The organism is Thiobacillus sp., from assembly GCF_018780105.1.
GTDB lineage: Bacteria > Pseudomonadota > Gammaproteobacteria > Burkholderiales > Thiobacillaceae > Thiobacillus.
Genome location: NZ_JADMKC010000002.1, coordinates 57,316 through 114,986 on the forward strand (window position 1 = coordinate 57,316; position 57,671 = coordinate 114,986).

Genomic DNA, 57,671 nt, shown 5'->3' on the forward strand with positions numbered 1-57,671 from the left:
GGCGCTATTGCAGCGGCTGGGGGTGCGGGTGTTCGCGATGGACGAAATCCGTCGGCGCGGGCTGCTGGCGGTGTTCGATGAGGCGCTCGCCATCGTGCGGCACGGCACGGCCGGTTTCGGCGTGAGCGTGGATCTGGATGCGCTCGATCCCGACGAGGAGCCGGGCGTGGGTACGCCCGCACCCGGCGGTCTGCGCCGCGCCGAACTGGCCGGCGCGCTGTCCCGCCTGCGTGGCGATCCGGCTTTCGTGGCGATGGAAATCGTCGAGTACAACCCGCGCCGCGATCGCGGGCACGTCACCGCCGATGCGGCGGGGGCGTTGGTCGATGCGGTGACGCCGCTGCCGCGCTAGCGGGGCAATGGGGTTGGGGTTTCCAGCGGTCGCTCAACCGCGCCGCATCGAGTCGAAGAAGTCGGCGTTGTTTTTGGCGGCGCGGATCTTGTCGATGAGAAACTCCATCGCTTCCATGTCGTCCATCGGATAGAGCAGCTTGCGCAGCACCCAGATCTTTTGCAGCAGTTCCTGCGGGATCAGCAGCTCTTCGCGGCGGGTGCCGGAACGGTTGACGTTGATCGCCGGATAGAGGCGGCGCTCGGCCATCTTGCGGTCGAGGTGGATTTCCAGGTTGCCGGTGCCCTTGAATTCTTCGTAGATCACGTCGTCCATGCGGCTGCCGGTTTCGATCAGCGCGGTGGCGATGATGGTGAGGCTGCCGCCTTCTTCGATGTTGCGCGCCGCGCCGAAAAAGCGTTTGGGCTTTTGCAGCGCGTTGGCGTCGACGCCGCCGGTGAGCACCTTGCCGGAGGCCGGCTGTACGGTGTTGTAGGCGCGCGCCAGGCGGGTGATCGAGTCGAGCAGGATCACCACGTCCTTCTTGTGCTCGACCAGACGCTTGGCGCGCTCGATCACCATTTCGGCGACCTGCACGTGGCGGCTGGCGGGTTCGTCGAAGGTGGAGGCGATCACTTCGCCGCGCACGGTACGGCTCATTTCGGTGACTTCTTCCGGGCGCTCGTCGATCAGCAGGACGAACAGCACGACGTCGGGATGGTTGGAGCTGATCGCGTGGGCGATCTGCTGCAGCATCACGGTTTTGCCCGACTTCGGCGGCGCGACCAGCAGGCCGCGCTGGCCCTTGCCGATCGGCGCGACGATGTCGATGACGCGGCTGGTGAGGTTTTCCTCGGCCTTGATGTCGCGCTCCAGCTTGAGCGGTTCGTCCGGGTGCAGCGGGGTCAGGTTCTCGAACAGGATCTTGTTCTTGCTCGCCTCGGGCGGCTCGCCGTTGATCTTGTCGAGCTTGGTCATCGCCGAGTAGCGCTCGCCGTCCTTCGGCGTGCGAATTTCGCCTTCGATCTTGTCGCCGGTGTGCAGGTTGAAGCGGCGGATCTGCGACGGCGACACGTAGATGTCGTCGGTGTTGGCCAGGTAAGAGGTTTCCGGCGACCTTAAAAATCCGAACCCGTCCGGCAGCACTTCCAGCACGCCATCGCCAAAAATCGTATCGCCGCGTTTGGCCACCGCTTTCAGGATGGCGAAAATCAATTCCTGTTTACGAAACCGGTTGGCGTTATCGATATTGAAAGTGGCGGCAAGCTCGAGGAGCTCGGTGATCGGTTTTAGCTTGAGTTCGGAAAGATACATGGACGGGGCCTGGAGGGGCTCGCTTGAAAGAGCCGGATGGGGGAGTGGGGAACCGGATGGGATTGTGTCGGGGTCGCCTTCAGGGCGGGCGACCGGAAGGGCATCGATGACGGGTTGCGTGACCTTGGCTTTGGACTTAGCCGGGGTGGCCGGCACGGATGGCGCTCTGGGCTCGCCGCCCAGTAAAAGCGCCTTCTTAGATGTTGCTGTCAACGAAAGCGGTGAGCTGTGATTTGGACAGCGCGCCGACCTTGGTGGCTTCGACGTTGCCGTTCTTGAACAGCATCAGGGTGGGGATGCCGCGAATGCCGAATTTCGGCGGGGTGGCCTGGTTTTCGTCGATGTTGAGTTTGCACACCTTGAGCTTGCCGGCGTATTCCTTGGCGACTTCGTCGAGGATGGGGGAGATCATCTTGCAGGGGCCGCACCAGTCGGCCCAGTAGTCCACCAGCACGGGCACGCCGGCTTGCAGGACTTCCTGCTCGAAGGAATCGTCGGATATGTAATGAACATGTTCGCTCATTGGTGAAGCTCCTAAATTGAAGAGTGGGGATGGCCGGGCTCGGCCTGATGATGTGGAAGGTAATGCTGGAAAAATCGGATTTGTGCCGATATGCTACATCAAAATGAGCGCCTGCAAGTAACCGCGCGTTTCTCCCGGCAGGGTATCAGATCCCTAGCCTTAACCCTATCCGGTAAATACGAATGACCTATGTTGTAGCCGAAGCCTGTGTGAAGTGCAAATACACCGATTGCGTCGATGTTTGTCCGGTCGACTGCTTCCACGAAGGCCCTAATTTCCTTGTCATCGACCCCGAGGAATGCATCGACTGTACTTTGTGCGTGGCCGAATGTCCGGTCGAGGCGATCTATGCCGAGGACGACGTGCCGGATGACCAGCGTGCCTTCATTGCGCTCAATGCCGAACTCGCCAAGCAGTGGAAAGTCATCATTGAACGCAAGGATCCGCTACCCGACGCCGACGAGTGGGCTGGCGTGAAGGACAAGCTGCAATACCTGGAACGCTGAAATCCTGTGGCGATCGCCACAATTTCATTGAAGCCCGACCGGCAGGGCGCGTCACTGCCCGCCGCCGTTGCCCGCCACCTGCTCGACCACCACGCTGACCGCCTGCCCGATTTATCCGGGTTGACGGTACTTGTCCCCAACCAGCGCGCCGGGCAGGATTTTGCCCGGCTGCTGGCGCAGGCGGCCGGGTTGCCTGTACTGATTCCACCGCACATCGTGCCGCTCAAGAGTTGGGCGGCGGACATGGCGGACGCCCGCCCTGGCGAACCGCAGGCGCGGCGGCTGGCGCGTCTGCATGGCGTGCTGCGGCGTGAGGCATGGCTGGGAAATGTCGACAAGTGGGCGCTCGCCAACGAATTGCTGGGTTTGGCCGATGAACTGTCCGCCGCGCGGCTGGGCGGCGATGTCGGTTCGCAGATCCGCGCCCTGCAGACGGCTGCGCTCGACCGCGAAACGGCGCTGATCGAGGCAGTGTGGCAGGCGCTCAACACCGGCGGCAACGACCCGCAGGCGCGTTATGCGGCAGCGCTCGAGCGCGTGCTGGCGCAACTCGCGGGCGCGCCGCGCCCGCTGTACGGCTATGCGCTGGGCACGCTGACAGCAGTTGAGCAGCAGTTTCTCGAGCGCTGCGCCGGCCACACGGCGGTCACGCTGTTTGAGCTTGCCACCGATTCAAGCGCGCTGACGCATAGCCTGCAGCAGGCCTGGCAGTGCGTCGAGCCTCCCATCGTGGTGCGTGCCGCCGGGTTGGCGAGCGCTTACACAAATACGCCGGTGGCGGCGCGCATCTGCCTGAATCCTGCGCCGCATCTCGAAGCCGAGGCGCGCGCGATTGCCACCTGGGTGGCGCTGCAGCTGCAGGATGGCAAACGCGACCTCGCGCTGATTGCGCTGGACCGCGAGACGGCGCGCCGCGTGCGCGCGCTGCTCGAACGCATGGCAGTGCGGGTGGCCGACGAGACCGGCTGGACGCTGTCGACCACGGCCGCCGCCGCGGTAATCGACCGCTGGCTCGAATGCGTGGCGAGCGACTTTCCGCATACCGAATTGCTCGACTTGTTGAAGTCGCCCTTCCTGCTGGGTGAACTGGCGCTGCGGCAGGATGCGGTGCTGCAGCTCGAACTCGCACTGCGACGGCAGGGGGTGGCGCAGGGCATGGCCGACATCCAGCGGCTGGCGCAGGGCCAGTTTGGCGCGCTGCCGCCGTGGCTGGCCGCGCTGTTTGGCGCACGCCAGAAATTTACCCAGACACGCGCGCCGCTGGCTGTCTGGGTGGCCCGCCTGCTGGATAGTCTCGTTCAGCTCGACGCCAGCTTGCAGGCTGACGCCGCGGGCGCCCAGGTGCTGGAGACGCTGGAAAGCCTGCGTCAGGATCTCGGCGACGACAGCGAAAAATACAGCTTCGGCGAATGGCGGCGCTGGCTCAATCTGGCGCTGGAGTCGGCGAACTTCAGCGACGCCAGCGTGGCCAGCAGCATCGTGCTGACGTCGCTGCCTGCCGCGCGCGGGCGCGTGTTCGAAGCGATCGCCGTCATCGGCGCCGACGCGCGTCACCTGCCGGCGGCGCCGGCGCCCGGCTTGTTCAGCCAGGCCACCCGCGCGCAGCTGGGCCTGAGCACGGCGGCTGCCGAAGCCGCGGCGGCCACCGCCGATCTGATCCAATTGCTTGGTCAGGGCAATGCCTTGCTAAGCTGGCAAGCCTGGCACGACGACGAACCCAATCCCGCGTCGCCGCTGGTACTGCGTCTGCAGGCGCTGCATCTGGCCGCGTGGGGCAGCGACCTGCCGCAGCAGGGCGGCGCCGAGCCGCCGGCCTGTTCCAGTTCCTTGCCCAGCACCTGCACGCAGGCGGCACCCGCGGTGCAGGCCGCGCAACTGCCGCAGCGCTATGCGCCCACGGCCTACCAGACCCTGCTCGATTGCCCGTACCGGTTCTTTGTCAAAAGCGTGCTGGGCATCCGCGAGCTCGACGAAGCCGACGATGCGCTCGACAAGAGCGATTACGGCAACGCCCTGCATCGCATTCTCAAAAACTTTCATGACCGCCAGCCGCCGGTCGAGCGTGCCGCCGCCCTGGCGTACCTGGGCGAAGTGTCCGCTGCCGAATTTGCGGGCTTGCCGGCGTATACCGCGACGGTCTGGGCCCGGCGCTGGGCTGCCATTCAGCCCGCCTATGTGGACGCCTGGCTGGCGAGCGAGGCCGCGGGCTGGCGCTATCAGTCGGGCGAAACGGCATTCGAGATGCCGTACGCGGTCGCCGGGCTGGGCGAAATCACCCTGCATGGCCGCATCGACCGTGTCGACCGGCGCACCGATGCCGGCGGCGGCGAGGCGCTGGCCGTCATCGACTATAAAACCGGTGCGTCACAAGGCCTGAAAGCCCGCCTCAAAAATCCTGCCGAGGCGGTTCAGCTGCCGTTTTACGCCTGGCTGGCCGAGGCCGCTGCGGCCTATCTGCCGATCAACGAAACGCCGGTCGTGTCGCTGGCACTCGATGGGGAAACCGATATCGACGCGATCTGCCGCCGCCTGCCGGCGTTGCTGGCCGCGATGGCCGCGGGCGCGGCGTTGCCCGCTGGCGGCGTCGATGGCATGTGCCAGCATTGCGAGGCGCGCGGACTGTGCCGCAAGGGAATGTGGGAGGAAGCTGCAGCGGCGCCCGCTGCAGCCGGGAAAGCCGCTTATTGAGGGCTGGACACGGTTTCCAGCGTCACCCACTTGCCGTCCTTCACCTGATACAGCGTCACGGCGCCGCCGGTGATGTCGCCCTTGGCATCGAAGCGCACCCGCCCGGTCACGCCCTGATGGTCGGTCTTGGGCAGCTCGGCCAGATACTTGGCGGGATCGCTGGAGCCGGCGCGTTTCATCGCTTCCGTCAGCACATACATGGCGTCGTAGGCGTAGGGCGCGTAGTTCTGGATCTTGCCGTACTTGGCTTCGAACTTGGTCTTGAACGCCGCGCCGCCCGGCATGACGTCGAGCGGCAGACCGGGGTTGGAGGCGATGACGCCTTCGGCATCGGCGCCGGCCAGCTCGATGAACTTGGGCGTCTGCGTGCCGTCGCCGCTGAGGAATTGCGCGCCCATGCCGAGCTGTTTCATCTGCTTGGCCATCGGTGCAGCCTGCGGGTCCATGCCGCCGAAGAAAACCAGGTCGGGCGCTTTGCCCTTGATGGAGGTCAGGATGGCCATGAAGTCGGTGGCACGGTCGGAGGTATATTCGCGCGCCACCACTTCGGCGCCGGCAGCCTTGGCGGCTTTTTCGACTTCGTCGGCCAGGCCCTGGCCGTAGGCGGTGCGGTCGTCGATGATGGCGACTTTCTTCGCGCCGAGTTGGGTCGCTGCAAAATTGCCGAGCACGCTGCCTTGCTGCGCGTCATTGGTCATCACGCGGAAGGCGGTCTTGTAGCCGGAGGCGGTGTAGGCGACGGCGGTGGCCGAAGGCGAAATCTGCGGAATGCCGCCCTCGGAATAAATCCTTGAAGCGGGGATGGTGGAGCCGGAATTGAGATGGCCGATCACCCCGGCCACGCCTTCGTCCACCAGCTTTTGCGCCACCGTGGTGGCAGTTTTGGGGTCGGCGGCATCGTCCTCGCTTTTCATTTCGAGCACGACTTTCTTGCCGCCGAGGGTGAATCCGGCGGCGTTGATTTCATCCAGCGCCAGGCGGGCGCCGTTTTCATTGTCCTTGCCGAGGTGCGCCTGCGGGCCGGTGAGTGGCGACACCTGGCCGATGAAGACCACCTGATCGCCATTTTGCTGGGGCTTGTCGCCGCATCCGGCGATCAGGGCGGCAACGGCCAGAGCCGCAAAACTGAGTGTGAAGCGTGTCATGTCTGGCTTTCCGCAATCGAAATTGAACGCAGGATTTATACCATAAGCCCGTCGTGCGCCGGCTACCCGCAAATGGCCGCGCCAGAAACGACAAGGCCGACGCGAGGTCGGCCTTGTGCGGCGGTGCCGGATGAATTACTTCAGCGTCAGAATCCAGGCCACGATCGTGTTCAGATCGGCCGGGCTGACCTGCGGGTTCGGCGGCATCGGCACTTCGCCCCACACGCCTTTGCCACCGGCTTTCACCTTGGCGACCAGCTTGGCTTGCGCGCCCTTGTCGCCGGCGTATTTCTTGGCGACATCCTTGTATGCCGGGCCGACGATTTTCTTGTCGATGCCGTGGCAGGACATGCAGGCATTCTTCTGCGCCAGCGCCATGCCGTCGGCCGAGGCCATGCCGGACAGCATCAACAGGGCAGCCGATGCTGCGGTCGTCACGAGTGTTTTCATCATTTACAGTCTCCGTGGAAATCAGGTTGGTGCGGATACAACGTCGCCCCGCAACTATTCAGGAAAACCCCACCCGGTGCAAGCCGGGGAGGGGGTATTTATGGCCTACCCGCATAAAACCTCGTTATGTCGCTTCGACCAGATCGCGGTAGGCGTGCCAACTGGCGTGCCCCAGCCAGGGAAAGATCACGGCCATGGCGATGAAATTGGTCGCCATGCCAATCGCGATCAAGCCGGCGATCAGCACGCCCCACAGCAGCATCGGCGGGAAATTGAGCCGGGTTGCCATGAAACTGGTGACCAGTGCGGTCGCAAAGTCGACCTTGCGGTGCAGCAGCATCGGCAGCGACACCACCGACAGGCTGAACATCAGCAGCGCCAGAACGCCGCCGAATGCCAGATAGGCCAGCACGAAATCGATGTGCTGCTGCAGGGTCTGCAGACTCAGCAGATCGGCCAGATTGCCGATGCCCGAACTGTTGAGAAACAGTCCGACCAGAATTGCCGAGAGGCGTTCCCATACCGACAGCGCGAACACCAGCATCAAGGCAAACAGGCCGAGCGAAGCGGGGTTGGCGCGCCACGACAGCAGCGGCACCCACAGCGCAGGCAGCTTGTGGTGATGTTCCAGGCGGTGACTCAGGCTATAAAACACGGTCGCCAGCAGAGGCGCGACAAACAGAAAACCGGACGTGAGCGCCAGCGCCAGATGTGGCCGGTCCCACGCTCCGTGCACCAGGGCATAGCCCAGCAGTGCAAACACGGCGCCATAAAACAGGCTCAGCGGCCAAGCTTTGAGCAGGTCCTGCATGCCGGCGCGCAGCCATTGCAGGGTGTCTTGAACGCTCACCTGGCGAATGCCCGGCAGCGCCATTTTTGCGGCCTGCGGGTGGTAAATGACATGGCTATTCATGATCGGCTCCTCGGGTGAACGGACTGCCTGTTAGATAGCAGGCGCGGAGCCGAGTTCCAAATAGCGAATGCTGATAGAGGTTTCAGGCCAGCACGGCGGATAGCTCGCTGACTGGCGGCAGGCAGGCCGTGCCGCTGCACACCCAGGCGGCGGGCTGCGCGGATTCGGGTTTGGCCAGCGCAGTGGGCAGCTTCAAGCCATGGGGCAGCGTCAGCATCAGGTCGCGCGGGCCGAGTTGGGGCGTCAGCGTGGCGGTCCATTCGCCCAGTGCCGCCGTCGGGCCGCGCAGCAGGATGATGCGCGGCGGCGCCAGGGCTTCGTCGAGCACCGCAAGCAGGGTGGGAAATGCGATCGGCTGCTGACTGAGTTGCGCCTGGAACAACCGCAGGCAACGCGCGCTGGCGTCGAGATAGCGCGCTTCGCCCAGCAGGTGTCCCAGCCGTTGCAGGGCAAACGCGGCGACGCCGTTGCCCGATGGGGTGGCGTTGTCGTAGCCCGGTTTGGGGCGGGTGATCAGGGTCTCGTGGTCATGACTGGTGAAAAAGAATCCGCCGGACTCGGTATCTTCGAAATGCGCCAGCAGGGCGTCGGCCAGCGCGCATGCCCAGGCCATGTCGGTCTCGCGGTAGCGGGCCTGCAGGCTTTCCAGCAGGGCGTCGAGCAGGAAAGCATAGTCGTCGAGATAGGCGTTGAGCCGCGCTTCGCCGTGCTGGTAGCTGGCGAGCAGGCGGCCGTCACGCCACAGGTTTTGATGCAGAAAATCGAGGGCGACCTGCGCGGCGTCGACCCAGTCGGCACGCGCCATCACGCGTCCGGCGTGGGCGAGGCCGCCGATCATCAGTGCGTTCCAGCTGGTGAGCTGTTTGTCGTCGCGTCCCGGGCGCACCCGGGTTTCGCGCGCGGCGAACAGTTTGGCGCGTGCGCTGTGGAGGCGCGCCATGGCCACGTCCGGGTTGAGCCACAGTTGGGTGGCGATGCTGTCCAGGGCTTGGGCGAGAATGGGATTCCAGCTCGCATTCTCGAAATTCGGTGGCTGGTCAAACCCATACAGCGGCGCGGCCACGGCGTATTCCTCGTCGCTCAGCACGGCGCGTACTTCATCGGGCGTCCAGACGTAGAACTTGCCTTCATGCCCCTCGCTGTCGGCATCAAGCGCGGAATAGAAACCGCCTTCCGGTGCGCGCATTTCGCGCAGCAGCCAGGCGACGAGATCCTCTGCGGTTTCCCTGAACAGCGGGTCACCGGTCAGCGCCCAGGCGTCGGCATACAGGTGCAGCAGCGGGCCGTTGTCGTAGAGCATTTTTTCGAAATGCGGAATCGCCCATTGCTCATCGACCGAGTAGCGGCAGAAGCCGCCGCCGATCTGGTCGCGCACGCCGCCCGAGGCCATCTTGTCGAGGCTGAACAGTGCCATGTCGCGCACCACCTCCTGGCCGTTGCGCGCGTATTCGCGTAGCAGAAAGTGCAGCTCACCGGGGCGCGGAAATTTGGGTGCCTTAGAAAATCCGCCCCATTTTGGATCGAAGTTGGCGGACAGGTCGCGTACCGCATCGGCGAACGGCGCCGCGTTCAAATCCTGCGGCGCGCCGGATGCAGGGTGCTGCTGCGTCAGCGCGTTGCGCACGGCTTCGGTTTGCGTCAGCACGTCGCCGCGTCGCTCGTGCCAGGCGCGGGCGATGTTCTGCATCAGGTCGATGAAACCCGGCAACTGGTAGCGCGCGGTCTTGGGGAAATAGGTGCCGGCATAAAACGGCGTCTGGTCGGGAGTGAGGAACATCGTCAGCGGCCAGCCGCCGCCGCGCTGCGTGAGCAGTTGATGCGCCGACTGGTAGATCTGGTCGAGGTCGGGGCGTTCCTCGCGGTCGACTTTTACATTGACGAACAACCGGTTCATCACCGCCGCCACCTCGGCATCCTCGAAGCAGTCGTGCGCCATGACGTGGCACCAGTGGCAGGCCGAATAGCCGATCGACAGCAGGATCGGCTTGTTCTCGCGGCGGGCCTTTTCCAGCGCTTCGGGGCCCCATGGATACCAGTCGACCGGGTTGTCGGCGTGTTGCAGCAGATAGGGGCTGGGCTCGGTGGCAAGGCGGTTTTTCATGACGGATTCGACGCAGCGCGCAATAGTTGATTGATTTAGTCAACTATTGTACGCTTCGATCCATTCGTCAATGCGCAGGAGCCTCTCATGTCCCAGGAATTATTTGCCGCCGCTCAATCAGGCGATACCGCCCAACTCAAAAGCCTGCTCGATGCCGGCGCGGATCATGCCGCCGTGAATGAGGCGGGCGAAACGGCGCTGATGCAGGCCGCGCACGCAGGCCATGTGGCCGCGGTGCAGGTGCTGATTGCAGCGGGTGCAGATGTCCACGCCACATCGCCGCAGGGCTGGACCGCGCTGGCGAAAGCCGCCTACAACGGCGACACCGAGCGCGGCTATGTCGAGGTGATCGAGGTGCTGCACGAAGCCGGCGCATCGCTCGACGCGCGCATTTTCTTCGGCATCACGCCCTTGATGCTGGCCGCCGGCGGCGGCGACGCGGCGGTGGTGGAATGGCTGATCAACAACGGCGCCGACGCGCTGGCGGCCAACGAAGGCGGCCGCACCGCGCGCATGATGGCGGACGACAAGTTCTATGTGGACGTGATCAACCTGCTGCACGAAGCCGAGCAGCAGCTCGGTGTGTCGGTCGATGGTTCATGTTCGTCGACCAAGAGCGTGGCCAAGCCGCAGGTGGTCAACCTGATGAAGCAGACCTCGCACTGAAGTCTGCCGACCGACCTGCTCAGCGGTCGAGCCAGTCGGTCAAACCCTGCCACTGTTCGAGTTCGCGCTCGACCAGATGGTGCGGCATATCAAACAGGCTCTTGCCTTCGAAGGCCGCGTTGACATAGGCCTGCGTATTGCGCAGGTAGGTCAGCACCGGCAATTCCTGCTGTTCCATGAAACCTTCCAGCGTGACCCCGGCGCGGGTGCGCGGATCGACCCGCATGCCGATCACGCCGACAAAGGCGTGTCCTTTGCGCACCGCTTTTTCTTCATGCAGCGCAGCCAGAAAATCCTGGCTGGCGCGGATGTCGAACAGCGACGGCGCGATCGGCACCACCACTTTGTGCGCCAGCTTGAGCGCGCGCACCAGATTCTTGCCGTGCAGCCCGGCGGGGGAGTCGATCACCAGCCAGTCGCTGTCCTCATTCTGGCCTTCGCGCATCAATTCGATGTCCGGCAGCGCCATGTCGCGCATCGCCAGCCAGTGGGTGGCGGATTTCTGGCGGTCGAGATCGAGGATCGCCACCCGTTTGCCGGTGGAGGCCAGATAGCCGGCCAGATTGGTCGACAGCGTGGTCTTGCCGCTGCCGCCCTTGGGATTGGCCACCAGAATCACGCGCATGATTGCTCCTTGTTTATAGCGGCTCGACGCTGTACGTCACCGCCAGCGTATGCGTCTCGCTCGGCGCCACGCTGACGAGATTGTCCATCGCGTTGGCGGATTCGACGCACACCATTTCGCGCCAGCCCGCACCGGATTTGCCTGCGCCCATGTCGCCCATCTTGTCGGCCTTTTCCGTCCACGGCGTCCACACGATGGTGGACAGTGAGCCGGTCTTGGCGATACGAATGCGGCGCTTCAGGCCGGCGTCTTCGATCACGCAATCGGCCGGCGTATTCACGTACACGCGGTCGACTTCGCCATTAAAGCCAATTGCGCCGCTCTGTTTTTTGGTGGCGAAGTGGTCGACCTTGTCGTGGAAGGTCGCGCCTTCGAGGCCGCTGACTTTCACCGTGCCGATGTCGCTGATCTGCAGATAGGTGTGCAGCGCTTCGCCGATCAGGATCGATGCCGTGCCGGTGTTGGTCGTCGCAAGTTGCAACTCCAGCTTGTCGCCCACCACCACGGTCAGCGTCAGCCGGGTGGGGTGCGGCCATTGCGCACGGGTCTGTTCGTTGTCGACCAGTTGCAGGGTGATCTCGGTTTTGGCGTCGTTGCGCTTGCGTGTGGCGGTCACCTGCCACGGCACGGTGCGGGCGAAGCCGTGCGCGGGGAATGCGGCTTCGGTCGCGTGCGCGCCGAACCACGGCCAGCACACCGGCGCGCCGCCGCGGATGGATTTTCCGGCCGCGAACTTGGCGGCATCGGCCACCCACACGACCGGCTCGTGTTGCGATTTCGGACGGAAGCTCACCACATGCGCGCCCTGCAGACAGATCGTCGCGCGGCCGCCGTGGTTGTCGATGTCGGCATAGGTCAGGCCGCCCGCGCCGACGCGGAAAGTGAGCTGACCAGGAATGGCGAAGCGCGCCAGCGGGTCGGCATGAATCTGCGCCTCGGTCGGGTGCTCGACCAGCGACACGTCACGCACCGCGCCAAAGGCCGCCGAGGTCACCATCGAGGCGTAGGCGCGCAGCGCGGGGGACACCGCGCGAACACGGTTGGCCGGTTTCCAGGCCAATGCGCCCCGGGCGTCCATCGCGGCGCGGCGGCGCTCAAGTTCGGCGTCGCTCACGCGCACGTTGAGCGTGCGCTTGGGGATGTCGATGTCGATCATGTCGCCTTCTTCCACCAGGCCGATGGTGCCACCTTCGGCCGCTTCCGGGCTGGCGTGGCCGATGGAGAGGCCCGAGGTGCCACCGGAGAAGCGGCCGTCGGTGACCAGCGCGCACACCTTGCCGAGATCTTTCGATTTCAGATACGAGGTTGGGTAGAGCATTTCCTGCATGCCGGGACCGCCGCGCGGGCCTTCGTAGCGGATCACCACCACGTCGCCGGCGACGATCTTGTCGGTGAGGATGGCGTCCACTGCCGCGTCCTGCGATTCGAACACGCGGGCGGGACCGGAGAATTTCCAGATGCTTTCGTCGACGCCAGCCGTCTTGACGATACAGCCGTCGGCGGCGAGGTTGCCGTACAGCACGGCGAGGCCGCCGTCTTTCGAGTAGGCGTGTTCGAGGTCATGGATGCAGCCGTTGACGCGGTCGTCGTCGAGCTTGGCGAAGCGGCGATCCTGCGAGAACGCGGTCTGCGTCGGCACGCCGCCGGGGGCCGCACGGAAGTATTCCTTGACGTCCGGGTTGGTGGTGCGGCGGATGTCGTAGGTGTCGATCTGCTCGCCCAGCGTCTTGCACAGCACGGTCGGCAGGTCGCGATGCACCAGCCCGCCGCGTTCGAGTTCGCCAAGGATGGCCATCACGCCGCCGGCGCGGTGCACGTCTTCCATGTGATAGGTCTGGATCGACGGCGCGACTTTCGACAGATGCGGCACGCGGCGGCTCATGCGGTCGATGTCGGCCATGGTGAAATCGACGCCGGCCTCGTGTGCGGCAGCGAGCAGGTGCAGCACGGTGTTGGTCGAACCGCCCATCGCGATGTCGAGCGCGATGGCGTTTTCAAACGCATCGAAGCTGGCGATCGCGCGCGGAAGCACGGAGTAGTCATTCTCTTCGTAATAGCGGCGCGCGTTCTTCACGATCAGGCGACCGGCGGCGAGGAACAGGTTCTTGCGGTCGGCATGCGTGGCCAGCAGCGAGCCGTTGCCGGGCAAGGACAAGCCCAGCGCTTCGGTCAGGCAGTTCATCGAGTTGGCGGTGAACATGCCCGAGCACGAACCGCAGGTCGGACAGGCCGAACGTTCGAGCTGGTTGACCTTGTCATCGCTGATCTTGCTGTCCGCCGCCGACACCATGGCATCGACCAGATCGAGCTTGATGGTCTTGCTTTCCCAGATCACCTTGCCGGCTTCCATCGGCCCGCCCGAGACGAACACCGTCGGGATGTTGAGGCGCAGCGCGGCGTTCAGCATCCCCGGGGTGATCTTGTCGCAGTTGGAAATGCACACCAGCGCGTCGGCGCAATGCGCGTTCACCATGTATTCGACCGAGTCGGCGATGAGGTCGCGGCTCGGCAGCGAATACAGCATGCCACCGTGGCCCATCGCGATACCGTCGTCGACTGCGATGGTGTTGAATTCCTTGGCCACGCCGCCCGCCGCTTCGATCTCGCGCGCCACCAGCTGGCCCATGTCCTTCAGATGCACGTGGCCGGGCACGAACTGGGTGAACGAGTTGGCAATCGCGATGATCGGCTTGTTGAAATCGCCGTCTTTCATGCCGGTGGCGCGCCACAGCGCACGGGCACCGGCCATGTTGCGGCCACGGGTAGTCGTCCAGGAACGGTAGTCAGGCATGGGAGTCACTCAGTCAATCTATAATCAGCCGGGCATTTTACCCGCCCCGCCCCAACCCGGACACCTCATGCTCGTTCATCCGCAATTCGACCCCATCGCCCTGCAGCTGGGCCCCGTCGCGATCCACTGGTACGGCCTGATGTATTTGCTGGCATTCGCCCAGGTCATCCTGCTCGGGCGCTGGTGCATCGCCCACCGGCCGTGGACTGGATGGGACGCGAAAAAGCTCGACGACGTGCTGTTCTACGGCGTGCTCGGCGTCATCCTTGGCGGCCGGCTGGGCTATGTGCTGTTCTACAAGCCGCTGGAATACCTGGAGCATCCGCTCAACATCTTCAAATTGTGGGAAGGCGGCATGAGCTTTCATGGCGGCTTTCTCGGCGTGATCCTCGCGATGGCGCTGTTCGCCCGCCGTGACAAATTGCGCTGGCTGGCCGTCACCGATTTCATCGCCCCGCTGGTGCCGCTGGGTCTCGCTGCCGGCCGGCTCGGCAATTTCATCAACGGCGAGCTGTGGGGCCGCGCCACAAGCCTGCCCTGGGGTATGGTGTTTCCGCAGGCCGGCGACGGCATTGCGCGCCATCCTTCGCAGCTGTACCAGTTCGCCGGCGAAGGCCTGCTGCTGTTCGCGATCCTGTGGCTGTATTCCAGCAAGCCGCGCCCGGTCGGCGCAATTTCTGGCGTCTTTCTCATCGGCTACGGCAGCTTCCGTTTCCTCGCCGAGTTCGCGCGCGAACCCGACAGCTTTCTCGGCCTGCTGGGGCTTGGCCTTTCGATGGGGCAATGGCTGTCGCTGCCGATGGTCGTGGCCGGCGTCCTCATGCTGCGCTGGGCGCAGCGTCAACCCGGGGCACGTCAGGCGTGATCATCCATCGTGTTTGGTGGGCCTGCGCCTGGCTCGGCATGCTCATCACGCTGGTCGTCTCGCTGATGCCGCCGCCGTTCAACGCAGGCGTGGCGCATGGTGACAAGATCGTTCACCTAACCGGCTACGGCGTGCTGATGTTCTGGTGGGCGCAGCTGATTCTGCAGCGGCGCGGGCGACTCGCTATCGCCGTGGTGCTGTTCGGCATCGCCATCGAGTGGCTGCAGGGCTTTACCCCCAACCGCCAGACCGACGCGCTCGACGTGCTGGCCAACAGCAGCGGCATGCTGCTCGGCTGGCTGGCCGCCCACCTGAGCCCCAATTTGCCGCAACGCCTCGGCGCGCTTTTCGCGCCACGCGGCTGAGGCTATACTTTCACGCGTCGGGGGGGTAGCTCAGCTGGGAGAGCGCCGCGTTCGCAATGCGGAGGTCGGGAGTTCGATCCTCCTCCTCTCCACCACATTCAAGGCCAACTGTCCGCAGTTGGCCTTTTCTTTTGCCCGGCGTGTCGTTTGATAACGGTAATTCACCCACTATAAATGGGGCTTATCTCGTGCACTTAAAATTGATTTACTCTGTGTATGGGCTCAATGTTCTACCTGTTACGGCCGCTAGCGAGCCTGGAGACACACAAATAATGCGAAGCAAACGCGAACCGTTCGGGGCAAGACACTGTGGCGCTTGATGACGATGAGTTGCTTATTCTGGATGACGAAGAAGTCGTCACGTCCGGCGTCTGGAAAATCCTCATCGTCGACGACGATGAGGATGTGCATATCGCGACCGAGCATGCGCTGGCGGGTGAAACCCTGCTCGGCCGGTCGCTGGTTTTCCTGCATGCCCATTCGGCAGCCGAGGCCCGCGAGCGGCTGCAGGTGAATGCGGATGTGGCGGTGATCCTGCTCGACGTGGTGATGGAAACCCAGCACGCCGGACTCGATCTGGTGGCGTACATCCGGCGCGATCTTGAGCTGAGCATGCCGCGCATCATTCTGCGCACGGGCCAGCCCGGTTATGCGCCGGAGCTGACCGCGGTTCGTGATTACGATATCAACGACTACAAGACCAAGAGCGAACTCACCCGCAGCAAGCTGTATACGACGGTGCTGGCGGCGTTGCGCAGCTTCGACCAGTTGCGCCGCATGGATGCCAACCGCCGCGGCCTGGAGCAAATCATCGAAGCGTGCGGCGAATTGCTGCATGAGTCGGGGCTGAAGGCTTTTTCTGCGGGGGTGATCCGCCAGCTGGCAGCGTTCATCGGGGTGGAATCGGATGGCCTGCTGTGTACCCAGGTCAATCTCGACCGGCGTGGCGGCAAGCATGCCGGGGACGACGACTACATCGTGCTGGCGGCGGCGGGCCGCTACGAACCCCTGATCGGCCTGCATCTGAATCAGATCGACAGCCCTCGCGTGCGCGACAGCCTGCGGCTTTGTCTTGCGCGTCAGCAACACGTGTTCGAGCGCGAATCCCAGACGTTGTATTTTTCGATGCAGGGCAGCCGGGGATTCGCCGCCTATATCGACACCAGCCGGCCGACTTCCGTAATCGACAGCCGTCTGCTGGAAGTGTTCTGCGCCAATGTCTCCATCTGTGCGGACAACATCAATCTGATCAACCGGCTCAAGGATTCCGCCTACTTCGATCATCTGGTGGGCCTGCCCAACCGCACCGCGTTCGTGCAGGCGGTGGACCACGCCTATGGCGAGGGGGCGAATCCGTGGGATTACGTGGTGCTGGTGGACATCGACCAGTTCGCCGAAATCAACAATGCGTTCGGCCACGAATACGGAGATCATCTGCTGGAGGCGCTGGCCAGCCGTCTCAAGCAGCGGTTCGAACCGGATTGTTTCGTCGCCCGGATTTCCGGCGACACCTTCGGCCTGCTCGGCGCTGAAGCCGCGCTGAAGCCGGAATATCTGCGCGCGGTGTTCGCCGAGCCGTTCAACATCAACGGTGCAGGCCATGTGGTCGCCATCAGCACCGGCATCGTGCGGCTGACCGACTCGGGGCCGGACGGGCAGGGCGTGCTCAAGGATGCCAGCATCGCGCGCAAGCTGGCGCGCGAAAAGAGCGTCAACAGCGATGCCTACTACGCGCCCCACATCGGCTTCCAGGCCAAGGAGCGCACCCGGCTGCTGCAACAGCTGCAGGGAGCGTTCGATCTGGATCGCCTGTTCGCGGTGTACCAGCCGCAGATCGATATGGTGACGCGGCGCGTCACCGGCTTCGAGGCGCTGATGCGCTGGCGCAACGACGCCGGCGAGTTCGTGCCGCCCGATCATTTCATTCCGCTGGCGGAACAGTCCGGACTGATCGTCGGCATGGGCGACTGGATACTGCGCGATGCCCTGCATGCGCTGCGCCAGCTGGCGGCGGAAGGCTGGCGCGACCTGACGATGTCGGTCAACGTTTCCGCGGTGCAGTTCCGCATGCCGAATTTCCTCGATTCCCTGCGCCAGGCAATCGCCGACACCGGCGTTGCGCCGCAGCTGCTGGAACTGGAAATTACCGAGTCGGTGGCCATGATGGGGCAGACCGTGGTGGAAGAAACGCTGGCCAGCATCCGTCAAATGGGCATCAGCGTGGCAATCGACGATTTCGGAACCGGGTTTTCGTCCTTGTCCTACCTCAGCAATCTGCCGCTGGACCGCATCAAGATCGACCGCTCCTTTGTCCATGCCATGTCGGGCGATGGCGATAGCCGGCGCATCGCCGACCTGGTGATCCAGCTTGGCCGCAACCTGAATCTGCGCGTGATTGCCGAGGGCGTGGAGACCGAGGCGCAGGCCAGCCGCTTGCTGGAACTGGGCTGCCATGAGGTGCAGGGTTTTCTGTACGGCCGCCCGATGGACCCGGACAGCCTGCGCGACTGGCTGAAAAACTGGAAAGCGCTGTACGGTTGAGTGTCGGATGCCCGCCCTGCCCTGCTGCCTGAAATGGATCCTGCTGGCGGTCATTGCGGGTAGCGCGGCCTGGCCCGCACGGGCTGCGCAGCCGGCGGCCGAGCCGAGCCGTGAATTCGAAATCAAGGCGGCGTTTCTCTACCATCTGAGCCAGTTCGTGGAATGGCCGCCGCGCGCCGGCGAGCGCGCTTTCACGGTGTGTGTGCTGGGGGCCGACCCTTACGGCGACAAGCTGAAGCAGCTGGAAAGCCGCCGCTACCGCAACCAGCCGATGGCCACGGCTTATCCGCAGAACGCCACGCTGGCGCGGGATTGCCAGATTGTTTATCTGGGCGCGGACCTGCGCGCCAATGTGCCGGCGATCCTCAAGCAGTTGCGCGGCTACCCGGTGCTGACCGTCAGCAGCCTGCCGGGCTTTGTCGATCAGGGCGGCGGGGTCGGCTTTGTCATCGAAAACACCCGGGTGCGGCTGGAACTGAACAATCAGGCCGCCCGCGGCGCGCAGCTCAAGCTGAGTGCCAGGCTGCTGGAAGTTGCCAGGCGGGTGGTGGATGCCCCGGTCGAGGAAAAACCATGACGCGCATCGACCAGCTTTCGATACGCGGCAAACTGATCCTGATCATTCTGGTGGTCAGCCTGTCTGCGCTGGCCGTGGTGGCGCTGGCCTCCTATCTGCATTCGCGGCAGCAAGGCCGCGAAAGCCTGGCGCAACAGCTCACCACGCTGACGCAGTTGATGGGCGATCGCAGCGCCGCCGCGCTGGCCTTCCTCGATCAATATGGGGCACAGGGCAATCTGGCGGCCCTGCAGAACGTGCCCAATGTGACGCAGGCCTGCCTGTACGACGCCGAGCATCAGCTGTTCGCTTCGTATCAGCGGACGGGCGTGCAGCCGACCTGTGCGGCCCGTCAGCCAGACTGGGCGGGCAATGTGAAATTCGGCGAGACGGGCGTGCTGGCGCAAAGCGTGATTGCACTCAACGGGCGCTCGCTTGGTGTTCTGGAAATCGAGTCGACGCTGGCGCCGGTCGAACGCGAGCTGCGCGCACAGCTGCTGTTCAATCTGGCCAGTCTGGCGCTGGCGGCCATTCTTGCGGTCGGCCTGTCGCTGTGGCTGCAACACCTGATTTCCCGCCCCCTCATCCGTATCCGCGATGTGGCGGAAGAGATCGAGCTCAAGGGCCAGTTCAGCCTGCGCGCACCGCACAGTGGCAGCGACGAAATCAGCCAGCTGGCGAAAAGCTTCAACCGCATGCTGGACAAGATCGAAACGCAGAACCGGCAGTTGATCCAGCGCCAGACCGAATCCTTCGAGCGCATGCGGCGCATCGAGTCGCAGCAGTCCGCCATTGCGATGCTGGCCAAATGGCCGGCCGTGCTGAGCGGCGACATGGCATCCGTGATGCGGCAGGTGACGCAAAACTATGGCGCCATCCTGAACGCGGCACGCACCAGCGTATGGATGTTCAATGCCGACGAGAGCGTGCTGGAATGCCAGGATCTGTATCTGCGCGACCGCGCCGAGCACAGCTCGGGTCAGGTGCTCGCCGAGTCTGAATACGCCAGCGAATTCCGCGCCCTCAAGCGTTCCAAGTACGTGGATGCCGACGATGCGCTGAACGATTCGCGTACCGCCGGCTATGTGGAAGGCTATCTGAAACCGCTGGGCATCACCTCGCTGCTCGATGTCGGCATCCAGGCCGGCTCGCGTCACTATGGCGTGCTCTGTTTCGAACACATCGGGCCGCGTCGCCACTGGCACGCCGACGAGATTTCCTACGCCATGGCGGTGGCCGACCAGATCGCCATCACGCTGCAGAATGCCCTGCGCGCAGCATCCGATGCGGCGCTGCGCGAGAGCAATGCCTATACCAAGGTGTTGTTTTCGGACTCGCGCATTCCGCTGGTGGTGCTGGATCCTGACACTGGCACGATCCTCGATTGCAACCAGGCCGCTGTCGACATTTATCAGATGCAGCGGATGGAGGACGTGTTGGGTTGTTCCCCGCTGGACGTGTCAGCACCCACCCAGTACGACGGCACCGATTCGGTGGTTGCCGCCAAGGCGCACATCGCACGCGCCATCACCGATGAGTCGCATGTGTTCGAATGGCGCCACCAGCGGCCGAGCGGAGAAATCTGGGATGCCGAAGTGCACCTGATGCATTTTCAGGCCGGCGGGCGCGACCTCCTGCAGTTCAGTTTGCAGGACATCACGGCGCGTCGCCGGGCCGAGGCGCGGATACACCAGCTCAACCAGGAACTCGAACAGCGCGTGGCGAGCCGCACGCTGCAACTGGCGGAATCGAATGGTCAGCTGCAGGCAACGCTGAGCACGCTGCAGCACGCCCAGACCGAACTGGTGCGCAGCGAAAAACTCGCGTCGCTCGGTTCGCTGGTGGCCGGGATCGCACACGAGCTGAACACCCCGCTCGGCAACAGCCTGACCGTCGCGACTTCACTGGCCGATGCGACGAATGAGTTTCTGCACGAGATGAAGGAAGGGCAGATCCGCCGCTCGGTGCTGAACCGTTACCTGGTACAGGCCAGCGAAGCGAGCGAATTGCTGAGCCGCAACCTGTTTCGCGCCAGCGATCTGATCACCCATTTCAAACAGGTGGCGGTGGATCAGACCAGCGCCCAGCGGCGCAGTTTCGACCTCAAGGAAAACATCGAGGAAATCGTGCTGACCCTGCAGCCGCAGTTCAAGCACACGCCGCACCGGGTCGAAATCGACGTGCCCGACGGGCTCCAGCTCGACAGTTACCCCGGCTCGCTCGGTCAGGTGATCACCAACCTGACCCTCAACGCGCTCCTTCACGGCGTGCATGGCCGGCCCGACGGCCTGATCCGCATTCACGCCGAGCAGCAGGGCGACGCGCGGGTGCAGATCGCAGTGGCCGACAACGGTTGCGGCATTCCCGCGGAGCATTTGCCGCGCATCTTCGACCCATTCTTCACCACGCGCCTGGGCCAGGGCGGCAGCGGCCTGGGGCTGCATATCGTTTACAGCATCGTTACCCGCACCATGGGCGGCTTCGTCGACACCCAAAGCAGCGTCGGCCAGGGCACCTGTTTCACCATCGACATTCCGTTGCGGGCACCACATCAACAACCCGGAAAGGAGTTGCAGACATGACCCCTCATTCCACCCGTCCCTGCGCCGGGATGCTGCGCCCGCTGCTTGCGTGCCTGTTGATGTTTTCAGGTTTTACATCGTCCGCATTTGCCCGTTCGGACTACCTGGATCTTTCGCTGGAAGAGTTGCTCGACGCGCCGATCAATGTGGCGTCGCGCAGCGCGTTGTCGCAGCGTGAAAGCCCCGGCATCCTCACCGTCGTGCACGGCGACGAAATCCGCCGCAGTGGCGCCCGCAATCTGGAGGACGTGCTGCGTCAGGTGCCCGGCTTCGACTTTCGCCTGATCAGCACCAATGTGCTGGGGTTGGGCATGCGCGGGCACATCGGCTCGGACGGCCGGGTGCTGCTGCAGATCGACGGCATCGAAGTCAATGAACACCGTTTCGGCACCGCCCAGTTCGGCCAGGGTTTCCCGATGGCGAGCATCAAGCGCATCGAAATCCTGCGCGGGTCTGCCATGGCCATGTACGGCGGGTCGGCCGAGCTGGGCGTGATCAACATCATCACCCGCGACGCGAACGATCTCGACGGCGGCGAAGTGGCCGTGGGCGCCGGCTACGCGGGCAATGCCCGCAGCAGCGAATACGTCGGCCTGATGGCGGGCCAGACCATCGGCGGGGTGGCGCTATCGGCCTCGCTGCACGATGGCCGCGCCCAGCGCAGCGACGGCATCTTCTACGGACAGGGCGGCGCGTCCTACGACATGTCGGCCACCGATGAAATCTACCCGCGTTATGCGAATCTGGCCTTGAGCGCCGGCGGCTTCAGCATGCGCTACCTGCGGGACGCGTCGAGCCTGGACAGCCGGTTCGCGGTAGGGACGATCCAGCCCGCGGCCTGGAAGATCGGGCAGGACGCCGAATCCCTGCAGCTGCAATACAGCGCCCAGCCCGCCGAACACGTCACGCTGCTGTCTAGCCTGCTGTATCAGGAGCAGACGCCGCGGGAAACCACCGACCACCTCGGTGTGCTGCAAAGCCGCACCGAAGTCCGCCGCACCCAGGCCAAGCTGGGCGTTGTGTGGGATGCGCAGGATGACTGGGACGTGGCCGGCGGTGTGGAATATCTGGATGAACACTACAAGGGCGTCGTCAGGACGTTTCCCCTGGGCAGGCTCGCTTACACCCAGCTCGGTGTCGCCAGCGTGTATGGCGAAGTGAGCAAACGCAGCGAATGGGGCGATTTCATCGTCGGCGCGCGCCGCGACGACCACGATTACGCTGGCGTGGTGTGGTCGGAGCGGCTCGGTTACACCAGGATCATGGGCCCATGGCACGCCAAGGTGATGGCGAGCCATGCCGAGCGCGCGCCCTCGGTCGAGGACTATTCGGCCAGCACTTCGACCCAGCGAAAAAACGAGACCGTGCGGACCCTGGAGCTGGAAGCCGGCTACCGGATGGATGCCGATACGCAGCTCACCCTCGACCTGTTCGACATCGAAACCCGCGACACGCTGATCCTGCTGAATCGGCAATCGGTCCGCACGCGCGGCCTGGAGGCGACGTATCAGATCCGCAAATCCTGGGGCGACGCCTCGCTGTCGTACTCGTACTACCGCGCATTTCACACCACCACCGCGGTGGTACAGCCGGTCGATGCGACGGCTGGAAACCTCGTGGTGGACGACGAAGCCCATCTGGCGTTTGCCAACCACAAGCTGGTTGCCCGCTGCAGTTACCAGTTCACCGACGCGCTCTCGATCAACCCGGCGCTGGTGTATTCCGGCCCGCGCTGGGGCTACGACGTGCCGCAGATTGCGCCCGGGGTGGGCACGTTGCGCGAGTTCCCCTCCACCACCCAGCTGGATGTCACGCTGTTCTGGAAAAATGCCGGCATGCAGGGATTGGACCTGTCGCTGGGTGTGTTCAACGCGCTGGACGAAAGCGCGGTTTTCCTGCTGCCGTTCAACAGCACCACCCCGCCCTTGCCCGACCTGGGGCGCGAGTATGTTCTGAACGCCTATTTCGCGTTCTGAGCCCGTACGCCGCGCGCGATAACCCCATGGACTGCAAGGCTGCATCGGGCTTGCGCATTGCCCGATACCGCAGTCGGGATTAAAATAGCTCACATTTTGCTTTATTTCTGGCTGGCCGCATTTGGCTGGCCGCGTTTGTTTTTGGAACACGCATGACCACCACGACACAACAAAGCTGGCTCGACGGGACGCTGTATTCACCCGACTTTGAACAGGACAGCTGCGGCTTCGGCCTGATCGCGCAGATCGACAATCAACCCAGCCACACCCTGGTGCAGAACGCCATCGGTTCGCTGGCCTGCATGATGCACCGCGGCGCGATTGCGGCAGACGGCCTGTCGGGCGATGGCTGCGGCCTGCTGTTCATGAAGCCGGATGTGTTTCTGCGCGCGGTGGCGACCGAAGCAGGTTTCGCGCTGGGCGCGCTGTATGCCGCCGGTCTGGTGTTTCTGTCGCGCGAGGCCGCATCGCAGGCGCATGCACGCGCCACGCTGAAGGCGGAACTGGAAGGCCAGGGGCTCGTCGTTGCCGGCTTCCGCCTGGTGCCGACCGATCCAAAAGTGTGCGGCGCTTCCGCACTCGAATCGCTGCCGCATATCGAACAGGTATTCGTGAACGCGGCCACGGATATTAACGGCGCGGGCATGAGTGCCGAGGATTTCGAACGCAAGCTTTACATTGCGCGCCGGCGTGCCGAAAAAGCGCTGCAGCCGACCGATCCGGTGTTCTACCTGCCGACCTTGTCGAGCCGCGTGATCAGCTACAAAGGTCTGGTGATCCCGGAAAACCTGCCGGTGTTCTATCCCGACCTCAACGACGCGCGTTTCGCCTCCAGCCTGGCGGTGTTCCACCAGCGCTTCTCCACCAACACCTGGCCGCAGTGGCGGCTGGCGCAGCCGTTCCGCTATCTGGCGCACAACGGCGAGATCAACACGGTGCAGGGCAACCGCAACTGGAGCCGCGCCCGCGAGCAGAAGTTCGCCACCCCGCTGATCCCGAACATGGACGACATCCGTCCCATCGTCGGTACCCGGGGCTCCGATTCGATGAGCCTCGACAACATGGTCGAAGGCCTGGTGATGGGCGGCACCAGCCTGTTCCGCGCGATGCGCCTGGTGATCCCGCCGGCGTGGCAGAACGTCGAATCGATGGACGCCGACATCCGCGCCTTCTACGAATACAACTCGATGCACATGGAGCCGTGGGACGGCCCCGCCGGCATTGTGCTGACAGACGGCCGCTACGCAGCGTGTACGCTCGACCGCAACGGCCTGCGCCCGGCGCGCTGGGTGCTGACCAAGGACCGCATTCTCACCATCGCCTCCGAAGTCGGCGTGTGGCAGATCGATCCGACCAATGTCGAACGCAAGGGCCGCGTCAAGCCGGGGCAGATGATCGCCGCCGACCTTGAAACCGGCCGCCTGTTGATGCCGGAAGACATCGACAGCGAACTCAAAGGCAAGCATCCCTACCGCGAGTGGCTCAAGACCAACGCGGTCAAGCTCGACCTGTCGATGAACCAGGATGCCGACCTGGCGGTGATGGACGCCGCCAGTCTGCTGACCCACCAGAAGCTGTTCAACGTCAGCTTCGAGGAGCGCGACCAGATCATCCGCGTGCTGGCCGAGGACGGTTCCGAGGCGATCGGCTCGATGGGTGACGACACGCCGATGGCGGTGCTGTCGCAGAAAGTGCGTTCGCCGTTCGACTACCTGCGCCAGCAGTTCGCACAGGTCACCAACCCGCCGATCGACCCGATCCGCGAAGCGATCGTGATGTCGCTTAACACGGCGTTCGGCCCCGAGCGCAACCTGTTCGAGGAAAGCCCCGAGCACGCGCACCGGGTCGAAGTGCACACCCCGCTGCTGTCGAAAGAAGCGTTCGACAAGCTGCTGAACCTGAAAGACGCCGCATTTGCCGCCGCCACGCTCGACCTGCAGTACGACCCGGCAACGACCACGCTCGAAGCTGCGCTCAAGGCGCTGACCGCGCGCGCGGTCGAAACGGTGAAATCCGGCAAGGTCATTCTGGTGCTGTCCGACCGCAACATCGCCAAGGATCGCCTGCCGATCCATGCGCTGTTCGCCGTCGGCGCGGTGCACCATGCGCTGATTACAGCCGGTCTGCGCTGCAACGCCAACATCGTGGTCGAAACCGGTACCGTGCGTGATCCGCACCATTACGCCTGCCTGATCGGTTACGGTGCGACTGCGATTTACCCGTACCTGGTTTATCAGGTGATCGGCGAATTCGTGAAGACGGGCGAGATCAAGCCCAATCTCGACAAAGCCTTGTCCAACTTCCGCAAGGGCATGGACAAGGGCATCTACAAGGTGCTGTCGAAGATGGGCATTTCGCTGGTCGCCAGCTACCGCGGCGCGCAGCTGTTCGAGGGCGTCGGCATTCACGAGGACGTGGTGGCGTTGTGCCTGACCGGCACGGTGTCGCGCATTTCCGGTGCCAACTTCGACGACTTCGAGTCCGACCAGAAGCTGCTGCACAAGACGGCGTTTAACCCCTTGCGTCCGCTGTCGGCCGGCGGCCTGCTCAAGTTCATGTTCGGCGAGGAGTTCCACGCCTACAACCCGGACGTGGTGCAGCAGCTGCAGAAAGCCGTGCAGTCGGGCGACTACGCCGAGTTCAAGAAATATTCCGCACTGGTCGACACCCGCCCGGTGGCGATGCTGCGCGACCTGATGAAGCTGAAGTCCGGCGCTACACCCATCCCGCTGGAAGAAGTCGAGCCGCTCGAATCCATCCTCAAGCGTTTCGATTCCGCCGGCATGTCGCTCGGCGCGCTGTCGCCGGAAGCCCACGAGGCGCTGGCCGAAGCGATGAACCGCATCGGCGGCCGCTCCAACTCGGGTGAAGGCGGCGAGGATCCGAAGCGTTACGGCACCAGCAAAACCTCCAAGATCAAGCAGATCGCCTCCGGCCGGTTTGGCGTCACCGCCACCTATCTGGTCAACGCCGAAGTGCTGCAGATCAAGATCGCCCAGGGCGCCAAGCCCGGCGAGGGCGGTCAGCTGCCGGGCGACAAGGTGTCGGTGATGATCGCCGGCCTGCGTCACTGCAAGCCCGGCACCCCGCTGATTTCGCCGCCGCCGCACCACGACATCTATTCCATTGAAGATCTGGCGCAGCTGATTTTCGACCTCAAGCAGGTCAACCCCGCTGCGCTGGTGTCGGTGAAACTGGTGGCCGAGCCCGGCGTCGGCACCATTGCCGCCGGTGTCGCCAAAGCCTACGCCGACCTCATCACCATTTCCGGCTACGACGGCGGCACCGGCGCAAGCCCCTTGGCCTCGGTCAAATATGCCGGTTCGCCTTGGGAGCTCGGCCTGTCCGAAGCGCAGCAGGTGCTGCGCGCGAATGGCCTGCGCGGCCGCGTGCGCGTGCAGACCGACGGCGGCCTGAAGACCGGCCTCGACGTGGTCAAAGCCGCAATCCTCGGCGCCGAGTCCTTCGGCTTCGGCACCGGGCCAATGGTGTCGCTGGGCTGCAAATTCCTGCGCATTTGCCACCTCAACAACTGCGCCACCGGCGTTGCCACGCAAAACGAAAAATTGCGTAAAGATCATTTCATTGGCCTGCCCGACATGGTGGTGAACTACTTCACCTTCGTCGCCGAAGAAACGCGCGAGCTGATGGCGAGCCTCGGCATCCGCAAGCTCACCGACCTGATCGGCCGCACCGACCTGCTCGACGTCTCGGCCGGCGATACGCCGCGCCAGGGCCGCCTCAAGCTCGACGTGTTGCTCTCCCAGGGCAGCACGCCGGCGGATGCGCCGCGTTTCTCGCAACAGGAACGCAACCCCTCGTTCGACAAGGGCGAGCTGGCCGAGCAGATGGTGGTCGACGCCTTGCCCGCCATCAGCGCCGGCACACGGGTCGAATTGAGCTATCCGGTGCGCAACGTCAACCGCTCGATCGGCGCGCGCCTGTCCGGCGAAATCGCCAAGGCGCACGGCGGCAAGGGCCTGCCCGACGACACCATCCGGATTCAACTGACCGGCTCGGCTGGCCAGAGCTTCGGCGTGTGGAACCACAAGGGCCTGACGATCACGCTGGAGGGCGACGCCAACGACTACGTCGGCAAGGGTATGGGCGGCGGCCGTCTGGTGGTCTATCCGCCGCGCAACGCCAGCTTCGAAAGCCACCGCAACACGCTGATCGGCAACACCTGTTTGTACGGCGCGACGGCGGGTGAGCTTTACGCCGCAGGCATGGGCGGCGAGCGCTTCGGCGTGCGCAACTCCGGCGCACTCGCGGTGGTGGAGGGCATCGGTGACCACGGCTGCGAATACATGACTGGCGGCACCGTCATCGTGCTGGGCGACACCGGGCTGAACTTCGGCGCCGGCATGAGCGGCGGCATGGCATTCGTGGTCGATGACAGCGGCGATTTCGTGTCGAAGACCAACAAGGAAATGGTCGAGCTGGTCCGTATCGGCAACGTCGACACCGAGCCCTACCGGGTTTTCCTCAAGGGGCAGATCGAACGCCATCTGGCGTTGACCGGCAGCGCGCGCGCCAAGGCCTTGCTGGCCGATTACGACGCTACGCTGGAGAAAGTCTGGCTGGTCAAGCCGAAGCGGATTTCGATTGAAGACCTGGTCGAGGATATTCCCGGCCAGACACGTGAAGTGGTGAGTGCATAAGATGGGCGACGTATTCCAGTTTTTGAAGCAGGCCCGCCGCGACGGCGAAAAGACCCCCGCAGCGGTGCGCAAGCACGAGTTCCGTGAAATCTACGCGCAGATGGACACGGGACACGCGCAAGAGCAGGCCGACCGTTGCCTCGCCTGCGGCAATCCCTATTGCGAGTGGAAGTGCCCGGTGCACAACTACATCCCCAACTGGCTCAAGCTGGTGACCGAAGGCCGCCTGTTCGAGGCAGCCGAATTGAGCCACCAGACCAATTCGCTGCCCGAGGTGTGTGGCCGCGTCTGCCCACAGGACCGTTTGTGCGAAGGCGCCTGTACGCTCAACGACGGCTTTGGTGCGGTCACTATCGGCCAGGTCGAGAAATACATTTCCGAAGAAGCCTTCAAGGCTGGCTGGCGCCCCGACATGTCGAATGTCATTGCCACCGGCAAGAAGGTTGCCGTCATCGGTGCCGGTCCTGCAGGCCTCGGCTGCGCCGACGTGCTGGCGCGCAACGGCGTGAAGCCGGTGGTGTTCGACCGCTACGACGAAATCGGCGGCCTGCTCACCTTCGGCATCCCCGAATTCAAGATGGAAAAGACGGTGATGACGCGCCGTCGCGAGGTGTTCGAGGGCATGGGGATCGAATTCCGTCTCAACACCGACATCGGCAAGGACGTATCGATGCAGTCGCTGCTCGACGAATACGATGCCGTGTTCATGGGCATGGGCACCTACACCTACATGAAGGGCGGCTTCCCCGGCGAAGACCTGCCCGGCGTGCTGGAAGCCCTGCCGTTCCTGATTTCCAACGTGCGCAAGTGCCTCGACCTGATGAAGCCGGACGAGACCTACCAGGACATGAAGGACCAGCGCGTCGTGGTGCTCGGCGGCGGCGACACCGCGATGGACTGCAACCGCACCAGCATCCGTCAGGGTGCGGCGAGCGTGACCTGCGCCTACCGCCGCGACGAAGCCAACATGCCCGGTTCCAAACGCGAAGTCGGCAACGCCAAGGAAGAAGGTGTGCAGTTCTTGTGGAATCGCCAGCCGGTGGAAATCGTCGGCGACAACAAGGTTGAAGGCGTCAAGCTCGTCACCACCGAACTTGGTCCGCCCGACGCGCGCGGCCGCCGCACCCCGGTGGTCATCCCCGGCTCGGAAGAAATCGTGCCGGCCGACCGTGTCATCGTGGCGTTCGGCTTCCGTCCCAACCCGCAACCCTGGTTCGAGCAGCACCAGATCGCCATCGACCCGGGCGGCCGCGTCATCGCCAAGGGCCAGCCGCATGCCTTCCAGACCGCCAACCCGAAAGTGTTTGCGGGCGGCGACATGGTGCGCGGTTCCGACCTCGTGGTGACGGCGGTGTACGAAGGCCGCGAGGCTGCCAAGGGCATACTCGGCTACCTCGACCTGCTGTAAGCCGCAGCATGCGCGATGGCGGCCACCGCCATCGCGTTTCCCCAATCGGGGTATGCTGCGACATTGCCAACGCCCTTCATCCGGATGCTTGCTGGCCCTTACTATCCCCGTTCGTTCACCATACTGGTCATCGTCGCCATGGGCGTGCTGATCGTGCCGTTGGCCAGCGGCCTGATCAACGTGGTTCATGTGCTGCAGGGCGTGGTCGATACCCAGCGCCAGTTCACCCGCAACAGCCTTGCGATTACCCTCGAGGTGCGGCAGATCGTCGAATCGGTCAGCCAGCTGCAGCGCGCCGCCGGGCAATACCATCTGTTGCAGGATGCCGAATTCGGCGGCCCGCTGCGGATGCGTTTCGACGAGTTGCAAACGCAGTTGACGCGCCTCGATGCACAACTTGTCGACGCGCCCACGCATACCACTCTGGCCGCGCTGCAAACGCGCAGCCGGGTGCTGTATCGCAAGCTGCGGCCCGGAAGCTTTCTCGACAGCGCGCAGTTCCATGCGCTCGCTCCCGAATTCGATGCGCTGCACACGGCCGCCCGCACCTTGCTCACCGAGGCCGACGCGTCGGTGCAGAGCGAATTGCGAACGCTGGAAGCGGCCATGCAAACCACCCGGCAGCGCCTGATCCTGCTGGCGCTGGCGCTGATTCCGTTGACGTTGCTGCTGGCGGCCGTGTTTTCCTGGCTTATCAACCGTCCGATCAAGCAGCTCAAGGCCTCGATCCAGCAGCTTGGCCGGGCCGACCTGAGCCCGCTGCAGGCGATCAGCGGGCCGCAGGACATCGTTGAACTGGGGCGCGAAATCGACTGGCTGCGGCAACGTCTGCACGCGCTGGAAGAGCAGAAGCTGCGCTTCTTGCGCCACGTCTCGCATGAGCTGAAAACTCCGCTGGCGTCGTTACGCGAGGGGGTGGCCTTGCTGGACGACGAGCTGGCGGGCAGCCTCAACGCGCGTCAGCGCACCATCGTCACCATCATGGACAGCAGCAGCCGCGACCTGCAGAAACGCATCGAGGACCTGATCCGTTACGGCAGCCTGGTGCGCGATGCCACCCTGCCCCCCACCCTGCCGCAGCAGGCGCTCGACGACGCGCTCGACAGTGTGCTGGCGCGTCACCGGCTCGCGCTCGATGCCCGCCGTATCCAGGTCGACACGCAACTGGCGGCGCCGATGCTGCACGCCGAGCGGGGTCAGCTGGAAACCGTGCTCGACAACCTGCTGTCGAACGCCATCAAATTCAGCCCCGAAAATGGGCGCATCCTGATTCGCAGTGAACTTTCCACCGATGCCGCCATCCTTGATGTGTGCGACCAGAGCGGCGGCATTCCGCTCGCCGAGCGCAGCCGCATCTTCGAGCCCTTTTTCCAGGGCGCGCGCCAACCCGACAGCGCGGTCAAAGGCAGCGGGTTGGGGCTGTCGATCGTGCGCGAAACGCTGCTGGCCGCCGGCGGGACGATCGAGATCGTCGACAGCCCGCCCTGGACAACCTGCTTCCGCCTAACCTGGCCCTTGCCGCAATGACGTTTAAATCTGTTCTGCTTGCCGGTCTTCTGCTGGGTCTGGGTGCGTGTTCCGCCCTGCCTCCGCCCCAACCTGAGCGTCAGGCGCCCCGCATCGCCCCGTCCGAGCCCGGCGCTTCGGTGCTGTTGAGCGAACTGGTACGCGTGGCGGCCCTGTCTCCGGAGCAACGGCGGCGCGAACTGGCCAGTCTGGATGGCGGGCGCCGCCTCGACGACGTCAGGCGGTTTCAGCTGGCTGCGCTGGCGGAACGCGAAGACAGTACGGACGCCTATGAGCGCGGCATCAAGGCGCTGGCCGCGATGGAAGAAGGCGATCCCCGCACGCAGGCGCTGGTCGAGTTGTTGAAAAGGTCGCTCAAGGCACGTATCGAGATCAAGCAACAAACCCTGCGTGCGGAGGAGTTGCAGGACAAGCTCGATCAGATCAAGGCGCTGGAAAAGTCCCTGCAACAGCGCAGCACGCCAGGCAACGCGCCATGAAAAAACCTGCCATTCTGGTCGTCGACGACGACGCCTCGCTGCGCGAACTGATCACCTTGCGGCTGGAAGCCAACGGGTTTCGGGTCGAGGCGGTGGGCAGCGGCGAAGCGGCGCTGGCGCAGCTGTCGGTGACGCGACCGGACGCCGTGCTGACCGACATGCAGATGGCAGGGATGGATGGCATGGCGCTGTTTCGCGCCATCCATGCGCGCGACCCGTCGCTGCCGGTGATCGTGCTGACCGCGCACGGCAGCATTCCGGACGCCGTGGCCGCCACCCAGCAAGGCCTGTTCGGCTATCTGACCAAACCCTACGACGCCCCCACGCTGGTCAGTTTGCTGAAACGCGCCACCTTGCTGGCGGGCAGCAGCTCCGACACGGGCGACGACAGCTGGCGCAGCGAAATCCTCACCGCCAGTCCGGCAATGGACACGCTGCTGGCCGAAGCCCGGCTGGCCGCGCAAAGCGAAGCCGCGCTGCTGATCCAGGGCGAGTCGGGCACCGGCAAGGAGTTGCTGGCGCGCGCGATTCACCATGCCAGTCCGCGCCGCGCCAAGCCCTTCGTCGCCATCAATTGCGGCGCGATTCCAGCCGAGCTGCTCGAGTCGGAACTGTTCGGCCACATGAAAGGTTCGTTCACCGGTGCGGGGCGCGATCATCCCGGCCTGTTCCTCAGCGCGCACGGCGGCACGGTTTTTCTGGACGAGATCGGCGACATGCCGTTGCCGCTGCAGGTCAAACTCCTGCGCGTGCTGCAGGAGGGCGAGGTGAGGCCGGTGGGCGCGACCGAAACGCGGGCGGTGGACGTGCGCATCCTGTCAGCCACCCATCGCAATCTGGAAGAAGCGATCGCCAGCGGCGAGTTTCGCGAAGACCTGTATTACCGCCTCAATGTGGTCAACCTGACGTTGCCGCCGCTGCGCGAACGGCGCGAGGACATTCCGCTGCTGGCGCGGCATTTCCTCACCCAGCTGACGGAAAAATACCGTCGCCGCATCCACGGCTTTGCGCCCGAGGCGCTGGAAATGCTGGTGGCGGCCGACTGGCCGGGCAATATCCGTCAGCTGCACAATGTGCTGGAGCAATGCTGCGCGCTGTGCACTACGTCGACCATTCCGGCCAGTCTGGTGGCGCGCGCCCTGCGCGACAAGCCGGCCGACATTCAGCCGCTGGCGGAAGCGCGGGCGGCGTTCGAGCGCGATTACCTGATCACGCTGCTGAAGCTGACGCGCGGCCAGGTCAGCGAAGTGGCGCGGCTGGCGGGACGCAACCGCACCGAGGTGTACCGGCTGCTGGAGCGCCACGGCCTCACCCCCGCCCTGTTCAAGGGCCGCGACGAAACCGGCTGATTCCGGGCGCTGCCAGGCGATCATCCAACAAGTAGCTTGGCCCCTGGTTTTGCGTGTGTTCGGCGCGTCTGGACGATTTGTCGTCAAGCCCAGACAAAAATCCCGCCCAAAAACAAGGGCATACAAATCCCGCCTGAATCCGTCGCTGTCAGGCGACAAATACCCGCCCTAAACGGCAGCACGCGCTTGCCGGTCAGGCCTCGAGATCGGGCATCCACTTGATTTAATGGATAAAAATAGAGCTGGCATGATCGTCGCTCTATCCCTGTCGAGTGCATCTGCATTCACATCCATTTAACGACAGGAGTAAATCAAGATGACTACCTTTGACATTCGTATCCGCAATGCAGCCATTGTCACCCTGGTGTGTGCTTTCGCCGCCGCCCAGGCCTGGGCCGCTTCAACCAAGCCGGATTTCAAGGCCTACGACAAGAACAGCGACGGCATGATCAGCCTGGAGGAATTTGTTGAACTGGGCGGCAAAGGCCAGGACTTCATGACCGGCGACGTCAACGGCGACAACCGCCTCAGCAGCGAAGAGTGGACCAAGATCGCTGCCAACACGGTACCTGGCAAGTCGCCCAGCAAGACACAGTAAGCCAATACGCTGATCTTCAGACCCGACACTGGCCGGACGCGCCCACACCGCGGGCGGCCAGCTCGAATCAATACAGGAGCACCTATGCGCAAGACCACGCAATACCTCAATGACGAACACATGCAGTTGTACGAATGGTGCGGCGCCGGCGCCGGGACGATCTGCGACATCCCGGCACCATCGAAACGATCCACCTCCCGGCGTACGGCCTGCGGCGTGCTGGCCCTGATGGGCAGCTTGCTGATCTTGAGCGGTTGCACTACCCAGAGCCCGGCTGAACAGGCGCAGGGGCAGGCTGTCGAGGAAATGAAAATGAAAGCGGGGGCGCTGTATGAAGAAGACGCATCTAAACCGGCATCCGTACAATCGCCGGAAGCAGCTGGGTACGCGGTGGGTGAGGCGCCCGCAGAGCAGCCTGCCCGATAGCACAGGCATGTGCCTGCTCGATGTGCGTGCGGTCAGGCGATACCGTATCCAGCGGCGGATCAAGAAATCGGCGGCGCGCCGTCATCGGCCGGTTTGATCTGCGGCGCCCGTTGATGAGGCGCAAGCAAAAAAGAGTCTCTCGAGACTCTTTTTTGCACTGCGTTTTGCCTGCGCGGGTGGGGGTTGCAGGCGAAAAGCCGTTTGCTCAGCGGTAGCCGGGTTCGTTCGAGTTGTAGATGATCCAGGTCAGATACTGGCCGCTGCTGAATCCCGCCTGATTGGAAAAGATCAACCGTCCCTGTCCCTTGTAGGTCGCTTCCCAGCGCGTGGTGTCGCTGCCGAAATAGAAGGGAATGAAGGCTTTGCCGGTGACGTAGGCGCCCTGATCGGTAGGCTGGCCGACCAGATCGAATACCTGTTGCATCGGCATGCCGATTTTCAGTTTGGTGAAGCGGCTGCCCTTGACCGGGACGCCGGTGATTTCGCCCTGCCAGTCGTTGATGCCCTTGACCTGGGTGCCTTGTCCCGCTTCGACCTTGCTGGAGTCCGTCACCGGCGTGTTTTTCGACAGGTCGTAACCGCCGGCTGCCACCGCAACCGTAGCCGGTTTGGCCGCCGTGGGGGCGGGTTTGACGCAAGCCGGATCCTGCGTCGGCTTGGCCTTGGTTTTGGAATTCTTCTTGCTGCTTTTGGCCGGCGCCGTGTCCTTGCAAACCGGCGTCTGGGCAGCAGCCGGCTGCGGAGCCGCCTCGGCCGGAGCCGCCGAAGTCGCCGTGGGCGCGGCTTCGGTCGGCCGGGTTTCGGTGCTGAGGCAGCCGGACAGGCTCAGGCCTGCAGCCAGCAGGATAAACAGGAGGGAGGCTTGTGAATGTGCGTGTGTCATGGTCGATCCGGAAGTCAGTTGAACAAGATTGGTCTGTAAGCCTGCGGGCAGTCGCTAAGCCGCTACCCCTTTGGGGTTCGCACCGTGCTGATTGTCGCCGGGTGTGCCGTCGAGCAGCATGAATACCAGCAGCACGATCGCGCCGAGCAGGGGCACCAGACCGATCAGCAGCCACCAGCCGCTGCGGTCGGTGTCGTGCAGGCGGCGCACCGTCACCGCCAGGCTGGGAACCAAAACCGCCAGCGAGTAGAGGCCGCTCAGCAAGCCGATGCCGAGTTCGGCATCCAGCAAGCCCGTCATGAAATCGATAGCCGTGAGCACCACGCTGGCGATCAGGTTGAACAGGATGAAAAACCAGTACTCCTTGCGGCGGGCGCGGCCCTTGAATACCGCGTATTGCTTGAGAACATTGAGATACCAGTTCATGTTTTTCCCTGTTGGCTGAAGTGTGTGGCATGGCTGAAGTTGTCAGGCCATCGGTTTTGCGTCGTGTGAAATGCGTGCAGCGCAACGATACACCGGCGCGTCCTGCGTGCGTCAGGCCTGATGGGTGAAATCTGTCGTTGCAGCGTTTGCGTTCAGCCGGTTTCGTATCCGCCCGATCAGCTCCGAAGCCGTCAGTCCTTCCGGGCCCAGACCGTCCGCGACTGCATCGTCCGCTGCCTGGCCGTGCAGCCATACCGCCAGCCGCAAGGCGTCTGCGGGCGGCAGGCGCGCCAGAAACGCGGCCAGCATGCCGGTCAGCACATCGCCCATGCTCGGCGCGCTCAGGGCCGGATTGCCGCTTGCATTGATCGAGACGGTGCCATCGGGCTGCGCCAGCACCGAGCCCGCGCCCTTCAGCACCACCCAGGCATGGAATGTCGCCGTCAGTTGCCGCGCCGCCTGTTCGCGGTTGGCCTGAATCGCGTCGGTGCGGGTGTGGAGCAAACGCGCAGCCTCGCCTGGGTGCGGCGTCAGTAGCGTCGGCGCGGTCCGCCTGGCACACGCTTCGGCCAGATCCCCGTGTTGCGCCAGACCGTTCAAGCCATCCGCATCGATCACCAGCAGCCCCGGGTGGCGCAAGGCGACCTGCAGCAGATCGACGGCCGCGCGCGTCTGTCCCAGCCCCGGCCCGATCGCCAGTACCGTCAGGCCGGGATCGTTTACCAGTGTTTCGGGCGGTGCAAACATCAGTTCGGGCGCGCAGAAATCGACGTGGACAGCCGCATCCAGCACGCCCAGCGTCACCCGCCCCGCGCCGCATTGCAGCGCCGCCCGCCCCGCCAGCAGCGCTGCGCCCACCATGCCCGGCGCCCCGCCGACGATACCGACGTGGCCCAATTGCCCCTTGTGGCTGTCGTGCGGGCGGGGCGGCAGCAGCGGCGGGGTCATGGCCGTGAGTCCACTGCGCCGACGCGGTCGAGCGCGATCATCCACGTCGGGTAATCGATCACCCTTTCGTGCTCGCGGACCGTAAGCACGCTGCGCAGCATCATGTTCAAGTATCGGGTCACGTGGCGTCCCTCCAGTCGGGCCCAAAGGCGCCAGCCCGCACGGTATTTGTGTCAACTGTCGGCGCTGCCCTAAATTATGGGCTGTTTATGCACGATATACAGCGTACATGTGCGTTCAAGCCATGTACGCGCGCCAAGGCGCGAGTCGGGGCCCGGCCTGCAAATTGCGCAGGGGGCCGTGTTGAGACAAGCATGACAAATTCCGAGCAGGCAAACGATGTCCACAGTACTTGATGAGGCCTCTCTCAAAACGGGCAAGCCAGAACCCTCCCCGCGTGACGCCGGTCCGCTGACGCTCGACCAGATCAAGCTGAATATCGGCGACGCCATCCAGTTGCAGTTCCAGTCCGATGTCGAGCCGTCGCGCTGCTTCGTCACCCTGATCGGTTATCTGGAAGGCCAGAGCGTCGTTGTCACCACGCCCATCCTCAATGGCAGCATGATGCTGGTGCGCGAAGGGCAGGATTTCGTGGTTCGCCTGTTCAGCGGAAAAAGCGCCTACGCCTTCGCTGCCAGTGCAAAGCGCGTGACCAACACGCCTTACCCTCACCTGCATCTGACTTACCCCAAGGAAGTGCGCGGCATGGTCGTGCGCGGCAGCTCGCGCGGGCGTACCCACATCATCTGCCACGCCACGGTCGAAGGCGGGCGCGGTCATGCATGCATCGCGCGCGACATCAGCATCGGCGGCGCACTGATCGCCGCCAGCGAGAAAATCGGCGAGGTCGGCAAGCTGCTCACGCTCAAGCTGCGCGTCAAGGTCGGCGAGGCCGAGCACGTGCTGGCCTTGAACTGCATGATTCGTTCAGTGAATGCCTCGCGTCCCACGGTGGACGAAAAGCCCACCGTCCTGCACGGACTGTCGTTCGAAGACGTGACCGGCCAGGACACCCTGGTCATCTCGGCCCTGCTTTACCAGAATATGATCAGTGCGCAGGAAGTGGATGGCTAGCAGGTAACGCCATTCAAGCGGTGAGCCAGCAAAAAGGCCGGGAGTGTTGCTCCCGGCCTTTTTGCGATCACGCCATCAGATCAGTACGAATAACTGTACATCAGTTGCCAGTTCAACTGGCTGTGGGTGATCTGCATGCCGCCGTTGCCAAAAGGCATGGCCGGGCCGCTGCCGGTCACCGTCACTTCCGGGGCATAGCTCAGCGCGAAGTTGAGGTCGGACTGTTTGCTGAAGGCATAGCCAAAGCCCACCGTGTAGTGATCCTCGACGATCGCCGGCCACAGGTAGCTGACGTTTTCATCCGGAATCGGATTGCTGCCGTGGTTGTAGCCGATGCGGCCGGTGAGCGCGTCGGTAAACAGGTAGGACAGGCCCAGTGCCACCACGATCTGGTCATCCCAGTTCTGCACGAAAGGCACCGCGCCACCGGCGGGCGTATTGATCGTCACGGTATTCATGCTGCTGCTCCACAGCAGGTCCTTGACGTCGGCTGCAACCATCAAGCGGTCGCTCGCCTGCCAGGCCAGGCCGAGGCCCAGCGTGACCGGCATGTCGAAGCCGTCCACCGAGTAGCCGCCGCCTTTGAGATCCGGCAGGTTGCCCGCGGTCTGGTACACGCCGCCAATCGTGAAGGTGTCGTCAATCTTGTAGGTGAAACCGAGCTTGGCGGCCAGGCTGTAGCCTTTGGCTTCGCCGGTGAAATCGCTGTCGTCCTCGAAATCGAGACCGGCCCCGCTGAACACCAGATCCATCCCCGCCCAGACGGCATCGATGCTGCCGCCGATGTTGAAGCGGTCATTGACCTGATAGGCCACGGGGAAAATCAGGCGGCCGACGCTCACTTGCGCCATGTCGCCATTGGCGTATTCACTGCCCATGCCGCCCTGACCGTAGATGCCCACGCCGTAGCTCAGCGCGCCCTGTTTTTTCACGTAACCGAAAGCGGGTCCGTAGAAGGCGTCGGCGCTGGAGTCGCCCCTGCTGCCGGGTGCGGACACATCGGGGCCGACGAAGCCCACCATTGCGTCCACCCGGCTGCCATCCGTCATCAATCCGAGCGTGGCGGGGTTGTTCGCCATCGCGGCCGTGCCGTTGTCATAGGCCAGGGCGGCGCCGCCCATGCCTTGGGCAATCGGGCCGTAGGCCTCCATCAGCATGCCGTTGGTGGCTGCGGCCAGGCCAGGCACAGCCATTCCCACCACGGCGAGCGCGGTTGCGAGTTTATTCAATTGCATTGGGGTCTTTCGAGGAGAGGGAGGTTATGAACGGGCGAGATTCTAACCGGTTTTTTTTCAAGCCCGTGTGGGCACGGGTGATTTTTCGAGCGTTCCGGGCCGGTGGAAAAACCCCTATAAAACAGCAGGGAATACGCGGCTCGGTTCAACCCCATGCATGAAGCGTCCGGGCGCCCGGGCGGTCACTGCAAAAAAAAGGGTTTACGCGTCTTGCTTACGCGCAAACCCCATTCGCCTATCGGGCAGGATGCGATCCGACCCCGACGTCACGCTGTCGCTCCTCAACGACATGCGCGCATCGATGTGTCGACTCGCCTTAACGTCGCCCCGCCAGATTGCGTGCCAGCGTGGAGCCGAAATGAATCTGCTCCAGTTCCGGCTCCTGCGTGGACGCTTCGGCCACGTCAGGTGTCGGGGTTTGCACAGCGGCTTCCGGCAGCTTGGCCAGGCTGGGTCCGGTAGCAAGCCGTTGCACATCCCCGGAAAGGGTGCCCCCCTCTTCGATCATCATCGCGCCATAGCGGATCACGCCGGTGACCTTGCCGGTGGCGTAAATCACCAGCCGTTTGCGGGCGGTCAGCTCGCCCTCGAAGATTCCGCGCACCTCCGCCACGTCGATCTCGGCCTTGCCCGAAAACACGCCGCCCTCGGCGATGCGAATGTCGCGGCTGTTCATCGACGCTTCCACGCGGCCTTCCACCACCAGGATTTCGCAATCGGTGATTTCCGAGCCTTTCAGCTTGATGTTCGGGCCGACGATGAGTTTGCTGCCCTCCTCGTTCCGTGCGTATTGGGCGGGGTCCTGCGGCAGGGCTTCCGGGGCGGCTTCAACGGCCTTGGCCGTCACGGCAGCCTTCGGGGCTTCGGCGGGTTTGACCGGGTAGCCCGCATGGCTCGTCTTGGTCGAGTCGGTTTTCGATTGGCCAGAATGGCCAGGTTGCATGAAGGATTTGAGCATGGGCTGGGTCTCTCTCGGATACGGGGTGGTAAAACGCTCTGGTGTGGTTGCGACCAGAATTGGGCGCAGTCCTCAATTAGCAATACACGCGCCAGCACTGAAAACCTGTTTATAAACAGTCAGATAAGGAATTTTCTTGGGGGAGTCGGGGTGAAAAATCGGGCAAATCGTCGCCGAATGGCGACAGCCCGAGCGGCCGAATTCAAAACTACTTCAATAAAACAAGAACTTGGGCGTGTTTGCGGCTGTCGCCAGATGGCGACAGGTGCTATGCCGTGCGTGACATCAGCCTACGCTTCGGCAAGCAGTGCCTGGTAGACGGCGAGGTCGGCCGCTGAATTACAGCAAAAAATCACTTCGCAGATGGCGGGAAACTCCAGCACAGCGGCGCGCACCGTCGCCACCGCTATCCCCGCGGCGAGCGCGACCGGGTAGCCGTAGACGCCGCTGCTGATGCCGGGGAACGCCAGGGTGTGGAGGCCGTGCTGCGCCGCGACCTCGATCGCGCGCCGGTAGCACGAGGCCAGTAATTCCGCTTCGCCCCGAGCACCGCCGTGCCAGACCGGGCCCACAGTGTGGATGACAAACCGGGCCGGCAACCGATAGCCCGGCGTGAGTTTGGCGTCGCCCGTCTGGCAGCCGTGCAGTTGGCGGCATGCGCCCAGCAATTGTGGTCCGGCCGTGCGATGGATCGCACCGTCCACCCCGCCGCCGCCGAGCAGTGACGCGTTGGCGGCATTGACGATGGCATCAACCGCGAGCGTCGTGATATCGGCCTGAATGGCGTGCAATGTGGCGGGCATGCTTCAAGGGTCTCCCAATCAAGCTGGGCATCAGGCTTTTCAAGCGCGAGGCGTCGTGTCCCGCGCCGGCATGCCGGGCACGCCGCAAGGTTTGCGGATCGAGCCCAGGCAAGCCAATGGGGTTTGGCCCCATCTACTCCTGGCGCATTACCTCGACACGCCGCACGCCATGCGCGCACCGCCGCCGCCCAGCGCAGCCGGGTGATCGGAATGGTTGTCGCCGCCGACGTGAACCATCAGCGAGCGCCCTTTCATGTCTGCCATTTTCAGGCGCGGTGCCAGAACCGGCTGGCTGGCATTGCCGCTGGCATCCACGAACAGCGGCGGCAGATCGCCCAGGTGGCCATCGCCCCACGGCGTGCCGTGGCGATTGGTGTTTTGCGGGTCGAAATGGCCGCCCGCGGCCAGTGCCGGAACCATCTTGCCGTCCTTGTCCTTGGGCATGCAGCTGGGATTGGCATGCACATGGAAACCATGCAATCCCGGCGTCATGCCGTTGAGGGCTGGAGTGAACACCAGGCCATACGCCGATTCGCTGACCGTGACCTGACCGACAGATGCGCCAACGCCTTTGTCATCAACCAGCGTCATCGGAATAACGATGTCCGCCAGCGCCGAAAACGACGCAACGCTCAACAGGACTGCGGCAACACTAACTTGAACCTTCATGAGTCTCTCTCCTTAAGTGGGTGGAACAACATGGCGTCGATTTCAAGGTAAGGATTGGCCGGCGATATGTTGCCGGCGTCCCGGTTGTGGTTCCAGGGGCCGACAGTACGCCACCTGTCGACCCGCTCCGCATGAGGTGATGATAAAGGCTTTAGCCTGGCTGTTTGTATCGCACCTACTCGCCCATGCACTCTGCTGTGTTCAGTAGAGTCGATGCGAGGGTGGAGCCACTATCTGTAGACCGCGGGGCTGTTCGATGCTTTTTTCATGTGGCCTTCCCCACGCTTTAGCGCCTATTCCGTTTCACGCACGACGTTTCCCTTGCTGACACTCTCACCGTCGCCTGGGCGCAACGACCAGAAAGACAGTGAAGACAAGGAGGTCAGGCCGCCCAGCGTCAGAAACGCGTAGTGCAATGCCGTCGTCACCGCCGCGCGGTCGGTTTGCGGCAGATCCCCCAAATACCAGGCTGCGATCAGCGAGCCGCAGGCCAGCCCAAAGCTCATCGACATCTGCTGCATCGAACTGGAAATCGTGCTCGCCATGCTCGAATCGGGCGCATCGATGTCGGCAAAAGCCATCGAGTTCATGCTGGTGTATTGCAGCGAATTGAAAAAACCCATCGACAGACTCAGCAGCACGATCAGTCCGATCGGCGTGGCCGGGCCCACCAGCGAGAACAGGCTGACGACGACCCCGATCATCACCGTATTCACGGTCAGGATGCGGCGGTAGCCAAAGCGCGCCAGCACCCGTGCCGAAATGAACTTCATGAACATGGCCGCCGCAGCGGCAGGCATCATCAGCAGGCCCGCCTGCCACGCCGGCATGCCGAGACCGAGCTGGTACAGCAGCGGCAGCAGAAACGGCATGCCGCCCACCCCCAGCCGCGTGATGAAGCCGCCCATCACCGACACGCGAAACGTGCGCACGCGGAACAGCGCCAGGCGCAGCAGCGGATGGGGCGTCGCGCGCGCGTGCCAGAAATAGGCGGCGAACAGGCTGAGGCTGAGCAGCAGCAGCGTCGCGGCCGAGCCCACGTCGAGTTCATGTTCGCCAAAGATTTCCAGCAGCCAGGACAGCAGCGCCGCACCGCTGCCGAAAAGCACCAGGCCGACGACATCCAGCGGCCGCGCCGCATCGCCCCGGTAATCCGGCATGTAGCGATGCGCCAGCCACAGCGCCAGCAGACCCGCCGGCACATTGACGAAGAAAATGTAGCGCCACGACAGCCAGTGCACGATCAGGCCGCCGACCGTCGGCCCGAGCAGCGGCCCGATCAGCGCCGGAATGATGACGAAGTTCATCGCCCGCAACAGCTCCGCCTTGGGAAAGGTGCGGACGATCGTCAGCCGCCCCACCGGCATCATCATCGCCGCGCCGATACCCTGCAGGATGCGCCCCGCCACCAGCATCGGCGCGTTTTGCGCCAGACCGCACAGGATCGAGGCAAAGGTGAAAATGCCGACCGCGATGCTGAACACGCGGCGCGTGCCGTAGCGGTCCGCCATCCAGCCGCTCACCGGTATGCACACTGCCAAGCTTAGGATATAGCTGGTCACCACCGCCTTCAGGCTCAGCGGTGTCACCTGCAGACTCTGCGCCATCGCCGGCACCGCCGTGTTGACGATGGTGGTGTCGAGTTGCTCCATGAACAGTGCCACGGCCACGACCCAGGGCAGGTAGGTTTTGACTGTGGAAGGGTTCATTTGCGGGTGAGAAATGGCCGTATCAGAGCGACTCAATTTACGTGGGCAACAGGTTGCAAGTTAATCGGCGGTGGCTTGACAGATGCTAACGCGAGGCGTTAGTGTTGCGGCATGATCAAGCGATTCAAATGTCGCGAAACACAAGCGCTGTTCGAGGGAAAACGCTCTCCGCGGTTTGCCAACGTCGCAAGCGTAGCGATCCGCAAATTGCAGATGCTACACGCAGTCGAGCGTCTGGAATCCCTGCGTATCCCGCCGCAAAATCGGCTCGAAGCACTCAAAGGCGACCGCAAGGGCCAGTGGAGTATCCGCGTCAACGACCAGTGGCGTGTGTGCTTTGTCTGGAAGGATGGCGCGGCGTGGGACGTGGAAATCGTCGATTATCACTAACTCAATTCACCAGGAGCCATCATGGCAAAACGTCAAATCCCGCTCGCCACCCCCGGCGAAATCCTGCTGGAAGAATTTCTCAAGCCGCTGGGCGTCACCCAATACCGGCTGGCCAAGGAAATCGGCGTACCGCAGCGCCGCATCGGGGAAATCGTCGCCGGCAAGCGCAGCATCACCGCCGATACCGCCGCGCGCCTGGGCGTTTTCTTTGGCATGGAAGCCGAGTTCTGGCTGAACCTGCAGGCGCACTATGACTTGGCGATCACGCGGGAAGCGCTGGCCGAGAATCTGGCCGCGATCCATCCGCTGGAGGCAGCGGCGTAAGTCGGGCGTCGCGTATGTGTTATTGCAAGACCCCATCACCACCCAGAGGTGATGGCCTAAGTTGATAATCGAAAAAAATGGAGGGGGAGACCATGACCAATAATATGAAGGACACAGACTGGCAGGAAACCTATAGCTCTCTCCTAAAGTTGTCCACCGAGGGCTTTAAGTTTTGCGCCTTAGCAAATGGTGGTGCGGCTGTTGCTATCCTCGCTTACTTAGGGGATATCGCTGGAAAGGACGGGCCAGTTCCTGACATGCGTTGCGCGATGCTGTCATTTTTGCTTGGGCTGTTTTTTTGCGGCGTCGCCATGTTGTATGCATATTTAACCCAATTGAAGCGACTGAATAACCTCGTGGACGGCAGCGGCACGCGCGGCGACTGGCGCTTAGTGGTGTCCCTTGTATTCGCTGTCCTGAGTCTGTTTGCATTTGGCCTTGGGTCCTTGCTTGCGGTCACATCGTTTGTTAAGTAGCGGAATCAAAGGGGACAGACTGAACTGACCGGGTATTTCGGACGCTCTAATCAAGCAACGCACTTTAGCTACGCCATAAAATGGCAATTAATATTGCTATACCAACACTTAATATCCAATTCAATTTTTCTTCGATTTTGTTTAAAACCTTGCATGTTTCAATGCTTATTTCCCTTTCTGTTGGCTCGTACATTCTTTCTCCAATCGATTAGATGAGGCTTGCCTAGAATTCCCATGAACTAAAAGGGCCAACTTCGGTTATCTCCACTGGTTCAGCCCAGCGTCTTGTACTTCCGGTACCACTCCACCCACTTCCCGATCCCATACTCCAGCGTTGTCGCCGGCTTGAAGCCGGTGTCGCGGATGAGGTCGTCGACGTCGGCGTAGGTCGCCTGCACGTCGCCGTCCTGCATCGGCAGGAAGTTCTTTTTCGCGGTCTGGCCGAGCGCGGCTTCGATGGTGCCGATGAAGTCCATCAGCTGCACCGGGGTGTGGTTGCCGATGTTGTAGACGCGGTAGGGCGCGTGGCTCGATGCCGGGTCGGGGTTGTTGTGGTCGAAGTTCGGGTTGCCCTGTGGGATGCGGTCGAGCACTTTGACGGTGCCGTCGGCGATGTCGTCGATGTAGGTGAAGTCGCGCATCATGTCGCCGTGGTTGAAGACGTCGATGGTGCGGTTTTCCAATATTGCGGAAGTGAACAGCCACGGCGACATGTCGGGCCGGCCCCACGGGCCGTAGACGGTGAAGTAGCGCAGGCCGGTGGTGGGCAGGCCGTAGAGGTGCGAGTAGGTGTGCGCCATCAGCTCGTTGGCCTTTTTGCTGGCGGCGTACAGGCTCACCGGGTGGTTGACCGGGTCGTGGGTGGAGAACGGAATCTTGGTGTTGGCGCCGTACACGCTCGACGAACTGGCGTAGACGAAGTGCTTGACGCCGTGGTGGCGGCAGCCTTCGAGCAGGTTGGCAAAGCCGACGATGTTGGACTGCACGTAGGCGTGCGGATTCTTCAGCGAGTAGCGCACGCCGGCCTGCGCGGCGAGGTTGATGACGGCGTCGAAGTGGCCTTTCTCGAACAGGTCTTCCATCACCATGCGGTCGGAGATGTCGTCCTTGAGGAAGCGGAAGTTGGGGTAGGGCTTCAGCTGCTCCAGCCGCGCCAGCTTCAAGGCCGGGTCGTAGTAGTCGTTGAGGTTGTCGATGCCGACCACTTCGTCGCCGCGTTTCAGCAGGATTTGCGCGACGTGCATGCCGATAAACCCGGCCGCGCCGGTGAGCAGAATTTTCATTTTTCAGCCTCCAGAAAGTGCCGTCGAGTTTAGCACTCCACGTTTGCGGCTATGGGCACAGCCGCTGCCCCGCTTACAATCCGCCGATGCCCACCCCGCGTCTGATCCTCGACTGGAGCCTCTATCGGCTGGCTTTGCTGCTGGCCGCGCCGCTGATTCCGCTGCGGCTGCTGTGGCGCGGGCGGCGCGAGCGCGGCTATCTGCAACACTGGGGCGAACGGCTGGGGGCGGCGGACGTGCCGACAGGCGCGATCTGGATTCATGCGGTGTCGGTGGGCGAGATGCGCGCGGCGCAGCCGCTGATCGAAGCCTTGCGTGCCGACCACCCCGATGCGCCCATCCTGCTCAGCTGCATGACGCCGACCGGCCGCGCCACGGCGGAATCGCTGTACGGCCGCTTCGCCCGCATCGTTTATCTGCCTTACGACTACGCCTGGCTGGTGCGGCGCTTTCTGCACCGCGCGCAGCCGCGTGCCGGCATCCTGATGGAAACCGAGCTGTGGCCGAACCTGATACATGCCGCCGCGCGGGCCAGCGTGCCGTTGATGCTGGCGAACGCGCGGTTGTCGGAACGTTCGGCGCGCGGCTATGCGCGTTTGCCTGCGCTGGTGCGCGCCTGCCTGCAGCGCATCGCCGTGGTGGCGGCGCAGACCGCGGCCGACGCCGCGCGGCTGGCGGCGCTGGGCGCACGCGCGCCGCAGGTCACCGGCAATCTCAAGTTCGACATCGCACCGCCCGCCGAGCAGCTCGAACGCGGCGCCGGGTGGAAAGCGGGTTGGGGCGGGCGGCCGGTGCTGCTCGCCGCGAGCACGCGCGAAGGCGAAGAGGCCCCGCTGCTGCGCGCCTTTGCCGGGGCCGCAGCGACCGACGTGTTGCTGGTGCTGGTGCCGCGCCATCCACAGCGTTTCGACGAAGTGGCCCGACTGATCGAAGCGGCCGGCCTGCCGTATCAGCGGCGCAGCGCGGGGGCGCCGCTCAGGCCGGAGTCGCGCGTGCTGCTCGGCGACAGTCTCGGTGAACTGTTCGCTTACTACGCGGCGTGCGATGTGGCTTTCGTCGGCGGCAGCCTGCAGCCGCTGGGCGGGCAGAATCTGATCGAGGCGGCGAGCGTGGGGCGGCCGGTGCTGGTGGGGCCGCACACGTTCAATTTCGAGGAGGCGACGCGGCTGGCGATCGAGGCAGGCGCTGCGCTGCGGGTGGGCGATGCCGACGCATGGATGGCGGCAGCGTTGCGGCTGCTGGTCGATGCGCCGGCGCGCGCCCGCATGGGCGAGGCCGGTCTGGCGTTTGCTGCGCGCCATCGCGGCGCGGCAGCGCGGGTGGCGGGGTTACTGCGCCGCTGAGGCGGGACGCAGCACCTGATCGACGGTGGTCAGGTCTTCCGGGACGAGCGTGCCAACGGCCGCCTTGAGGCTGAGCCCGGCCAGAATGAACTGATAGCGCGCGGCAGCCAGGCGCTGCTCGCCGGAAAACACCAGCTGCTGCGCATTCAGCACGTCCAGCGTGGTGCGCACGCCGACCTGCACGCCGAGCCGCGTGGATTCGAGCTGCAGTTTGGTGGACGCCACCGTGCGTTCCAGTGCGCGCACCTGGGCGTCGGCGCTGGTCACGTTGAGGTAGGCCCGGCGAGCGCTCAGCACGGCATCGCGTTGCGCGGTGAACAGATCCTGGCGCGCTTTTTCCTGGTTGGCGACGGCCTGGCGCACCTGCGAATCGACGCGTCCGCCCTGATAGATCGGCACATTGAACTCGACCCCCACCAGCGCAGTGTTGATGTCGGCCAGGGTTATGCCGAGGCTCTGGTTCTTGTTGTAGTTGTAGCCCGCGACCGCATTCAGCGTGGGGTAGTGCCCGGCGCGGCTGAGCTCGATCTGCTGGTCGGCGATGGTCTTGTTGTAACGCTGGATCTGCACATTGAGGTTGCCCGTCTCGGCCTGGGTCGCCCACTCGTCAATGGCATGGGCGGCGGACAGTTTGCGGATGAGGGGGTCGATCAGCGCGGCCTGCTCGGCCTTGTCCGCCAGCGTGTCGAGCGCAGCCGGCTGCTTGCCGATGATCTGTTCCAGGTTGCGCAGGTTGATGTTGAGCGTGTTCTCTTCGGCGATTTCCTGCGCAATGGCGAGGTCGTAGCGCGCCTGGGCTTCCTGAGTGTCGATGATGGTGGCAGTGCCGACTTCGAAATTGCGCTTGGCGGCCGCCAGTTCTTCGGTGATGGCGGCTTTCTGCGCGCGGGTGAGGCCGACGTTGTCCTGCGCCTGCAAGACGTCGAAATACGCTTGCGCGGTGCGCAGGATCAGATCCTGACCCGCGAGGTCGAGCTGGCGGGCGACGATCTTGACCTGTTCCTCGGCCTGATCGACCTGCACCGAGCTGGCCTTGTTGTAGAGCGGCTGCACGGCGTTGAGATTGACGGCACCGTTGCCGTGCTGGGTGTCGCCACTGGGCAGGCTGGTGCGGACGTCGTTGTAGCGGGCGTTGCCGTCGATTCCGACTTGCGGCAGCAGTGCCGAACGCGCCTGTGGCAGGGCTTCCAGCCCGGCCTGATAGGCGGCGCGGGCTGCAGCGTACTGGGTGTCGTTCGCCAGCGCTTCACGGTAGATGTCGCCGAGGTTGGCCGCCTGCAAGGCCGGGCTGAGCGTGAGGCCGAGGGCGAGGATCAAAGGTTTGAGTTGCATACGGTTCCCGTTAATAAAGCGTCAATATCGTGGCATGGCCGGATCGACTTCGTCTGCCCAGGCGGCCACGCCGCCGGACAGGTTGATGACATTCTCGAACCCCACGGACTCGAGATAGCGTGCCACGTGAAAGCTGCGCACGCCATGATGACAGATGACCACTGTTTCGGCGTCCGGGTTCAATTCCTGGATGCGTCCGGTCAGTTCGCCCATCGGAATCAGCACCGAGCCCGCAATGCTGCAGCGTTCGGCTTCCCACGGTTCGCGCACGTCGACCAGAACGGGGGTGTGGCCCGCCTGCAGATAGGCGGCGAGTTCGGCGGGGCGGAATTGGCGCATGTTCAGAACACGAAAGCGGTCGGTTGCGGGGCGTTGACCAGTTCGGTCACGCAGGTTTCGAACAGCGTCACGCTGCGGAATGCGCCGGGCGCGGTGCAGGTGATGAGTTGCGCTTCCATCACCGGCGCGCTGCCGGTGATGGCGAACATTCGCCCGCCGATGCGCAGGCGGTTGCGGAACGCGCCCGACAGCAGCGGGGTCGAGCCGGTCAGCACGATGATGTCGAAGCCGGCCTCGTCGGGCCAGTCGCGCGCCGCGTCGGCGACATGCAGGGTGACGTTTTCGATGCCGTGGGCGAGCAGCTTGCGGCCGGCGGCGGCGGAAAACTCCGGGAAAATTTCGGTCGACACCACTTCGGCGGCGTTCATCGCCAGCAGCGCGGTGAGGTAGCCGCTGCCGGTGCCGATTTCCAGCACGCGGTCGGTGGGGCGGATCGCGAGTTCCTGGATTACCCGTGCTTCCAGCTTGGGTGTCCACATCGCCTGGCCGTGGCCGAGGGGGATTTCCATGTCGACAAACGCCAGCGCCTGGTGCGCTTCCGGCACGAAGTCTTCGCGGCGCAGCTTGAACAAAAGATTGAGCACGTCCTGATCCAGCACGTCCCAGGGGCGGATTTGCTGTTCCACCATGTTGTAGCGCGCCTGCTCGATGTCCATGTGTGCCCTTGAATATCAATAAGTTAGATGGGGACTTGCCTTGCAATTATTCCACATTTCGGCTAACTTGGACCGCTCGCCAGGGGTCTCCCGCTGGGCCGTTCGCCGCGTGGAGTGAGACATACCCTTTGAACCTGATGCGGTTGATACCGCCGTAGGGAGGCCGACAAGCCTCCCTTGTATTGGAATGCAGCGAGGCTGATTCAACGCCCCCTGTATTGATTTTGCGAGGCCGATTATCGGCCTTGCTTCTTTTTACCAGCGAGGCTGACACCAAGCCTCCTGCCTTGATCTGGAGCGCACCATGAATGCCACCCCCAAGTTTCTCGCCGCCGACGCTCATGTCGATGCGCTCGCCGTCCAGCCCTTGCCGAATTCACGCAAGATCTACGTGCAGGGCAGCCAGCCCGACATCCGCGTGCCGATGCGCGAAATCAGCCAGGCCGACACCGCGAGCGGTTTCGGCGGTGAAAAGAACCCGGCCATTTTTGTGTATGACTGCTCCGGCCCTTACAGCGATCCGGCCGCCAGCATCGACATTCGCAAAGGCCTGCCAAGCTTGCGTACCCGCTGGATCGAGTCGCGCGGCGACACCGAGGTGCTGGGCGACCTGAGTTCGGAATACGGTCGCCAGCAGGCCGCCAATCCCGAGCTGGCCGGCATGCGCTTTCCCGAACTCGCGCGCACGCCGCGCCGTGCGAAAGCCGGCATGAACGTGACGCAGATGCACTACGCGCGCCAAGGCATCATCACGCCGGAAATGGAGTTCATCGCCATCCGCGAGAACAACAACCGCGTCGCCTATCTGGAATCGCTCAAGCAGACCGGCCCGCTGGGCGAGAAACTCGCCGCGATGATGAATCGCCAGCATCCGGGGCAGCACTTCGGCGCCAGCCTGCAGAACGAGATCACGCCCGAGTTCGTGCGCAGCGAAATCGCCCGCGGCCGCGCCATCATCCCCAACAACATCAACCACCCCGAATCCGAGCCGATGATCATCGGCCGCAATTTCCTGGTGAAGATCAACGCCAACATCGGCAACTCGGCTTTGGGTTCGAGCATCCAGGAAGAAGTCGAGAAGATGACCTGGGCGATCCGCTGGGGCGGCGACACCGTGATGGATCTGTCGACCGGCAAGAACATCCACGAGACGCGCGAGTGGATCATTCGCAACAGCCCGGTGCCGATCGGCACCGTGCCGATCTACCAGGCGCTGGAAAAAGTCGACGGCAAGGCCGAAGACCTCACCTGGGAAATGTTCCGCGATACGCTGATCGAACAGGCCGAGCAGGGCGTCGACTACTTCACCATCCACGCCGGCGTGTTGCTGCGCTACGTGCCGCTGACCGCCAACCGCATGACCGGCATCGTCTCGCGTGGCGGTTCGATCATGGCCAAGTGGTGCCTGGCGCATCACAAGGAGAGCTTCCTCTACACGCATTTCGAAGAGATCTGCGAAATCATGAAGGCCTACGACGTCGCCTTCTCGCTCGGCGACGGCCTGCGTCCCGGCTCGATCTACGACGCCAACGACGAAGCGCAACTGGGCGAACTGAAGACGCTGGGCGAGCTGACCCAGGTGGCGTGGAAGCACGACGTGCAGGTGATGATCGAAGGCCCCGGCCATGTGCCGATGCAGCTCATTAAAGAGAACATGGACATCCAGCTGGAGCAGTGCCACGAGGCGCCGTTCTACACGCTGGGACCGCTGACCACCGATATCGCCCCCGGCTACGACCACATCACCAGCGGCATCGGCGCCGCGATGATCGGCTGGTACGGCACCGCGATGCTGTGCTACGTCACGCCGAAGGAGCACCTGGGCCTGCCGGATAAAGATGATGTGAAGGAAGGCATCATCACCTACAAGCTCGCCGCCCACGCGGCCGACCTCGCCAAGGGCCATCCCGGCGCGCAGATCCGCGACAACGCGCTATCGAAAGCGCGCTTCGAATTCCGCTGGGACGACCAGTTCAACCTCGGCCTCGATCCCGACAAGGCCAAGTCCTTCCACGACGAAACCCTGCCCAAGGAATCGGCCAAGGTCGCGCACTTCTGCTCGATGTGCGGCCCGCACTTCTGCTCGATGAAGATCACCCAGGACGTGCGCGAGTACGCAGCGAAGGAAGGCCTCAACGAAGCCGATGCGCTGGTGAAGGGCATGGAAGTCAAGGCGGTGGAATTCGTCAAGCAGGGTGCCGAGGTGTACCGCAAAGTCTGAATCTGTTGTTCCGTTGCGGCCACTGCGCGTGATCCTTACCTGCTTTCGTCGGCTTGTCCAGCTCATCGGCATGCTGGTCATGTTGTTCGGCGCGTCAGCCGTTGCCGCGCCGCTGTCGGTGTTTGCGGATCACGGCGCGGCAATAGGCCGTGCCACCGAAATCTTTCCGGAAACGGACGGCCGCCTCACGCTGGCCGAGGCGGCGGCGGCTTATCGCGCCGGCAGGTTCGCGCCTGGCGACAGTCCGGTGCTGAATTTCGGCATCGGCGCAAAGCCGGTGTGGATCCGTTTTGCGGTGGACAACCCGACTTCGCTCCCCGTACCGAAGCGGCTGTCGATCGAGACCGCCTGGCTCGATCAGGTCGATGTTTATTTCCAGCGTAACGGCCAGACCGTCGCCACGGCGCTGCTCGGCGATGTGAAGCCTTACGCGCAGCGTCCGCTGGCGAGCCGTTTTTTTGTGGTTCCGCAGAACTTCGACCCGGGTGTCAGCGAGGTATTCATCCGCGTCGAAACGCCCGACCCCATGGTGGTGCCGCTCTATCTGCTGAGCCCGGATGCCTTGCGGGTGCGGCAGACGCAGCAGGAACTCAGCTACGGTGTCGTGTACGGCTTTCTGCTCGCCCTGATGGCGTACAACGCCATTCTGTATTTCAGCCTGCGCAGTTCGCGCTATCTGCGTTACGCGATTTATCTGGCGATGTTCATCGCCATGAACGTGGCCTACACCGGCCATGGCTTCGCCTGGCTGTGGCCCGATTCGGTGCGCTGGCAGCAATGGTCCAACCCCCTCCTGATGCTGGCATTTGGCGTCAGCGGCTTGCTGTTCGCCATCCGCTTTCTGGATCTACGGGTGTATTTTCCGCGCGTGCGCCGCGTCGTGCTCGGTTTCTGCGCGGTATCCGGCAGCCTGCTCGGCGCGGCTGTGCTGCTGGGCAATCAGAAAGCCGCGCTGCTGGTGGCGTTCAGCTTCGCGCTCCTGTTCTCAGTTCTCATGCTGGTGCTGGGCGTCATCTCGGTTCGCGCTGGCCAGAAACCGGCGAAATATTTTCTGCTGGCCGCCTTTGCCGCGATGGTGGGTGCCGTGCTGACGGCGCTGTCGACCTGGGGTTTCATCCCGCACAACAGCTGGACTTTCCGCGCGGTGGAAGTCGGCATGCTGATCGACGCCACCCTGCTGGCGCTGGCGCTCGCTTACCAGATGCGCGTCGGTCAGGAAGACCGGCTGCGCGCCGAGCGCCTGGCGCAGCTCGACCCGCTCACCGGGCTCAACAACCGCCGCGCCTTCTACGACAAGACCAGCCCGCTGTGGGCGCATGCAATCCGCCATGGCCACGCCACCTCGGTCATGCTGCTCGACATCGACCTGTTCAAGCAGACCAACGACGTCCATGGCCACGCCTTCGGCGACGAAGTGCTGAAAGTCGTGGCCGATGCGCTCCGCAGGTTCGTCCGGCATGAAGACGTGCTGGCGCGCTGGGGCGGCGAGGAGTTCATCGTGTTCCTGCCGGATTCTTCGACCGAAGCGGCAGGCGCGCTGGCGGAACGGCTGCGGATCGCCATCGCCGGCCTGCGCATCCCGCATGCAATGGACGTCATTGCGGTCACCGCAAGTTTCGGCGTGGCGCAGAAAGGCGAGCAGCACGCGACGCTGGATGCGCTGATCGCCTCGGCCGACGCGTGTCTGTACCAGTCCAAGCAGCAGGGCCGCAACCGGGTGACGGTCAGCCTGTCAGCGCTCGCGGCGGCGGGCTAGACGTAGCGCGAGGCTGTCATTTGCGCCGCGTATAATCGGCGGGCGCGTCCACCGGGCGCGCCCTTTTTTTATTGCCGAAACGTCGCCATGATCGACCCCACTCTGCTGCTGCAAGCCCTCATCCTCGGCCTCGTCGAAGGCGTCACCGAATTCCTGCCGATCTCCAGCACCGGTCATTTGATCCTTGCGGGCCAGTTGCTCGGCTTCAACGGCGAGAAGGCCAAGGTGTTCATGATCGCCATCCAGCTGGCGGCGATTTTTGCGGTGGTGTGGGAATACCGGGCACGCCTCGGGCATGTCGCGATGACGCTGCACCGGGAGCCGGCATCGCAGCGGCTGGCGATCAATCTGATGGCGGGGTTCCTGCCGGCGGCGGTGCTGGGTTTCCTGTTCTACAAGGAGATCAAGGGCTATCTGTTCAACCCCATCGTGGTGGCGTCGGCGCTGGTGATCGGCGGGGTGCTGATTTTGTGGGCGGAACGGCGCAAGCATGTGATTACGACCGAGGGCATCGACGAACTCACCTGGCGACGTGCGCTGGCAGTGGGCTTTGCGCAGGCGCTGGCGATGATTCCCGGCACCTCGCGTTCGGGCGCGACGATCATCGGCGGCCTGTTTCTCGGGCTGTCACGCAAGACTGCCGCGGAGTTCTCCTTCTTTCTCGCCATCCCCACCATGTTCGCGGCGACAGCCTACGACCTCTACAAGAACTGGCGGCTATTCGATGTGCACGATGTGCCGCTGTTCGCGGTCGGCGGCATCGCAGCCTTCGTCAGCGCGCTGATCGCAGTGCGCACTCTGATCAAATTCGTCAGCCGCCACGACTACACGCTGTTCGCGTGGTATCGCATCGTGTTCGGCGGCGTGGTGCTGGCGACCGCTTACTTCGGCCTGGTGGACTGGAGTGCGGGGCACTGATCGCGCTGCCGATCATCCTGAAAACCGCAGTTGACCGCTTATCCATTTAAGCGAGTCCACATGAATACTGAGTTTTCTGCCTTCGTTTGAGTACGCCGGTTGGGTGACGCCGCTACGCACCCGCTGACACGCCTGGCCGTGCGCCTACCTTTGTCGCTTCTCGTTGCAGGCCCCGGCCTGCCGCCTCGTCGCTTCGCGGTAGCCACCCGCCCAGACGCACCATCGGGCGCGTCCAACTGCAGTTTTCAGGATCATTCCGGCTTGGGCGGGTGCTTGTCGAGTTTGCGCTGCAGGGTGCGGCGGTGCATTTTTAGCGCACGCGCGGTGGCCGAGATGTTGCCGTCGTGCTCGCCCAGCACTTTCTGGATGTGCTCCCATTCCAGCCGCGCCACCGTCAGCGGTTCGCTGCTGACTTCGAGCGCGGCATCGGGCTGGTCGCGCTGCAGCGCGGCGAGGATTTCGTCGGCGTTGGCGGGCTTGGCCAGATAGTGGCGCGCGCCCAGCCGCACCGCCTCGACGGCGGTGGCGATGCTGGCGAAGCCGGTGAGGACGACGATGGCGATGCCGGGCCAGCGTTCCGTCAGCGCCGCCACCACCTTGAGCCCGGATTCGCCGGGCAGTTTCAGATCGACGATGGCATGACTCGGCGCAAAGTGTTCGGCGATGGCCAGCGCGCCTGCGGCGTTGTGCGCCAGCTCGACGCTGGCGCCGCGTTTTTTCATCGCACGTGCCAGGGTCTCGGCGAAATCGATATCGTCTTCAACGATCAAGAGCTTCATGACGGAGGATTCCAGGGTAATTGGATGCGCACCAGCGTGCCGCCGTCGGCACGTTCGGTGAGGGTGATGGCGCCGCCGGCGCGTTCGATCGTGGCGTGCGTGAGTACCAGGCCCATTCCCCATCCATGCCCCGGCTTGCCGCTGAACAGCACGCGTCCGGTCTGGGCTTTCTGTTCGGTGGTGAAGCCGGCGCCGCGGTCGGCAATGTCGATCCACAGGACGTCGTCCTGCGCCGTTGCAGCGAGTTCGACGTCATCGGGCGAGGCATCGGCAGCGTTGTTCAGCACGTTCAGCACTGCCTGTTCCAGCCCCTCGGGCGGGGTGAATTCGCGCCGCGTCGACACCGGTTGGGTTTTCAGATGCACGTCGGGGCGGATCACCTGCCAGTGGGTGACCAGTTCGGCCAGCCAGGATTCGAGCGAGATGGAATGCGGGGTGCCGTCCTGCGCGCGCGCGGCCAGCTGGGTGAGGATGCGCTTGCAGGCCAGCGCCTGTTTTTCGAGCAGCTGGCAGTCGGCGCCGATCTCGGGGTCGTTGGCAAACTCGGTCGCGAGTTCGTGCGCCGTGGTCTGGATGGTGGCCAGCGGGGTGGCCAGCTCGTGCGCCGCCAGTGCGGCCTGGGTGCCGAGTGCGAGGATGCGTTCGTCGCGCAGCTGTTTTTCGCGCAGCGCCGCGAGTTCGCCGTCGCGCGCGCGCAGCCCGGCGTGCATGCGGGTGATGAAATACGCGATCAGTGCCGCGCTGATGAGAAAGTTGAACCACATGCCGCCCAGGTGCATGCCGTAGGCGGCGACCGGGTCGGCGATCGCCAGCGGCTGGTAGACGAACAGCAGCAGGGCGTAATAGCCGCCCGCCACCGCCGCCAGCAGCCACACCCAGCGCGGGCGCAGACTGATCGCGGCAACGATGATCGGCACCAGCATCAGCGAGACGAACGGATTGGTGGCGCCGCCGCTGAAAAAAACCAGCACCGCAAACGCGGTGAGGTCGACCAGCAGATGCGCCAGAAACTCCATCTGCGTGGCGGGCGCATCCAGCCGCAGCCGCCATGCGGTGGTCAGCGCAAAGCTGCCGAGCAGTACCAGCACCGTGCCCATCGGCAACAGCGGCATGCTGATGTGCAATCCCCAGTGCAGCCAGGCGATGCCGGCGGCCCAGCCGGCGGCGAGCAGTCCGCGCAGCACCAGCAGGCGCCCCAGCAGGGCGCGCGTGGGCAGGGTCGAGAGCAGAGTGGAATCGAGGATGGAGGGCATGGCGGCATTGTAATGCGCAGCCTGCGGCGCGCTCCCGCCGCGTGCTTCGCGTACGCGGCGGGATGACGGCAGAGCGTACTGCCCGGCTCCCAGCGTGCTAGAACTTGACGCTGAGGCCAGCATAGATCGAGCGGCCCATGCCGGGAACAGTGGTGCCCCAGGCCGGGCGGCCGGCGCCGACGCCCGGCGGCATGGTGATGCCCTGGCCGACGTAGGCGCCGCCGAGCGGATAGAAGTACAGCGTGTCGAACACGTTCTCGATGCCGACGTCGAGCCGCACGGTTTCCCAGGCGTAGCTGCTGCGCAGGTTGAACACGCTGTAGCCCGGGGTTTCGATTTCGTTGCGGATCGCCGATACTTCGGTCTTGGCGTCGACCATCTGCAGTTCAGCGATATTGGTCCAGCCGCCCAGGGTTTGCGTCACCGACAGCGTCGCGTTGAGCGGCATCATGTTGTAGAGATTGTCGCCGGTGCCGCCGGTGGTTTCGCCGCGTACGTAGTTCAGCAGGCCGTTGAGCGTGAAGTCGCCAAAACCGGTATGCGTGGCCAGCGGCATGTAGCCGGACACATCGATGCCGTAGAGCTGTGCGTCCTGATTGACGAATTTGAGAAAGACGAACTGGTTGGTTACCGTCGTGTTGGTCAAGCGGCGCGCATTGATGTAGTCATCGACATAGGTGTAGTAGGGCGTGATCTTCAGTCCCCAGTCTTGCTGCCTGGCGTCATGCCAGTCGAACGTCGCGCTCAGGGTATGGGCGATTTCAGGTTCGAGTTTGAGGTTGCCGACATAGCCGTTGCCATCCCCGGCTAGGTTGACCATGTTCATCGCCATGCCGCCGGTCGACCAGGAATAGCGCTCGTAGAGATTGGGTGAACGGGTCTTGCGGGCGAAGCCGAATTCGAGGGTCTGGGTTTTGGACGGCACATAACGCGCCAGGGTCGTGAGGTCGAAATTGTTGTCGGTCTTCTCGCGGTCGGCAGAATTGAAGGCGGTTGCATCGGCCGTGTAGCTGGCGTTATACCCCTGTACTTCGCCGGCATTCATGTTGACTCTTTCGTAACGCAAGCCGAACTGGCTCAGCCACTGCGGGCTCCACTGCGCCTCCCATTCTGCAAACGCGGCAGTGCGGTCGCGCTCGCCGTTGTTGATGTTGAGGAAGGTATTGGGTGACATGCCTCCATTGCCGGACGCCGGCCACCAGTCGTCGAGACGGTACTGCTGAAGCTCGCCGCCGACGCGCAGCAGGTCGCGCGCAGACAGGGCGATCTCGCCCTTGACCACCGCGCCGGTGTTTTTGCCTTCGGTGAACATCGGCATGCCGGGCGCGGGAATGGTTTGACCGGGTCCCTGGTACCAGTACGCCTTGTCCTCCAGGAAATTCATCTCGTGCTCGGTATGCTCGTTGTAGAGGCGCGCCTCGAGCTTGCCCCAGTCGTATTGGCCCGTATAGCCGAGGTTGACCTGGGTGCTGGTGTTGTCGGTCATGTCCATGCGCTGGTTCGGATAGCCTTGATACGGGATGTGCTGATAACCCAGCTTGAGATCAAGCAGATGATTCTCGTGACGCAGCGCAAAACCGAGCGACTGGTTGGTGGATTTGTACATCGTCGAACCGACTTCGTCGCCGTCCAGCCAGATAGGTGAGTTGTAGAGCGACGGCGCGGTATTGGTATACGCCAAACCCGCTGGCTTGAAGTCGCCGCCCGCCGTGTAATTGTCGGACTGAGCGGTCGAGCCGCTGTAGGTCACGCTCAGGTTTTCACCTGCAGCGGTGGCAGACAGATTGGCGCCCATTGCATTGCCGTTGCTGCGATAAAACGTGCCGGCTTCGCCCTGCAGCAGCGTGCCTTGCCCGGCCTTGGCAAATACCGGATCGGCCGACTCGACCAGGATCGTACCGCCGATGCTGTCGCCGCCAGAGCTCACCGGCGCGAGGCCGGCGAATACCGTGGCGCGGGCGACGCGGGTGGGGTCGATGTAGGACAGCGGCGGATTCATGTGGTTGCCGCAGGCGGACACCAGGTCCATGCCGTCGACCTTGATGCGCAGGCGGTCGTCGCCGAGGCCGTGGATCACCGGCAGGCTCGACACGCCGCCTGCGCCATAGACACTCATGCCGGGCACGTTTTTGAGCAGGCTGGCCGTGTCACTAGTGGCTGCGCGCTGGGGCTGCAAGTCGGCGGCATCCAGCGTCACACTGCCGGGTTCGCCATCTGCCGGCTGCGTACCCACCACTACGACCGTCATCATGGGCGTATCGGACAACAGGACGTCGGCTTCGGTCTGCGCGGCGGCGGAAACGCAGAAAGATGAAAGCGCGAGCGAGATGGCGAGAGAGAGCGGTTTCCGGCTGGGCAGCATGATGTTTTTTCGGTTGTTGATTTGTTGCCGAGTTTAGGGAACACGCGGCGGCGCGTGAATGTGGCAAATTGCCGCAAGCAACCGACGCGCTCGCCGTTCCTGCCAGCGGGCGCGACCCTGCGCTGTGACAATATGACGCATCGCATTT

Annotated in this window: 49 protein-coding genes, 1 tRNA gene and 1 riboswitch (1 of these 51 running past the window's edge); of the genes, 26 read left to right on the top strand and 24 right to left on the bottom strand. The window is 63.7% G+C overall.

Annotated features, from left to right (window positions below):
- Positions 1-352: the end of an arginase gene (locus tag IV098_RS00760; RefSeq protein WP_296885462.1), read on the top strand. Its footprint begins 548 nt before the window's first position; the window shows 352 of its 900 coding nt (coding positions 549-900); the start codon falls outside the window, past its left edge; it ends in the stop codon at positions 350-352.
- A 33-nt stretch (positions 353-385) separates the two neighbouring features.
- On the opposite strand, the gene rho is transcribed toward IV098_RS00760, so the two are convergent.
- Together rho and trxA are read right to left on the bottom strand one after the other, a co-directional pair.
- Positions 386-1,645, bottom strand: coding sequence for a transcription termination factor Rho (gene rho, locus IV098_RS00765; RefSeq protein WP_296885464.1), 1,260 nt, complete (start codon positions 1,643-1,645; stop codon positions 386-388).
- 196 nt (positions 1,646-1,841) lie between these two features.
- Complete coding sequence (trxA, locus tag IV098_RS00770) at positions 1,842-2,168, bottom strand: thioredoxin TrxA (RefSeq protein ID WP_296885467.1); 327 nt, start codon at positions 2,166-2,168, stop codon at positions 1,842-1,844.
- 182 nt (positions 2,169-2,350) lie between these two features.
- Between trxA and fdxA the strand changes: the two genes are divergently transcribed.
- Together fdxA and IV098_RS00780 are read left to right on the top strand one after the other, a co-directional pair.
- On the top strand, positions 2,351-2,674 hold the full coding sequence (fdxA, locus tag IV098_RS00775; protein WP_296885469.1) for a ferredoxin FdxA: 324 nt from the start codon (positions 2,351-2,353) through the stop codon (positions 2,672-2,674).
- A 6-nt stretch (positions 2,675-2,680) separates the two neighbouring features.
- Entirely contained in the window at positions 2,681-5,362 is a 2,682-nt protein-coding gene (locus tag IV098_RS00780) for a PD-(D/E)XK nuclease family protein (RefSeq protein ID WP_296885471.1), read from the top strand.
- Here the strand turns inward: IV098_RS00780 and IV098_RS00785 are convergent.
- The 4 genes from IV098_RS00785 to IV098_RS00800 all read right to left on the bottom strand — a co-directional run bounded on the left by IV098_RS00785 (position 5,356) and on the right by IV098_RS00800 (position 9,971).
- Entirely contained in the window at positions 5,356-6,507 is a 1,152-nt protein-coding gene (locus IV098_RS00785; protein WP_296885473.1) for a branched-chain amino acid ABC transporter substrate-binding protein, read from the bottom strand. The genes IV098_RS00780 and IV098_RS00785 overlap by 7 nt on opposite strands.
- Positions 6,508-6,642: 135 nt before the next feature.
- Positions 6,643-6,957 carry a c-type cytochrome gene (locus tag IV098_RS00790; RefSeq protein WP_296886314.1) on the bottom strand — a complete coding sequence of 105 codons (315 nt, stop codon included), beginning with the start codon at positions 6,955-6,957 and terminating at the stop codon, positions 6,643-6,645.
- 124 nt (positions 6,958-7,081) lie between these two features.
- Positions 7,082-7,870: a DUF2189 domain-containing protein gene (locus tag IV098_RS00795; RefSeq protein WP_296885475.1), complete on the bottom strand. Its 789-nt coding sequence runs from the start codon at positions 7,868-7,870 to the stop codon at positions 7,082-7,084.
- Positions 7,871-7,952: 82 nt separating this feature from the next.
- The gene (locus tag IV098_RS00800) at positions 7,953-9,971 is read right to left on the bottom strand and encodes a thioredoxin domain-containing protein (protein ID WP_296885477.1); all 2,019 of its coding nucleotides are present in this window, start codon (positions 9,969-9,971) and stop codon (positions 7,953-7,955) included.
- 87 nt (positions 9,972-10,058) lie between these two features.
- Here IV098_RS00800 and IV098_RS00805 point away from each other — a divergent pair, with 87 nt between their 5' ends.
- Complete coding sequence (locus tag IV098_RS00805) at positions 10,059-10,637, top strand: ankyrin repeat domain-containing protein (protein WP_296885479.1); 579 nt, start codon at positions 10,059-10,061, stop codon at positions 10,635-10,637.
- A 19-nt stretch (positions 10,638-10,656) separates the two neighbouring features.
- On the opposite strand, the gene IV098_RS00810 is transcribed toward IV098_RS00805, so the two are convergent.
- Both IV098_RS00810 and ilvD read right to left on the bottom strand, forming a co-directional pair.
- A complete protein-coding gene (locus tag IV098_RS00810; RefSeq protein ID WP_296885481.1) occupies positions 10,657-11,262 on the bottom strand; it encodes a ParA family protein in 606 nt (201 codons plus the stop codon).
- Positions 11,263-11,275: 13 nt separating this feature from the next.
- Entirely contained in the window at positions 11,276-14,053 is a 2,778-nt protein-coding gene (gene ilvD, locus IV098_RS00815; protein ID WP_296885483.1) for a dihydroxy-acid dehydratase, read from the bottom strand.
- Between the two features lie 67 nt (positions 14,054-14,120).
- On the opposite strand from ilvD, the gene lgt reads away from it, so the two are divergent.
- The 14 genes from lgt to IV098_RS00885 all read left to right on the top strand — a co-directional run bounded on the left by lgt (position 14,121) and on the right by IV098_RS00885 (position 33,386).
- Entirely contained in the window at positions 14,121-14,918 is a 798-nt protein-coding gene (gene lgt, locus IV098_RS00820) for a prolipoprotein diacylglyceryl transferase (protein WP_296885485.1), read from the top strand.
- On the top strand, positions 14,915-15,283 hold the full coding sequence (locus IV098_RS00825) for a VanZ family protein (RefSeq protein WP_296885487.1): 369 nt from the start codon (positions 14,915-14,917) through the stop codon (positions 15,281-15,283). Before lgt ends, IV098_RS00825 begins: the two co-directional genes overlap by 4 nt.
- Positions 15,284-15,302: 19 nt before the next feature.
- Positions 15,303-15,378, top strand: a tRNA-Ala gene (locus IV098_RS00830).
- 214 nt (positions 15,379-15,592) lie between these two features.
- Positions 15,593-17,824 (top strand): EAL domain-containing protein, encoded by a 2,232-nt coding sequence (locus IV098_RS00835; protein ID WP_296885489.1) that lies wholly within the window; start codon positions 15,593-15,595, stop codon positions 17,822-17,824.
- 7 nt (positions 17,825-17,831) lie between these two features.
- A complete protein-coding gene (locus tag IV098_RS00840; protein ID WP_296885491.1) occupies positions 17,832-18,401 on the top strand; it encodes a YfiR family protein in 570 nt (189 codons plus the stop codon).
- Entirely contained in the window at positions 18,398-20,962 is a 2,565-nt protein-coding gene (locus tag IV098_RS00845) for an ATP-binding protein (RefSeq protein ID WP_296885492.1), read from the top strand. The genes IV098_RS00840 and IV098_RS00845 overlap by 4 nt, the downstream gene beginning before the upstream one ends.
- The gene (locus IV098_RS00850) at positions 20,959-22,938 is read left to right on the top strand and encodes a TonB-dependent siderophore receptor (protein WP_296885494.1); all 1,980 of its coding nucleotides are present in this window, start codon (positions 20,959-20,961) and stop codon (positions 22,936-22,938) included. Before IV098_RS00845 ends, IV098_RS00850 begins: the two co-directional genes overlap by 4 nt.
- Before the next feature lie 152 nt (positions 22,939-23,090).
- A complete protein-coding gene (gltB, locus tag IV098_RS00855; RefSeq protein ID WP_296885497.1) occupies positions 23,091-27,599 on the top strand; it encodes a glutamate synthase large subunit in 4,509 nt (1,502 codons plus the stop codon).
- Between the two features lies 1 nt (position 27,600).
- Positions 27,601-29,007, top strand: a complete 1,407-nt coding sequence (locus IV098_RS00860; protein ID WP_296885499.1) for an FAD-dependent oxidoreductase — start codon at positions 27,601-27,603, stop codon at positions 29,005-29,007.
- Between the two features lie 15 nt (positions 29,008-29,022).
- Positions 29,023-30,534 (top strand): HAMP domain-containing sensor histidine kinase, encoded by a 1,512-nt coding sequence (locus IV098_RS00865; protein WP_296885502.1) that lies wholly within the window; start codon positions 29,023-29,025, stop codon positions 30,532-30,534.
- On the top strand, positions 30,531-31,013 hold the full coding sequence (locus IV098_RS00870) for a hypothetical protein (RefSeq protein ID WP_296885503.1): 483 nt from the start codon (positions 30,531-30,533) through the stop codon (positions 31,011-31,013). Before IV098_RS00865 ends, IV098_RS00870 begins: the two co-directional genes overlap by 4 nt.
- Positions 31,010-32,362, top strand: a complete 1,353-nt coding sequence (locus IV098_RS00875; protein ID WP_296885505.1) for a sigma 54-interacting transcriptional regulator — start codon at positions 31,010-31,012, stop codon at positions 32,360-32,362. The genes IV098_RS00870 and IV098_RS00875 overlap by 4 nt, the downstream gene beginning before the upstream one ends.
- A gap of 316 nt (positions 32,363-32,678) precedes the next feature.
- The gene (locus tag IV098_RS00880; protein ID WP_296885507.1) at positions 32,679-32,960 is read left to right on the top strand and encodes a hypothetical protein; all 282 of its coding nucleotides are present in this window, start codon (positions 32,679-32,681) and stop codon (positions 32,958-32,960) included.
- An 84-nt stretch (positions 32,961-33,044) separates the two neighbouring features.
- Positions 33,045-33,386, top strand: coding sequence for a hypothetical protein (locus tag IV098_RS00885; RefSeq protein WP_296885509.1), 342 nt, complete (start codon positions 33,045-33,047; stop codon positions 33,384-33,386).
- A 205-nt stretch (positions 33,387-33,591) separates the two neighbouring features.
- Here IV098_RS00885 and IV098_RS00890 read toward each other — a convergent pair whose 3' ends face one another.
- From IV098_RS00890 to IV098_RS00905, 4 genes are all read right to left on the bottom strand, one after another.
- Positions 33,592-34,269, bottom strand: coding sequence for a hypothetical protein (locus tag IV098_RS00890; RefSeq protein WP_296885511.1), 678 nt, complete (start codon positions 34,267-34,269; stop codon positions 33,592-33,594).
- Between the two features lie 54 nt (positions 34,270-34,323).
- Positions 34,324-34,695, bottom strand: a complete 372-nt coding sequence (locus tag IV098_RS00895) for a DUF805 domain-containing protein (protein WP_296885512.1) — start codon at positions 34,693-34,695, stop codon at positions 34,324-34,326.
- A 111-nt stretch (positions 34,696-34,806) separates the two neighbouring features.
- A complete protein-coding gene (locus IV098_RS00900) occupies positions 34,807-35,643 on the bottom strand; it encodes an NAD(P)H-hydrate dehydratase (protein ID WP_296885514.1) in 837 nt (278 codons plus the stop codon).
- A complete protein-coding gene (locus IV098_RS00905) occupies positions 35,640-35,765 on the bottom strand; it encodes a hypothetical protein (protein WP_296885516.1) in 126 nt (41 codons plus the stop codon). Before IV098_RS00905 ends, IV098_RS00900 begins: the two co-directional genes overlap by 4 nt.
- A 217-nt stretch (positions 35,766-35,982) precedes the next feature.
- Between IV098_RS00905 and IV098_RS00910 the strand changes: the two genes are divergently transcribed.
- Positions 35,983-36,717 (top strand): flagellar brake protein, encoded by a 735-nt coding sequence (locus tag IV098_RS00910; protein ID WP_296885518.1) that lies wholly within the window; start codon positions 35,983-35,985, stop codon positions 36,715-36,717.
- 80 nt (positions 36,718-36,797) lie between these two features.
- Here IV098_RS00910 and IV098_RS00915 read toward each other — a convergent pair whose 3' ends face one another.
- The 5 genes from IV098_RS00915 to IV098_RS00935 all read right to left on the bottom strand — a co-directional run bounded on the left by IV098_RS00915 (position 36,798) and on the right by IV098_RS00935 (position 42,091).
- Complete coding sequence (locus IV098_RS00915; protein ID WP_296885519.1) at positions 36,798-37,952, bottom strand: OmpP1/FadL family transporter; 1,155 nt, start codon at positions 37,950-37,952, stop codon at positions 36,798-36,800.
- 316 nt (positions 37,953-38,268) lie between these two features.
- Positions 38,269-38,910: a polymer-forming cytoskeletal protein gene (locus IV098_RS00920; protein WP_296885521.1), complete on the bottom strand. Its 642-nt coding sequence runs from the start codon at positions 38,908-38,910 to the stop codon at positions 38,269-38,271.
- Between the two features lie 290 nt (positions 38,911-39,200).
- A complete protein-coding gene (locus tag IV098_RS00925; RefSeq protein ID WP_296885523.1) occupies positions 39,201-39,713 on the bottom strand; it encodes an O-acetyl-ADP-ribose deacetylase in 513 nt (170 codons plus the stop codon).
- Between the two features lie 147 nt (positions 39,714-39,860).
- Positions 39,861-40,382: a superoxide dismutase [Cu-Zn] SodC gene (gene sodC, locus IV098_RS00930; protein ID WP_296885525.1), complete on the bottom strand. Its 522-nt coding sequence runs from the start codon at positions 40,380-40,382 to the stop codon at positions 39,861-39,863.
- Positions 40,383-40,675: 293 nt separating this feature from the next.
- Positions 40,676-42,091, bottom strand: coding sequence for a DHA2 family efflux MFS transporter permease subunit (locus IV098_RS00935; protein ID WP_296885527.1), 1,416 nt, complete (start codon positions 42,089-42,091; stop codon positions 40,676-40,678).
- Positions 42,092-42,202: 111 nt separating this feature from the next.
- Between IV098_RS00935 and IV098_RS00940 the strand changes: the two genes are divergently transcribed.
- The 3 genes from IV098_RS00940 to IV098_RS00950 all read left to right on the top strand — a co-directional run bounded on the left by IV098_RS00940 (position 42,203) and on the right by IV098_RS00950 (position 43,281).
- Positions 42,203-42,481 carry a type II toxin-antitoxin system RelE/ParE family toxin gene (locus IV098_RS00940; RefSeq protein WP_296885529.1) on the top strand — a complete coding sequence of 93 codons (279 nt, stop codon included), beginning with the start codon at positions 42,203-42,205 and terminating at the stop codon, positions 42,479-42,481.
- A gap of 21 nt (positions 42,482-42,502) precedes the next feature.
- Positions 42,503-42,805 (top strand): HigA family addiction module antitoxin, encoded by a 303-nt coding sequence (locus tag IV098_RS00945; RefSeq protein ID WP_296885531.1) that lies wholly within the window; start codon positions 42,503-42,505, stop codon positions 42,803-42,805.
- Positions 42,806-42,897: 92 nt separating this feature from the next.
- Positions 42,898-43,281: a hypothetical protein gene (locus IV098_RS00950; protein WP_296885533.1), complete on the top strand. Its 384-nt coding sequence runs from the start codon at positions 42,898-42,900 to the stop codon at positions 43,279-43,281.
- Positions 43,282-43,553: 272 nt separating this feature from the next.
- On the opposite strand, the gene IV098_RS00955 is transcribed toward IV098_RS00950, so the two are convergent.
- A complete protein-coding gene (locus IV098_RS00955; RefSeq protein ID WP_296885535.1) occupies positions 43,554-44,564 on the bottom strand; it encodes an NAD-dependent epimerase in 1,011 nt (336 codons plus the stop codon).
- A gap of 86 nt (positions 44,565-44,650) precedes the next feature.
- On the opposite strand from IV098_RS00955, the gene waaA reads away from it, so the two are divergent.
- A complete protein-coding gene (gene waaA, locus IV098_RS00960; protein WP_296885537.1) occupies positions 44,651-45,907 on the top strand; it encodes a lipid IV(A) 3-deoxy-D-manno-octulosonic acid transferase in 1,257 nt (418 codons plus the stop codon).
- On the opposite strand, the gene IV098_RS00965 is transcribed toward waaA, so the two are convergent.
- Genes IV098_RS00965 through IV098_RS00975 form a run of 3 tightly spaced genes read right to left on the bottom strand, consistent with a single transcriptional unit; the run spans position 45,893 to position 48,234 of the window.
- The gene (locus IV098_RS00965) at positions 45,893-47,239 is read right to left on the bottom strand and encodes a TolC family outer membrane protein (protein ID WP_296885538.1); all 1,347 of its coding nucleotides are present in this window, start codon (positions 47,237-47,239) and stop codon (positions 45,893-45,895) included. The two genes, waaA and IV098_RS00965, sit on opposite strands and share 15 nt — an antisense overlap.
- Before the next feature lie 21 nt (positions 47,240-47,260).
- Positions 47,261-47,578: a rhodanese-like domain-containing protein gene (locus IV098_RS00970; protein WP_296885540.1), complete on the bottom strand. Its 318-nt coding sequence runs from the start codon at positions 47,576-47,578 to the stop codon at positions 47,261-47,263.
- 2 nt (positions 47,579-47,580) lie between these two features.
- Positions 47,581-48,234 (bottom strand): protein-L-isoaspartate O-methyltransferase, encoded by a 654-nt coding sequence (locus tag IV098_RS00975; RefSeq protein WP_296885541.1) that lies wholly within the window; start codon positions 48,232-48,234, stop codon positions 47,581-47,583.
- Positions 48,235-48,305: 71 nt separating this feature from the next.
- Positions 48,306-48,412: riboswitch (TPP riboswitch) on the top strand.
- Between the two features lie 126 nt (positions 48,413-48,538).
- Between IV098_RS00975 and thiC the strand changes: the two genes are divergently transcribed.
- The 3 genes from thiC (at position 48,539) to IV098_RS00990 (ending at position 53,129) form a co-directional block, all read left to right on the top strand.
- Positions 48,539-50,455 (top strand): phosphomethylpyrimidine synthase ThiC, encoded by a 1,917-nt coding sequence (gene thiC / locus IV098_RS00980; RefSeq protein WP_296885543.1) that lies wholly within the window; start codon positions 48,539-48,541, stop codon positions 50,453-50,455.
- Positions 50,456-50,525: 70 nt separating this feature from the next.
- A complete protein-coding gene (locus IV098_RS00985; protein WP_296885546.1) occupies positions 50,526-52,211 on the top strand; it encodes a diguanylate cyclase in 1,686 nt (561 codons plus the stop codon).
- An 87-nt stretch (positions 52,212-52,298) separates the two neighbouring features.
- Positions 52,299-53,129, top strand: a complete 831-nt coding sequence (locus IV098_RS00990) for an undecaprenyl-diphosphate phosphatase (protein ID WP_296885548.1) — start codon at positions 52,299-52,301, stop codon at positions 53,127-53,129.
- 251 nt (positions 53,130-53,380) lie between these two features.
- Here IV098_RS00990 and IV098_RS00995 read toward each other — a convergent pair whose 3' ends face one another.
- The 3 genes from IV098_RS00995 to IV098_RS01005 all read right to left on the bottom strand — a co-directional run bounded on the left by IV098_RS00995 (position 53,381) and on the right by IV098_RS01005 (position 57,523).
- Positions 53,381-53,908: a response regulator transcription factor gene (locus IV098_RS00995; protein WP_296885550.1), complete on the bottom strand. Its 528-nt coding sequence runs from the start codon at positions 53,906-53,908 to the stop codon at positions 53,381-53,383.
- Positions 53,905-55,161, bottom strand: a complete 1,257-nt coding sequence (locus tag IV098_RS01000; protein ID WP_296885552.1) for an ATP-binding protein — start codon at positions 55,159-55,161, stop codon at positions 53,905-53,907. Before IV098_RS01000 ends, IV098_RS00995 begins: the two co-directional genes overlap by 4 nt.
- Positions 55,162-55,258: 97 nt before the next feature.
- The gene (locus IV098_RS01005; RefSeq protein ID WP_296885554.1) at positions 55,259-57,523 is read right to left on the bottom strand and encodes a TonB-dependent siderophore receptor; all 2,265 of its coding nucleotides are present in this window, start codon (positions 57,521-57,523) and stop codon (positions 55,259-55,261) included.
- Between the last annotated feature and the right edge of the window lie 148 nt (positions 57,524-57,671).

Coding starts and splice junctions, on each gene's coding strand:
- rho (WP_296885464.1), bottom strand. CDS start 1,645: ATGTATCTTTCCGAACTCAAGCTAAAACCGATCACCGAGCTCCTCGAG.
- trxA (WP_296885467.1), bottom strand. CDS start 2,168: ATGAGCGAACATGTTCATTACATATCCGACGATTCCTTCGAGCAGGAA.
- fdxA (WP_296885469.1), top strand. CDS start 2,351: ATGACCTATGTTGTAGCCGAAGCCTGTGTGAAGTGCAAATACACCGAT.
- IV098_RS00785 (WP_296885473.1), bottom strand. CDS start 6,507: ATGACACGCTTCACACTCAGTTTTGCGGCTCTGGCCGTTGCCGCCCTG.
- IV098_RS00790 (WP_296886314.1), bottom strand. CDS start 6,957: ATGAAAACACTCGTGACGACCGCAGCATCGGCTGCCCTGTTGATGCTG.
- IV098_RS00795 (WP_296885475.1), bottom strand. CDS start 7,870: ATGAATAGCCATGTCATTTACCACCCGCAGGCCGCAAAAATGGCGCTG.
- IV098_RS00800 (WP_296885477.1), bottom strand. CDS start 9,971: ATGAAAAACCGCCTTGCCACCGAGCCCAGCCCCTATCTGCTGCAACAC.
- IV098_RS00805 (WP_296885479.1), top strand. CDS start 10,059: ATGTCCCAGGAATTATTTGCCGCCGCTCAATCAGGCGATACCGCCCAA.
- IV098_RS00810 (WP_296885481.1), bottom strand. CDS start 11,262: ATGCGCGTGATTCTGGTGGCCAATCCCAAGGGCGGCAGCGGCAAGACC.
- ilvD (WP_296885483.1), bottom strand. CDS start 14,053: ATGCCTGACTACCGTTCCTGGACGACTACCCGTGGCCGCAACATGGCC.
- lgt (WP_296885485.1), top strand. CDS start 14,121: ATGCTCGTTCATCCGCAATTCGACCCCATCGCCCTGCAGCTGGGCCCC.
- IV098_RS00840 (WP_296885491.1), top strand. CDS start 17,832: ATGCCCGCCCTGCCCTGCTGCCTGAAATGGATCCTGCTGGCGGTCATT.
- IV098_RS00845 (WP_296885492.1), top strand. CDS start 18,398: ATGACGCGCATCGACCAGCTTTCGATACGCGGCAAACTGATCCTGATC.
- IV098_RS00850 (WP_296885494.1), top strand. CDS start 20,959: ATGACCCCTCATTCCACCCGTCCCTGCGCCGGGATGCTGCGCCCGCTG.
- gltB (WP_296885497.1), top strand. CDS start 23,091: ATGACCACCACGACACAACAAAGCTGGCTCGACGGGACGCTGTATTCA.
- IV098_RS00860 (WP_296885499.1), top strand. CDS start 27,601: ATGGGCGACGTATTCCAGTTTTTGAAGCAGGCCCGCCGCGACGGCGAA.
- IV098_RS00865 (WP_296885502.1), top strand. CDS start 29,023: ATGGCGGCCACCGCCATCGCGTTTCCCCAATCGGGGTATGCTGCGACA.
- IV098_RS00870 (WP_296885503.1), top strand. CDS start 30,531: ATGACGTTTAAATCTGTTCTGCTTGCCGGTCTTCTGCTGGGTCTGGGT.
- IV098_RS00875 (WP_296885505.1), top strand. CDS start 31,010: ATGAAAAAACCTGCCATTCTGGTCGTCGACGACGACGCCTCGCTGCGC.
- IV098_RS00880 (WP_296885507.1), top strand. CDS start 32,679: ATGACTACCTTTGACATTCGTATCCGCAATGCAGCCATTGTCACCCTG.
- IV098_RS00885 (WP_296885509.1), top strand. CDS start 33,045: ATGCGCAAGACCACGCAATACCTCAATGACGAACACATGCAGTTGTAC.
- IV098_RS00890 (WP_296885511.1), bottom strand. CDS start 34,269: ATGACACACGCACATTCACAAGCCTCCCTCCTGTTTATCCTGCTGGCT.
- IV098_RS00895 (WP_296885512.1), bottom strand. CDS start 34,695: ATGAACTGGTATCTCAATGTTCTCAAGCAATACGCGGTATTCAAGGGC.
- IV098_RS00900 (WP_296885514.1), bottom strand. CDS start 35,643: ATGACCCCGCCGCTGCTGCCGCCCCGCCCGCACGACAGCCACAAGGGG.
- IV098_RS00910 (WP_296885518.1), top strand. CDS start 35,983: ATGTCCACAGTACTTGATGAGGCCTCTCTCAAAACGGGCAAGCCAGAA.
- IV098_RS00915 (WP_296885519.1), bottom strand. CDS start 37,952: ATGCAATTGAATAAACTCGCAACCGCGCTCGCCGTGGTGGGAATGGCT.
- IV098_RS00920 (WP_296885521.1), bottom strand. CDS start 38,910: ATGCTCAAATCCTTCATGCAACCTGGCCATTCTGGCCAATCGAAAACC.
- IV098_RS00925 (WP_296885523.1), bottom strand. CDS start 39,713: ATGCCCGCCACATTGCACGCCATTCAGGCCGATATCACGACGCTCGCG.
- sodC (WP_296885525.1), bottom strand. CDS start 40,382: ATGAAGGTTCAAGTTAGTGTTGCCGCAGTCCTGTTGAGCGTTGCGTCG.
- IV098_RS00935 (WP_296885527.1), bottom strand. CDS start 42,091: ATGAACCCTTCCACAGTCAAAACCTACCTGCCCTGGGTCGTGGCCGTG.
- IV098_RS00940 (WP_296885529.1), top strand. CDS start 42,203: ATGATCAAGCGATTCAAATGTCGCGAAACACAAGCGCTGTTCGAGGGA.
- IV098_RS00945 (WP_296885531.1), top strand. CDS start 42,503: ATGGCAAAACGTCAAATCCCGCTCGCCACCCCCGGCGAAATCCTGCTG.
- IV098_RS00950 (WP_296885533.1), top strand. CDS start 42,898: ATGACCAATAATATGAAGGACACAGACTGGCAGGAAACCTATAGCTCT.
- IV098_RS00955 (WP_296885535.1), bottom strand. CDS start 44,564: ATGAAAATTCTGCTCACCGGCGCGGCCGGGTTTATCGGCATGCACGTC.
- waaA (WP_296885537.1), top strand. CDS start 44,651: ATGCCCACCCCGCGTCTGATCCTCGACTGGAGCCTCTATCGGCTGGCT.
- IV098_RS00965 (WP_296885538.1), bottom strand. CDS start 47,239: ATGCAACTCAAACCTTTGATCCTCGCCCTCGGCCTCACGCTCAGCCCG.
- IV098_RS00970 (WP_296885540.1), bottom strand. CDS start 47,578: ATGCGCCAATTCCGCCCCGCCGAACTCGCCGCCTATCTGCAGGCGGGC.
- IV098_RS00975 (WP_296885541.1), bottom strand. CDS start 48,234: ATGGACATCGAGCAGGCGCGCTACAACATGGTGGAACAGCAAATCCGC.
- thiC (WP_296885543.1), top strand. CDS start 48,539: ATGAATGCCACCCCCAAGTTTCTCGCCGCCGACGCTCATGTCGATGCG.
- IV098_RS00985 (WP_296885546.1), top strand. CDS start 50,526: ATGCTGGTCATGTTGTTCGGCGCGTCAGCCGTTGCCGCGCCGCTGTCG.
- IV098_RS00990 (WP_296885548.1), top strand. CDS start 52,299: ATGATCGACCCCACTCTGCTGCTGCAAGCCCTCATCCTCGGCCTCGTC.
- IV098_RS00995 (WP_296885550.1), bottom strand. CDS start 53,908: ATGAAGCTCTTGATCGTTGAAGACGATATCGATTTCGCCGAGACCCTG.
- IV098_RS01000 (WP_296885552.1), bottom strand. CDS start 55,161: ATGCCCTCCATCCTCGATTCCACTCTGCTCTCGACCCTGCCCACGCGC.
- IV098_RS01005 (WP_296885554.1), bottom strand. CDS start 57,523: ATGCTGCCCAGCCGGAAACCGCTCTCTCTCGCCATCTCGCTCGCGCTT.